This window comes from Alteromonas sp. ABH4_452 (assembly GCF_056311825.1).
Genome location: NZ_CM149973.1, coordinates 2,359,113 through 2,416,783 on the forward strand (window position 1 = coordinate 2,359,113; position 57,671 = coordinate 2,416,783).

General features: G+C 44.2%; 53 protein-coding genes and 1 pseudogene (2 of these 54 cut by a window edge). 24 read left to right on the plus strand and 30 right to left on the minus strand.

The window, feature by feature from the left end; translation table 11 throughout:
* The 3 genes from ACYX4N_RS10030 to ACYX4N_RS10040 all read right to left on the minus strand — a co-directional run.
* Positions 1-1,091, minus strand: the 5' portion of a protein-coding gene (locus ACYX4N_RS10030) for a saccharopine dehydrogenase family protein (RefSeq protein ID WP_476053920.1). The gene continues 85 nt to the left of window position 1, outside the view; the window shows 1,091 of its 1,176 coding nt (coding positions 1-1,091); the start codon lies at positions 1,089-1,091; its stop codon lies off the left edge, out of view.
* 136 nt (positions 1,092-1,227) lie between these two features.
* Entirely contained in the window at positions 1,228-2,451 is a 1,224-nt protein-coding gene (locus ACYX4N_RS10035) for an aminotransferase class I/II-fold pyridoxal phosphate-dependent enzyme (RefSeq protein ID WP_476053921.1), read from the minus strand.
* Between the two features lie 205 nt (positions 2,452-2,656).
* Entirely contained in the window at positions 2,657-2,899 is a 243-nt protein-coding gene (locus ACYX4N_RS10040) for an HP1242/YdcH family protein (protein WP_476053922.1), read from the minus strand.
* Between the two features lie 222 nt (positions 2,900-3,121).
* On the opposite strand from ACYX4N_RS10040, the gene ACYX4N_RS10045 reads away from it, so the two are divergent.
* A complete protein-coding gene (locus tag ACYX4N_RS10045; RefSeq protein ID WP_476053923.1) occupies positions 3,122-5,569 on the plus strand; it encodes a zinc-dependent metalloprotease in 2,448 nt (815 codons plus the stop codon).
* A 15-nt stretch (positions 5,570-5,584) separates the two neighbouring features.
* A complete protein-coding gene (locus ACYX4N_RS10050; RefSeq protein WP_476053924.1) occupies positions 5,585-6,241 on the plus strand; it encodes a hypothetical protein in 657 nt (218 codons plus the stop codon).
* Positions 6,242-6,359: 118 nt separating this feature from the next.
* Here the strand turns inward: ACYX4N_RS10050 and ACYX4N_RS10055 are convergent, their stop codons facing one another.
* From ACYX4N_RS10055 to ACYX4N_RS10070, 4 genes are all read right to left on the minus strand, one after another.
* Positions 6,360-6,656 carry a type II toxin-antitoxin system RelE/ParE family toxin gene (locus ACYX4N_RS10055; RefSeq protein WP_476053925.1) on the minus strand — a complete coding sequence of 99 codons (297 nt, stop codon included), beginning with the start codon at positions 6,654-6,656 and terminating at the stop codon, positions 6,360-6,362.
* Entirely contained in the window at positions 6,653-6,883 is a 231-nt protein-coding gene (locus ACYX4N_RS10060) for a type II toxin-antitoxin system ParD family antitoxin (protein WP_476053926.1), read from the minus strand. The genes ACYX4N_RS10055 and ACYX4N_RS10060 overlap by 4 nt, the downstream gene beginning before the upstream one ends.
* A 349-nt stretch (positions 6,884-7,232) precedes the next feature.
* The gene (locus ACYX4N_RS10065; RefSeq protein WP_476053927.1) at positions 7,233-8,351 is read right to left on the minus strand and encodes a peptidase M14; all 1,119 of its coding nucleotides are present in this window, start codon (positions 8,349-8,351) and stop codon (positions 7,233-7,235) included.
* 511 nt (positions 8,352-8,862) lie between these two features.
* The gene (locus ACYX4N_RS10070) at positions 8,863-9,645 is read right to left on the minus strand and encodes a HesA/MoeB/ThiF family protein (protein ID WP_476053928.1); all 783 of its coding nucleotides are present in this window, start codon (positions 9,643-9,645) and stop codon (positions 8,863-8,865) included.
* Positions 9,646-9,769: 124 nt separating this feature from the next.
* Between ACYX4N_RS10070 and moaB the strand changes: the two genes are divergently transcribed.
* The 7 genes from moaB to ACYX4N_RS10105 all read left to right on the plus strand — a co-directional run bounded on the left by moaB (position 9,770) and on the right by ACYX4N_RS10105 (position 14,785).
* Positions 9,770-10,276 carry a molybdenum cofactor biosynthesis protein B gene (gene moaB, locus ACYX4N_RS10075; RefSeq protein ID WP_283645963.1) on the plus strand — a complete coding sequence of 169 codons (507 nt, stop codon included), beginning with the start codon at positions 9,770-9,772 and terminating at the stop codon, positions 10,274-10,276.
* Positions 10,273-10,752: a cyclic pyranopterin monophosphate synthase MoaC gene (moaC, locus tag ACYX4N_RS10080; RefSeq protein WP_474856919.1), complete on the plus strand. Its 480-nt coding sequence runs from the start codon at positions 10,273-10,275 to the stop codon at positions 10,750-10,752. The genes moaB and moaC overlap by 4 nt, the downstream gene beginning before the upstream one ends.
* A 153-nt stretch (positions 10,753-10,905) precedes the next feature.
* On the plus strand, positions 10,906-11,154 hold the full coding sequence (locus tag ACYX4N_RS10085; protein WP_269918022.1) for a MoaD/ThiS family protein: 249 nt from the start codon (positions 10,906-10,908) through the stop codon (positions 11,152-11,154).
* A gap of 2 nt (positions 11,155-11,156) precedes the next feature.
* Positions 11,157-11,630 (plus strand): molybdenum cofactor biosynthesis protein MoaE, encoded by a 474-nt coding sequence (locus ACYX4N_RS10090; RefSeq protein WP_476053930.1) that lies wholly within the window; start codon positions 11,157-11,159, stop codon positions 11,628-11,630.
* Complete coding sequence (gene modA, locus ACYX4N_RS10095) at positions 11,630-12,844, plus strand: molybdate ABC transporter substrate-binding protein (protein WP_476053932.1); 1,215 nt, start codon at positions 11,630-11,632, stop codon at positions 12,842-12,844. The genes ACYX4N_RS10090 and modA overlap by 1 nt, the downstream gene beginning before the upstream one ends.
* Positions 12,845-12,846: 2 nt before the next feature.
* Positions 12,847-13,542, plus strand: coding sequence for a molybdate ABC transporter permease subunit (gene modB / locus ACYX4N_RS10100; protein ID WP_476053933.1), 696 nt, complete (start codon positions 12,847-12,849; stop codon positions 13,540-13,542).
* A 1-nt stretch (position 13,543) separates the two neighbouring features.
* Positions 13,544-14,785, plus strand: coding sequence for an ATP-binding cassette domain-containing protein (locus tag ACYX4N_RS10105; RefSeq protein ID WP_476053934.1), 1,242 nt, complete (start codon positions 13,544-13,546; stop codon positions 14,783-14,785).
* Positions 14,786-14,787: 2 nt separating this feature from the next.
* Here ACYX4N_RS10105 and hemN read toward each other — a convergent pair whose 3' ends face one another.
* Positions 14,788-16,164, minus strand: coding sequence for an oxygen-independent coproporphyrinogen III oxidase (gene hemN / locus ACYX4N_RS10110; RefSeq protein ID WP_476053935.1), 1,377 nt, complete (start codon positions 16,162-16,164; stop codon positions 14,788-14,790).
* Positions 16,165-16,244: 80 nt separating this feature from the next.
* Here hemN and ACYX4N_RS10115 point away from each other — a divergent pair, with 80 nt between their 5' ends.
* The 3 genes from ACYX4N_RS10115 to ACYX4N_RS10125 all read left to right on the plus strand — a co-directional run bounded on the left by ACYX4N_RS10115 (position 16,245) and on the right by ACYX4N_RS10125 (position 18,826).
* Positions 16,245-17,030 carry an SGNH/GDSL hydrolase family protein gene (locus tag ACYX4N_RS10115; protein ID WP_476053936.1) on the plus strand — a complete coding sequence of 262 codons (786 nt, stop codon included), beginning with the start codon at positions 16,245-16,247 and terminating at the stop codon, positions 17,028-17,030.
* Between the two features lie 107 nt (positions 17,031-17,137).
* A complete protein-coding gene (locus ACYX4N_RS10120; RefSeq protein WP_476053938.1) occupies positions 17,138-17,806 on the plus strand; it encodes a DsbA family oxidoreductase in 669 nt (222 codons plus the stop codon).
* Positions 17,807-17,833: 27 nt separating this feature from the next.
* Complete coding sequence (locus ACYX4N_RS10125) at positions 17,834-18,826, plus strand: XdhC family protein (protein WP_476053939.1); 993 nt, start codon at positions 17,834-17,836, stop codon at positions 18,824-18,826.
* On the opposite strand, the gene ACYX4N_RS10130 is transcribed toward ACYX4N_RS10125, so the two are convergent.
* A complete protein-coding gene (locus ACYX4N_RS10130) occupies positions 18,823-21,435 on the minus strand; it encodes a TonB-dependent receptor (RefSeq protein WP_476053940.1) in 2,613 nt (870 codons plus the stop codon). The two genes, ACYX4N_RS10125 and ACYX4N_RS10130, sit on opposite strands and share 4 nt — an antisense overlap.
* Before the next feature lie 336 nt (positions 21,436-21,771).
* Here ACYX4N_RS10130 and ACYX4N_RS10135 point away from each other — a divergent pair, with 336 nt between their 5' ends.
* The 4 genes from ACYX4N_RS10135 (at position 21,772) to ACYX4N_RS10150 (ending at position 25,816) form a co-directional block, all read left to right on the plus strand.
* Entirely contained in the window at positions 21,772-22,458 is a 687-nt protein-coding gene (locus ACYX4N_RS10135) for a histidine phosphatase family protein (RefSeq protein WP_474806347.1), read from the plus strand.
* A gap of 11 nt (positions 22,459-22,469) precedes the next feature.
* Complete coding sequence (locus ACYX4N_RS10140) at positions 22,470-23,699, plus strand: acyl-CoA dehydrogenase family protein (RefSeq protein ID WP_474856910.1); 1,230 nt, start codon at positions 22,470-22,472, stop codon at positions 23,697-23,699.
* Between the two features lie 9 nt (positions 23,700-23,708).
* A complete protein-coding gene (locus tag ACYX4N_RS10145) occupies positions 23,709-24,767 on the plus strand; it encodes a phosphotransferase family protein (RefSeq protein WP_476053942.1) in 1,059 nt (352 codons plus the stop codon).
* Between the two features lie 74 nt (positions 24,768-24,841).
* The gene (locus ACYX4N_RS10150) at positions 24,842-25,816 is read left to right on the plus strand and encodes an NADPH:quinone oxidoreductase family protein (RefSeq protein ID WP_474856908.1); all 975 of its coding nucleotides are present in this window, start codon (positions 24,842-24,844) and stop codon (positions 25,814-25,816) included.
* Between the two features lie 88 nt (positions 25,817-25,904).
* Here ACYX4N_RS10150 and ACYX4N_RS10155 read toward each other — a convergent pair whose 3' ends face one another.
* The 5 genes from ACYX4N_RS10155 to ACYX4N_RS10175 form a co-directional block, all read right to left on the minus strand.
* On the minus strand, positions 25,905-26,669 hold the full coding sequence (locus tag ACYX4N_RS10155) for a DUF6174 domain-containing protein (RefSeq protein ID WP_476053943.1): 765 nt from the start codon (positions 26,667-26,669) through the stop codon (positions 25,905-25,907).
* Positions 26,670-27,030: 361 nt separating this feature from the next.
* On the minus strand, positions 27,031-27,789 hold the full coding sequence (locus tag ACYX4N_RS10160; protein ID WP_474806358.1) for an SDR family oxidoreductase: 759 nt from the start codon (positions 27,787-27,789) through the stop codon (positions 27,031-27,033).
* 138 nt (positions 27,790-27,927) lie between these two features.
* A complete protein-coding gene (locus ACYX4N_RS10165; RefSeq protein ID WP_476053944.1) occupies positions 27,928-29,193 on the minus strand; it encodes a GGDEF domain-containing protein in 1,266 nt (421 codons plus the stop codon).
* Between the two features lie 90 nt (positions 29,194-29,283).
* A complete protein-coding gene (locus tag ACYX4N_RS10170; protein WP_476053945.1) occupies positions 29,284-29,766 on the minus strand; it encodes a YchJ family protein in 483 nt (160 codons plus the stop codon).
* A 251-nt stretch (positions 29,767-30,017) separates the two neighbouring features.
* Positions 30,018-30,428: a hypothetical protein gene (locus tag ACYX4N_RS10175; protein WP_014949757.1), complete on the minus strand. Its 411-nt coding sequence runs from the start codon at positions 30,426-30,428 to the stop codon at positions 30,018-30,020.
* Between the two features lie 327 nt (positions 30,429-30,755).
* On the opposite strand from ACYX4N_RS10175, the gene ACYX4N_RS10180 reads away from it, so the two are divergent.
* Positions 30,756-31,154: a YqaA family protein gene (locus ACYX4N_RS10180; RefSeq protein WP_474809247.1), complete on the plus strand. Its 399-nt coding sequence runs from the start codon at positions 30,756-30,758 to the stop codon at positions 31,152-31,154.
* 21 nt (positions 31,155-31,175) lie between these two features.
* On the opposite strand, the gene ACYX4N_RS10185 is transcribed toward ACYX4N_RS10180, so the two are convergent.
* The 5 genes from ACYX4N_RS10185 to ACYX4N_RS10205 all read right to left on the minus strand — a co-directional run bounded on the left by ACYX4N_RS10185 (position 31,176) and on the right by ACYX4N_RS10205 (position 36,337).
* Positions 31,176-31,835, minus strand: coding sequence for a protein-methionine-sulfoxide reductase heme-binding subunit MsrQ (locus ACYX4N_RS10185; RefSeq protein WP_476053946.1), 660 nt, complete (start codon positions 31,833-31,835; stop codon positions 31,176-31,178).
* Between the two features lie 97 nt (positions 31,836-31,932).
* Entirely contained in the window at positions 31,933-32,940 is a 1,008-nt protein-coding gene (msrP, locus tag ACYX4N_RS10190) for a protein-methionine-sulfoxide reductase catalytic subunit MsrP (RefSeq protein WP_476053947.1), read from the minus strand.
* Positions 32,941-33,094: 154 nt separating this feature from the next.
* A complete protein-coding gene (locus ACYX4N_RS10195; RefSeq protein WP_476053948.1) occupies positions 33,095-34,438 on the minus strand; it encodes an anti-phage deoxyguanosine triphosphatase in 1,344 nt (447 codons plus the stop codon).
* Positions 34,439-34,515: 77 nt separating this feature from the next.
* Positions 34,516-35,115, minus strand: coding sequence for a 5'-deoxynucleotidase (yfbR, locus tag ACYX4N_RS10200; protein WP_012519109.1), 600 nt, complete (start codon positions 35,113-35,115; stop codon positions 34,516-34,518).
* A gap of 1 nt (position 35,116) precedes the next feature.
* Positions 35,117-36,337 carry a pyridoxal phosphate-dependent aminotransferase gene (locus ACYX4N_RS10205; RefSeq protein ID WP_474806368.1) on the minus strand — a complete coding sequence of 407 codons (1,221 nt, stop codon included), beginning with the start codon at positions 36,335-36,337 and terminating at the stop codon, positions 35,117-35,119.
* A gap of 272 nt (positions 36,338-36,609) precedes the next feature.
* Between ACYX4N_RS10205 and ACYX4N_RS10210 the strand changes: the two genes are divergently transcribed.
* Both ACYX4N_RS10210 and ACYX4N_RS10215 read left to right on the plus strand, forming a co-directional pair.
* Complete coding sequence (locus ACYX4N_RS10210) at positions 36,610-37,404, plus strand: DUF2189 domain-containing protein (protein WP_179983653.1); 795 nt, start codon at positions 36,610-36,612, stop codon at positions 37,402-37,404.
* 416 nt (positions 37,405-37,820) lie between these two features.
* Positions 37,821-38,150: a DUF3718 domain-containing protein gene (locus tag ACYX4N_RS10215; RefSeq protein WP_014979515.1), complete on the plus strand. Its 330-nt coding sequence runs from the start codon at positions 37,821-37,823 to the stop codon at positions 38,148-38,150.
* A 125-nt stretch (positions 38,151-38,275) separates the two neighbouring features.
* On the opposite strand, the gene ACYX4N_RS10220 is transcribed toward ACYX4N_RS10215, so the two are convergent.
* The 5 genes and pseudogenes from ACYX4N_RS10220 to ACYX4N_RS10240 form a co-directional block, all read right to left on the minus strand.
* The gene (locus ACYX4N_RS10220; RefSeq protein WP_476053949.1) at positions 38,276-41,455 is read right to left on the minus strand and encodes an efflux RND transporter permease subunit; all 3,180 of its coding nucleotides are present in this window, start codon (positions 41,453-41,455) and stop codon (positions 38,276-38,278) included.
* Positions 41,452-44,876 (minus strand): annotated as a pseudogene (locus tag ACYX4N_RS10225) (efflux RND transporter permease subunit). Before ACYX4N_RS10225 ends, ACYX4N_RS10220 begins: the two are co-directional and overlap by 4 nt.
* Positions 44,877-44,901: 25 nt before the next feature.
* Complete coding sequence (locus ACYX4N_RS10230) at positions 44,902-46,035, minus strand: efflux RND transporter periplasmic adaptor subunit (protein WP_476053950.1); 1,134 nt, start codon at positions 46,033-46,035, stop codon at positions 44,902-44,904.
* A 213-nt stretch (positions 46,036-46,248) separates the two neighbouring features.
* Entirely contained in the window at positions 46,249-46,641 is a 393-nt protein-coding gene (locus ACYX4N_RS10235) for an OsmC family protein (protein WP_476053951.1), read from the minus strand.
* Between the two features lie 85 nt (positions 46,642-46,726).
* Complete coding sequence (locus ACYX4N_RS10240) at positions 46,727-47,611, minus strand: CvfB family protein (RefSeq protein WP_476053952.1); 885 nt, start codon at positions 47,609-47,611, stop codon at positions 46,727-46,729.
* A gap of 65 nt (positions 47,612-47,676) precedes the next feature.
* On the opposite strand from ACYX4N_RS10240, the gene ACYX4N_RS10245 reads away from it, so the two are divergent.
* The 4 genes from ACYX4N_RS10245 (at position 47,677) to ACYX4N_RS10260 (ending at position 51,089) form a co-directional block, all read left to right on the plus strand.
* Entirely contained in the window at positions 47,677-48,414 is a 738-nt protein-coding gene (locus tag ACYX4N_RS10245) for a 5-oxoprolinase subunit PxpA (protein ID WP_476053954.1), read from the plus strand.
* Between the two features lie 127 nt (positions 48,415-48,541).
* Positions 48,542-49,282 (plus strand): 5-oxoprolinase subunit PxpB, encoded by a 741-nt coding sequence (gene pxpB / locus ACYX4N_RS10250; protein ID WP_476053955.1) that lies wholly within the window; start codon positions 48,542-48,544, stop codon positions 49,280-49,282.
* On the plus strand, positions 49,279-50,226 hold the full coding sequence (locus tag ACYX4N_RS10255; RefSeq protein ID WP_476053956.1) for a 5-oxoprolinase subunit C family protein: 948 nt from the start codon (positions 49,279-49,281) through the stop codon (positions 50,224-50,226). Before pxpB ends, ACYX4N_RS10255 begins: the two co-directional genes overlap by 4 nt.
* Positions 50,223-51,089, plus strand: coding sequence for a D-amino acid aminotransferase (locus ACYX4N_RS10260; RefSeq protein WP_476053957.1), 867 nt, complete (start codon positions 50,223-50,225; stop codon positions 51,087-51,089). The genes ACYX4N_RS10255 and ACYX4N_RS10260 overlap by 4 nt, the downstream gene beginning before the upstream one ends.
* A 51-nt stretch (positions 51,090-51,140) precedes the next feature.
* Here the strand turns inward: ACYX4N_RS10260 and fur are convergent, their stop codons facing one another.
* Complete coding sequence (fur, locus tag ACYX4N_RS10265) at positions 51,141-51,569, minus strand: ferric iron uptake transcriptional regulator (RefSeq protein WP_179983643.1); 429 nt, start codon at positions 51,567-51,569, stop codon at positions 51,141-51,143.
* Positions 51,570-51,881: 312 nt separating this feature from the next.
* On the opposite strand from fur, the gene ACYX4N_RS10270 reads away from it, so the two are divergent.
* Positions 51,882-53,888, plus strand: coding sequence for a methyl-accepting chemotaxis protein (locus ACYX4N_RS10270; protein ID WP_476053958.1), 2,007 nt, complete (start codon positions 51,882-51,884; stop codon positions 53,886-53,888).
* A 135-nt stretch (positions 53,889-54,023) separates the two neighbouring features.
* On the opposite strand, the gene fldA is transcribed toward ACYX4N_RS10270, so the two are convergent.
* The 5 genes from fldA to ACYX4N_RS10295 form a co-directional block, all read right to left on the minus strand.
* Complete coding sequence (fldA, locus tag ACYX4N_RS10275) at positions 54,024-54,548, minus strand: flavodoxin FldA (protein WP_014949739.1); 525 nt, start codon at positions 54,546-54,548, stop codon at positions 54,024-54,026.
* Between the two features lie 26 nt (positions 54,549-54,574).
* Positions 54,575-54,793: a DUF2788 domain-containing protein gene (locus ACYX4N_RS10280; RefSeq protein WP_012519093.1), complete on the minus strand. Its 219-nt coding sequence runs from the start codon at positions 54,791-54,793 to the stop codon at positions 54,575-54,577.
* 124 nt (positions 54,794-54,917) lie between these two features.
* Positions 54,918-55,697 (minus strand): alpha/beta fold hydrolase, encoded by a 780-nt coding sequence (locus ACYX4N_RS10285; protein ID WP_476053959.1) that lies wholly within the window; start codon positions 55,695-55,697, stop codon positions 54,918-54,920.
* A gap of 103 nt (positions 55,698-55,800) precedes the next feature.
* Positions 55,801-56,199 (minus strand): H-NS histone family protein, encoded by a 399-nt coding sequence (locus ACYX4N_RS10290; RefSeq protein ID WP_474806390.1) that lies wholly within the window; start codon positions 56,197-56,199, stop codon positions 55,801-55,803.
* 122 nt (positions 56,200-56,321) lie between these two features.
* Positions 56,322-57,671: the 3' portion of an electron transfer flavoprotein-ubiquinone oxidoreductase gene (locus ACYX4N_RS10295; protein WP_476053960.1), read on the minus strand. Its footprint extends 300 nt past the window's final position; 1,350 of the gene's 1,650 nt are visible here — the last part of the coding sequence; the start codon falls outside the window, past its right edge; its stop codon occupies positions 56,322-56,324.

Below are 57,671 nucleotides of genomic sequence, written 5' to 3' on the forward strand. Positions count from 1 at the left end.
AAGCCGCCAGATAGGTTTACGTCTTTACACAGGCAAAGCGCCGATTCTGAAATCATCTTGCTAGTAGAACCATAGCCAGGATCTTTATCACCTTTAACCGAAACGGCTAGCATGTCGCCATTGGTGGCGGTACCTACAAACATTACATCGTAAAAACCGTTCTCACGCTCTTCTTTACTTGGGCCTTCTCCAGGTTTAGGGCCATCATCGCTAGCTAGCGACTTATCTTTAGCGACGTGGTTTGCCATGGCTTCACCTTTCTCGCCAGGGCCGGTCATCATCATTTCATCGTACTGAAAGTTCTTACCGTAAGCGTAGCCTGCTAGGTAGTTAGAGCGGTGAACGTTCTTGGTATTGATAGCCGCCATGATAAATGGCGCTACCCACGTACCTAACTGTTCGTCAAAATAAGGTTTGTTGCCATCTGGCTGTTGTTGATTAGTCGAGCCATCTGTCAACGAGAGCGGGTTAATAAGCGCTGCCATTACTGCCTTGTCTTTGTGCGCTGCAGCCATGGTTGCTTTTAGGCTAGCAGCTGTACCACCAGAGAAGGTGCCCTGCATTTTGCGAACGCGACCTTTTACATATTCGATTACTTCGCCGGTTTGTTTCTTCGCATGTTCTTGTAAATAGTGAACACCTAAATCGAAGGGCACAGAATCGAAGCCGCAAGAGAACACAATGTTTGCACCTGTTTCCTTAGCTTTTGCTTCGTACTTGTGGATCATTTGGTGCATCCACGCTGGTTCACCACATAAATCTGTATAGCCTGTACCATTATCAACACATGCAGAAAGTAACTTTTCGCCGTAAATTTGATATGGTCCTACGGTAGTCAGTACAACGGCTGTGCGCTTTGTCATTGCGTCAAGTGCGTCGGCATCATCACCGTCGGCAACAATACTAGCAACGCTATCGCTAATGCCTAGTTCCTGTTTTACATCATTAAGTTTAGCTTCGTTACGACCTGCCACTGCCCATTTAACATTGCTGTCACTGCCATACTGCGCCTGAAAATACTCAGCCACTAGTTTGCCCGTAAAACCTGTAGCACCGAAGATAACTACATCAAATTCGCGTTCGTTACTCATTGTTTTGTCCTGTTTTATTCCGTTTCGACACGTGTCATCAATATGCACTTCCCAATATACGCACAAGCGCCCATATCTATCATTTTTTTAGGTAATATTTGTCTATTCACGAAATTAAACAGTGGATACAAAGCAACTAGCACAATGATTTAACAAAAGTAGCTAGTCGAGCCAGTCCCTCATTCAAGCGCTCTATACTGGTAGCGAAAGAAAGTCTTACATAATGTTCAGCATTGTGCTCGCCAAAATCATTGCCTGGTGTCAGCGCCACATGATACTGCTCGAGCAGAGCATCACAGAATTCGATAGCACTTAAGCCTGTATGTTTGATATTGATGTAAGCGTAAAACGCGCCGTCGGGTTGAGCATCCAAACTGAGCCCCATATTCTGAAGTGCATCAAAAACAAGCGATGCACGCTCTGCCAGCGTATTGCGGTTTTGCTCACACTGCGCCAACGCTTCAGGCGTAAAGCACGCAAGTGCGGCTTTTTGAGAAAGGGTAGAGGGGCAAATAAACAAATTCTGCGCGAGCTTTTCGACTATTGGGGTCATAGACTCAGGCACTACGCACCAGCCAAGACGCCAACCCGTCATACCAAAGTATTTTGAAAAGCTGTTTATAACTACCACAGTGTCCTGCAGTTCTGCGTTGGCAAGTACAGTTTGGAGTGTTGCGCCTTTGCTCTCATTTGATTGAAACGCGCCAGCATCCACTTGAACATCCAATGAAAGTGCTAGGTCTAAATAAATTTCATCAACAATTAAAAAGCCACCCTTGGCTTTGCAGTATTGTCCAATCTTATACAGCTCGTCTATATCTATCGCCGTGCCTGTAGGGTTGGCAGGTGTGGCGATAAGCACGCCTTTCGTATTGTGTTTCCAATTATCGGCAACACTTTCGGCGGTTAGCTGAAAGTTATCCTCACTACGTGTTGGTACTAGCGTTACTTCTGCGCCAAACGCGTTTAAAAATCGTCGATTGCACGGGTAAGATGGGTCGCCCAATATCACGTTATCGCCAGGCTCTACTAAAGCGGCGCTTGCCAAAAGTAGCGCGCCTGAAGCACCAGCGGTAACTACGACTCGTGATGGGCTTACCTGTATGCCGTGTTTAGTTTCATAAAAGCTAGCGATTGATTGACGTAGTTCTGGAATACCCAATGCAGAAGTATAGGGAAAATCAGGGGTGTCCAAGCTTTCTTTCATTGCCGCAAGTACGGGCGCGGGGGCGCCGAAATCAGGCTCGCCTAGATTAAGCCTAATAACATCTTTACCTTGCAGTTCCAGTGCAGTGGCTTTTTCGCCATAGGCCATGGCAAGAAACGGAGAAATAGCGGTAGCGCGAGAGGCAAACTTCAAAATAAAACCCTTATTAGTTGTGCCAGTTCAAACATTACTGCAATTAGGGATTAATCTCGCCTGTGATTCAAGTAAATTCTAGAAAAGAGCAGGAGAGGCTCCCTATAAACATCATCACTAGCTCGCGTAACTACCGTTCATATTAAATGTCGGCCTTAAATAAAGTCGGTATTTGAAACAACAGCTACGCGTACTAAACGAATGTCTATTTACTGTTTATCAAAGCCTGATAAAGCTCATCTTTCAACTCGGCGCGGTCGTGTTTTAGCTGGTGTAGCGTTTCATCGCTAGCGGGTGATCCAAGCTCTTCAAGGTTTCTAATTTCATCATCTAAACTGTGATAGCGTTTTGCCTTTTCGGCAAAGTCAGTACTATTCGCATTTAAACGGTTAATCGTATCTTCGTGCTCTGGAAAGTCGCACAGTAGTGAGTGGTTTTCGCCTAACATTATTGTTCTCCTGATTGTCTTGTTTCATAACAGCAAAGCTAGATTATCAGTACTTTTATCAAGATATAATGCACTGAATACCGCAATCAGTTTCAATAAATTATTGATAATGGCAGTCAATGTTAGAGTCGAGCAAGTAGTAGCGTTAAAACGACGAATTACCATGGGCAAAATCTCTTACATAGGGTAGGCTAGAAATTCACAATAATAAGGACTAACTGCATGCTGCAATTGAACATTTTTCACAAAGCCGCGCGACAGGTGAGGGCATCGGGTAAATCAGCCATTGCGTTTACGGTATTGTTTGTCGTGTCTGCATCTTCAGCTTGGGCAGCGTTACCAAGCATTGGTGAATTCACCAGCGATATGACTAAAAAGGACGGGTTGATCCCCGTTTACTATGACGATGAAAGCGACAAGGTTTACTTGGCCGTGCCTACAATCGATGCCGAATATTTGTTCCAAAGCAGCTTGCCGTATGGTGTAGGTTCAAACGATATTGGCCTTGATCGCGGACAACTTGGCGATACGCGTTTGGTCAGCTTTGAAAAATTTGGTAACAAGGTTTTATTAAAGCAGCACAATACCAAATACCGCGCAACCCACGGCAGCGACGCCGAAAAGCAGAGTATTGATGAAGCTTTCGCAGATTCGGTCATTGCTGGTTTTACGTTGGTAGCTAAAAGCGATAACACTAGCCTTATCGACTATACGCCTTTTCTGTTAAGTGATATTCACGGTATCGGCAACCGTATGGCACGCACCAAGCAAGGTAGCTTCAGCGTAGATAAAATGCGAAGTGGCGTGTACTTACCAAAAACCAAAGGCTTTGAAAAGAATACTGAATTAGAGGCTCTAGTCACTTTTGCTGGTAAAAAGCCCGGCGAATACGTGCAGCAAGTTACGCCAGATCCAGAAAGCTTGACGGTGCATTTGCATCACTCGTTTGTGGCACTGCCTGACGACAACTACACGCCCAGAGAATACCACCCATACTCAGGCTACTGGAAATTCAGTTATTTTGACTATTCCACGCCTATTAGTGAACCTACTGAACAGCGATTTATTACCCGCCACCGTTTAAACAAGAAAACCCCGCATGCGGCGAAGAGCGAAGCTGTTGAGCCTATTGTGTACTACCTTGACCCTGGTATCCCCGAGCCAGTAATGACAGCGCTTAAAGAAGGTGCGAGCTGGTGGAATCAAGCCTATGAAGCTGCAGGCTACAAGGACGCGTTTCAGGTAAAAGTACTGCCTGAAGGTGCAGACCCCATGGACGTGCGCTACAACGTCATTAACTGGGTGCACCGCGCAACGCGCGGTTGGTCATACGGTTCGTCGGTTGTCGACCCACGTACAGGTGAAATTATTAAAGGTCACGTTACACTTGGTTCGCTGCGTGTAAGACAAGATTATCTAATCGCCCTTGGCCTCACCAGCCCGTTTAAAGAAGGCAACACCGACACTACTGCTCAGCAAGAAATGGCTTTGGATCGCATTAGGCAGCTGTCTGCTCACGAAGTAGGGCATACGTTAGGCATAGCACACAATTTTGCCGCAAGTGAAAACAACCGTGCGTCGGTGATGGATTATCCTCATCCCAAAATTAGCATTAAAAATGGCAAAATTAGCTTAGAAGGTGCCTATGAGAAAGGTATAGGCGCATGGGATATACACGCCGTAGCGTATGGTTACCAAGACTTTGCCAGCGACGTAGAAGAAGCCGAAGCTTTGGCAAAAATTATCGTAAAAGGTCGCAACGAGGGCTTAAGCTTTAAATCAGACCCAGATACCCGCAGCAGTCGCCATGCATCGGCAAACGGCCATATGTGGGAAAACGGCAGCAACCCGCTGGATGCCTTCGATGAAATTTCACAAGTGCGCGAACAGGCACTAGCCAATTTAGGTTTGGACACCTTAAGCCCAAACAGTAGTTTATCGTCTCTTGAAAATGCTTTAGTACCTATTTACTTGCTACATCGCTATCAGCTAGAAGCTGTAGCAAAGCAAGTGGGCGGCTTGGTGTATGAATATGAACGTAAAGGTGACTATACCCAAGCGCAGGGCCAGCAGTTTGTAGCACCCGCGGTGCAGCAACGCGCAATGCAGCAGTTGATTACCGCCACTACTGCCGATTACTTAACTATTCCTGAGTCGGTCCTCGCGCTCATTCCACCCACAGCATACGGTGACGACATTACTCGCGAGCACTTTAAGGGCAAAATGGGCTTAATGTTAGACCCTGTTTCTGCCGCTGCTTCGGCATCCAACTTTGCTTTTGAGTTGTTATTACACCCGGAACGCTTAAACCGCCTAGAGTGGCAAACAAGAAGCACTAACGATAGACGCAAAAAAGTGGGCGTTTCAATGCTAGTGAAGCAAATACTTAGCGTACATTGGTATAAAAACAAGTCGCAAAGCCCGCTAGCCAAGCGCTTACAGTTAGTGGCGTTAAATGCAGTGATGAAAGCAGTAACTAACGACAAGCTAGCACCCGAAGTAAGATTGGAAGCTGAACTCGCCTTGCTTGAATTTAGCGAATGGTTAGACGATGAAGCAGACAACAATCAGTATGAAATACTGAAAGAGCAGTTTGATACCTATTGGGCGAGTAAGGCATGGCCAAGTAGCTTTGAGGTAGAGCCACTGCCGCCAGGATCGCCGATTTAAGGAAGCTGATAATTAATGTTAGGGACAACGCGTTTAGAGCAAAACCATAGCCCGAGTAATAAGCAAGTGCCGCAAGGAACCTTTGCGGCCTTGATCACTCCTTTACTCGCTGTACTACTTCTAATAATAGTTCCATTAGCAGAAAGTCTGTATGGCGGTGTGCTGTGGGACTTGAACTACCATTCCCCCAGGTTCATGTCACAGGTCGGCGACGCGTTAGCCTTAGTTAAACTTATAGCGCTTTGTGCAGGTGTTTACCTGCTCTTTACGCAGCACGGTACATTGAGATATCTTGTTAAAAGTAAATGGTTAATTGTTGCTTTGAGCAGTGTTTTAGCAATAGTGGCACTCATTCAGATTGCGATAGGTCTATTAGGTGTTCTGATTGATGCAACACTAGGAGCTAACCGAGACTACTTTCATAAAGAATTTGCAATAGAAAATAACACTATTTACGTGTTTACCGCAGATCCAGGTGCAATGGGTACGGCCTACCATTATTTCTATTTAAAATGCCCACTACCTTTAAACCGCTATGAATTAAAGTTTATTGAAAAAACAAATTGGGTACGGGAGCTAGAGCTTAAAGCTTCTGATAATGGTTTTGACGTATTTAATCAGCGTGGTGAGTTTAAATTTCGAGTTAGTCTTAGTGAAGTAGGGTGTGGTTAGTTACCTTGAAAATAGGGTAACTGTCAGATCAAGTCTGAGCTGGTACGATTTAGTGAGTAGTTTGTTTCTCTACTTGATTTGGCACTTTCGTCACAATACTTGGTCCTTCCTGTGTGTTTCAATCAGATAGATGCATAACGTATTTCATTTGTTGATGAAGCACCCTAATGACGAAAATGCCGTCATCGACTTTTTTATAGAAGACCATGTGCCTATGAACGGGGAATTGTAAGTAATTCTTTCTAATGTCCTCCGCTGAAGTACCTACATTCGGGGTTTCCGCCAGAACAACTAGAGCTTCATGTAGGGCAACAAGATAGGCTTCAGCTTGAGTTACGCCGTGAACATTGGCTGAATAATCGTAAATGCGGGAGATATCTTCCTCTGCTTTGTTAGAGAGGATGTATTCGTTCATTCAGAGGCTCGAGCTTTCTTAGCTTGAATAATATCCAAAACATTCTTGTCACTTTTCCCACTCAACTCACCTTCTATGAGGACTAAGCTAATTGCCTCACGCTCACTCTGATTGCGACGTACTAGATCGCGAATATAATCACTAGCATTAGCAAATTTGCCAGTTTTTACTTGCTCATCAATCCACGTACGCATTTCGTCAGGAAGTGACACGTTTAAAGTTGCCATTGTCTATTTCCGAATGTTCACCATTCAGAAATTATGGCAAATATTGACAAAGATTGCCAATGGGGCAGTGAGGGTTTGGTTTAACCGGTGTCCCCGAAGCACTTCGCTAAACGACCTATTTGGCGTCGCTCGAAACACTGCGCTTTATAAAAATTCGTCCTTTTGCTTTGCAAACAGAAGTCCTACGAGTCCATGGGCACCTTAAGGTACAACGCCGCCGTTCAATACAATAAATTGAACGGCAGGGCGCACTTTGAAGAATAAGTTCGTAATTTGCGAGAGACTATCTACGTACCCTAATCAACCATGTTGTAATAAAGTTTTACTCCATCAACTGGCGTATAAAAACCTACAACTCCTTATAATTCGTAAACACCTTGTACAGCTGCGTACCACTCAATACCGAAGCCGAAGGAAAGTGCAAAATAGGGATCAAATCGCAAGGCGCTTCTAGCGTTCTGCTGCCATTGTCGGTGTCGAGATCATCAATATTTAAAATCTGCGCTAGCGGTTCGCCTTTTTTCACCGTTTGGCCTGGTTTCGCCATGTACTCCACCATGCCGCCCCAGTTTGTGAATAACGTTTTATAGTCTTTTAAATATACGCCTAAACGCTGCATTGCTTTCGGTTTAATATCGCATTCGTACAATAAGCCTTTGGCGTTTAGGTAGCTAAGAATGCTGGTGGCATCTATGTTACCTTCGTTAAAGTCGATAACTTCTTGGCTACCCATTTCTAGCGTGAATGCCTCTACATTAAAGCTAATCTCGCGCTCTAAATTACTCTTTATGCTTTCTTGCAGTGTCCACCACGGGCAGAATGTGGCTTCGTCGAGTGCTCCTGCAAATACGTTAGGTATAAAAATACAGTGGGGGATGTTAAATAGCTTGGCGCTGTCTTTGGCATATTCGGGAATATAAACGTGACGGGTAGACACCGGGCCGTTATGAAGGTCTAGTACAAAATCGGCATTTACTGCCATTTGCTGTAGCTTTAAGTTTAGCTGCTGCGCCAAGCCTAACCCCCAGGGTTCGGCTAATTTGTTGTCGATAGCATTAGAAAGGTGCGCACGAAAACGTTGTTTTATGCCTTCAATAGACTCTTCGCGTGTAACGGTTTTGGCGAAATGCTCTACTGCTTCTTTATCGAAGAAATAGCCGCGGTTCCAGTTTGTGCCGTTCACAGGGTCAAACCGGCCTAATGTGTACTCACCGGCTTTAATGTTAGTACCAATGGGATTACAGTTGGGTACTAAGATAATTTCGCCGCAAATATCCATGTTTTTCAAGCGCTGAATAAGATGATAGATAACTACATTACCTTGCACTTCAGCACCGTGAATTGAGCTTTGAATATAAACGGTGGGGCCAGGGCGCGCGCCCTTCATTCGATAAATTGGCACATTCATGTTACGGCCAGACGCGTTTTGCGCCACTACCATGTGTTTTTTTACTACTTGGGTTGTCATTTAAATCAACCTATTTTCTGTCTATTTTTCTAACGAAAACGCGGCAATCATATCGATAAGCGTATTTGCAAGGGCCCAAGCGTTTTCAGACGATTGCTCAAAATACATAAATCGTAACATTTTGATGATTGTTCAGTGAAACTATTTCCAAATAGCGCCGTCTCAAAAACTATCTATTTTCAGAATGAAACTGTAATGAAACTAACAAAAATAATTCCCTTAACTTTACTGCTGGTTATGGCTTCTGGGTGTACGTCGAAACAGTTGTATAACGCAGCGCAACAAAACCGGTTACAAAACTGCAATGAATTGCAGGGAGCGCAACGAGATGAGTGCGAGGCACGGTATCAAAAAGATTATGAAACGTACGAACGTGAACGCCAAGAAGTCTTAAACGATAAAAAGTGATTTTGCGAATGTTAAAGGGCAGGTCTCTATACCGAAATGGTTAGCAACGATTACGTTTAATAGTTACCTGCCATCTTAAATTTTATGGTTGGTTTAATTGCATTCAGCAAGCACAAAGCTCGCAGTCCACGCCTTTTGGTAGCTTCCAATTTCGCCATTCATGCGAAAGCGCATCAAAGGTCATTAACGTGTTTTTTGGGATATTATCGAAATCCATCAATACTTGCATAGCTAGCATGGCTTGGTAAGTACCAACAATATTTACTACAGGCGAGAATATACCTGCCTCTACACAGCTTAAATCAGGCGATTCAAAAAGCGTCCGCAAGCATGCATAGCAACGGCTCTCACCGGGTATAGCTACAAAAAGCTGGCCTTCAAAGCGAATGGCTGCGCCCGACACCAGTGGAGTATTTAGTTTAAAACACAATAGGTTTATTAAATCTCGCGAGTCTGTATTGTCCGTGCAATCTAGCACAACGTCAGCACGCTCTATGGCCTGTTTTAACGCTGGTGACAGCTGAGTAGTGCCCTTAGTTCTGCCGGGCGCCGCAAACGGTTCTGCCATTATCGTAATGTCGCAGTCGCTGTTTATTGCATTAAGCCGCGCTTTAGCCGCCTCTACTTTACTTGTGCCTACATCTTGTTCGCTAAACAAGGTTTGCCTTGGCAGGTTGGTGGCCTCAACTGTGTCGTGATCGATAAGCGTAAGAGAGCCCAAGCCACTGGCGCAAAGGATAGTGGCGGCCGCGGTGCCAAGCCCCCCAATACCAATAATACAAATATTGGCGTTTAGCAGCGCTTCTTGACCGTCTAGGTCCACTTTGGGAAGCACAATGTGGCGGTTATAACGCATAGCCTGCTGATTAGTTAGGCTTTTAGACATAGTTTATGCCAACTTAGTTGTTGAATTCATGGCATGCACCCTTATAAAGTGATTACCAAATAGTATTTTGGCGGGTACTTTATCAAAAACCGCCAAAATGTCGCATATCAAATTAGGATTTCATATGTCAGCTGTCAGCCAACCCCTTAATATTGCCGTACTCACTATTTCAGATACGCGCACCCTCGAAAACGACAAGTCGGGAGACTACTTGAAAGAGGCGCTTACCTCGGTTGGCCATAACCTTTACGATCGCGATTTGGTGAAAGACGATATTTATCAGCAGCGCGCCGTGGTGTCGAAATGGATTGCCGACAAGAACATTCACGCGGTATTAATTACCGGTGGTACAGGTTTTACCCACCGTGACTCAACGCCAGAGGCCATCAGTGTATTGTTCGACAAAGAAGTCGACGGCTTTGGCGAGTTATTCCGTCAAATTAGCTATGAAGAGATTGGTACATCAACCATTCAGTCTCGCGCGGTTGCGGGCTTTGCTAATAATACGGTTATTTTCTGCTTACCAGGCTCAACAGGCGCGTGTCGTACTGCGTGGGAAAAAATTATTTCTAGCCAGCTTGATGCAGACTTCAGACCGTGTAACTTCGTAAAGCATTTGGTGGAAGCATGAGTACGTTTAGCCATCTAAATGCTGGCGGCGAAGCCAATATGGTAGATGTTAGCGACAAAGATGTTACCAAGCGAGAAGCCACAGCAGAAGGCTTCTTGTACGTAAGCGAAGACGTTATTCGCCAAATTTCTGAAGCAAAAATTGCAAAAGGGGATGTCTTCGCCGTTGCCCGAGTAGCTGGTATCCAAGGGGCGAAACGCTGCGCCGATCTTATTCCTCTTTGTCACCCATTGGCACTGTCAAAGGTTGATATAAACTTCGACATTCAGGCCGACCAAAACAGAATTAAAGCCACCTGCTATTGTAAGCTAAGCGGTAAAACCGGCGTTGAAATGGAAGCGCTCACTGGTGTAAATGTGGCGCTGTTAACCTTGTTTGATATGTGCAAAGCCATCGACCCTGGCATGCATATGGAAGGGGTACGGGTACTGGAGAAAAAAGGCGGTAAGACAGGCCATTGGCAGTCCGACACCTAGTTCACACAAAGTAGCGATCTTTAAAGCAACGTACATAAAGTGCATGCCCGCCTAATGAGTAACCTACTCTAGGTTCAATGCATTTCCGAGGCTTGAAAAGATTAATCAGCGAGCGCACAAAGCGACGTTAACAAAGTAAATAACAGGCAAAGCATGCAGGTAACGGTAAAAACATTCGCACAAACCCGAGAGATTACGGGAGAGGACAATATCGCGCTTAATTTAAGTGATAACAGCACGATTGAAGCCGTAATATCTCAGCTTAAGACGCGCAGTGACAAGTGGGCATTAGCACTAGAGGGCAGTGTACTAACTGCCTGCAACCAAGAGCTCTGCGACCTGCAAACCGTACTTAGCGACGGCGATGAGCTGGCGCTGTTTCCACCTGTGACAGGGGGCTAGGTATGTTTGCACTAGTTCAAGTAGAAGATTTCGACCAAGGCGAGCTTTACGCTAGGTTAAAACAGTCGGCAGACGAAAAGGCGTGCGGCAATACAGGCGCGATTGTTACTTTTACTGGGTTAGTGCGGGATTATAATAATTCTGGCGACATAGACGGCATCGAATTAGAGCATTATCCCGGTATGACCGAAAAGGCATTAATGCTGCTACTTGAGCAAGCAGTAGAGCGTTTTGAGCTTAATAGCGCTGGCGCACTGCATAGAGTAGGGCGCATATACAATAACGAACAAATTGTATGGGTGGGTGCCGCAGCTCCCCATCGACAAGCCGCATTTGACGCGGCCAGCTATTTGATGGACATGCTCAAGCAATCTGTTCCCCTTTGGAAGAAAGAGTTCAAGGGTGATAAATCTAAATGGGTTGCGGCAAAAGCATCTGATGATAAAGCCGCACTTAAGTGGATGCATAAAAAGTAATGGTTTTTTATTTAGCAATGCGACTTTCAAGCTTGGTTAGCTTGGCCATGCTTTTTTTGGTAAGTGTTATTGCGAGCGCAAGTGCAAGCCCAAGTGTAGCCACAGGCGTTACGACTTTTTCCAGTTCTGTGGCACAGGCGAGCAGTTTTGAAGCGGCGAATAATACTGTAAATGAAGGGAGTACTATTAGTGCCGATAAACAAAACCAGTCGATCAATTTCAAGCGCGACAAAAAAATTAACGTAGCCGTTGCAGCAAACTTTGCTAAACCACTAAAGAGTATTGCCGAGCAGTTTACCGAACTTACCGGTATAGAAGTCGCGGTAACCGTATCTTCTAGCGGAACGTTGTATGCGCAAATTCAACATGGTGCTAGCTTCGACGTTTTTCTATCTGCAGATCGCGCTAGGCCGCAAGCTTTGGTTAATAATGATTTAGTGCATCACAGTAATCTGGTGGATTACGCTAAAGGCAAGCTGGCGTTTGTCTATGCTGGCGACTTATCAAGTCAGGCATTCAGTGAAATATCTAGTAAGACATCCGGTGAAAGGAATTGCGAGCAAATCGCGCGCTCATCTACTAAAGACTCAACTGCACAAATAAACGTTCAGCTTACCGATTGCTTGTCGAAGCAGCTTGTTCAATTAATGGAAAGCCCACAAAACAAGATAGCTATCGCGAACCCTAAATTGGCGCCCTATGGTGAAGCAGCACAGCAAACGTTGCAAAGCTTATCCTTATGGCAACAGTTTTTACCCCACAGAGTAATGGGTAAAAACGTGCTACAAACCCTGCAGTTTTATACCACAGGCAGCGTGAAAGGGGCGTTCGTTGCCTACTCATTAGCTTTAGATTTACCTTCAAATTTCGCAACTACCAGTAACACCAAGGTTGCTGATACCACCACGGTTATCGTTCCAGTACCAGAAACCTTGTATCAACCCATTGTTCAGTCGTTGGTGGTTAACAGTAAAACGGTAGCTACACTATCACCGAATCTGTTCGAACCACTTCCAATTAAAAATGCGAAAGGGCAAGTTGACGAGCCTGCTCACAAAAACGACGTAGAGACAACCAGAGCATTTAATTTAGTTGACGCTGATGGCGTGTCATCACCCAGCCTGTTCGTACAATATTTAATGTCGCAAGGGGTGCAGCACAGCTTAATTGAATGGGGCTATGAACCCATCATTGCATCGGGCGTTGGTAAATAAGTATGTTCACAGAATTTTTCGGAGCATCGTCACTAGAGGCCATACTACTAACCCTGAAACTGGCCTTTATCACGAGTGGTTTGCTGTTGTTAATCGCACTTCCGCTGGCGTGGTTTTTAGCAAACTGGCAGAGCAAAGCTAAGCCCTTGGTTATGTCTGTGCTTGCATTGCCTTTAGTGTTACCACCAACTGTGCTGGGGTTCTATCTCCTTATTGCTTTTTCGCCGCAAAGTGCATTGGGGCAGGGATGGCAAAGCCTCACCGGGAGCAATTTAGCATTTAGCTTCGAAGGTTTAGTATTGGGCTCTGTCATCTACTCCCTTCCATTTGCTCTACAGCCTTTATATAGCGGCTTTTCACAATTGGATAACCGTTATTTAGATGTGGCAAAAACGCTGGGTTTTTCGGCCACCGAAGCTTTTTTGAAAATTGTGCTGCCTTTAAGCAAAGCGCCCATTGTGGTGGCATTAGGCTTAAGCTTTGCCCATACCATAGGCGAGTTTGGCGTGGTGCTAATGATAGGCGGCAATATCCCTGGGGAAACTCAGGTGCTGTCTATCGCGTTATATGAACAGGTAGAAGCGTTGGAATATAACAGCGCACACAACCTTGCGTTGGCCCTTCTGATATTCTCATTCGTGATGCTCGCGGCGCTCTATCGTTTTAACGGTATCACCCGAAGTGATGAGGCGCGTTAATATGCAAATATCAGCACGACTTTCTAATCGCATCAACGCAAAAATCTCATTGCAGCATCAAAGCCGCTTCATTGGGGTTACTGGTCCATCAGGTGCAGGAAAAAGCAGCTTGTTTCGCGCCCTAGCTGGCGTAGAAAAAAACGCAACAGTTCAAACACCGTGGGCTCATAAAAAAGTCGGTATCGTATTTCAGCAGCCCATGTTATTTCCCCATACCGATGTTCGTGGCAACTTGGCCTTAGCACAGCGCCACGCAACCTCGACTGCGCTGTCTATTGAGAAGAGCATGCTCGGATGCTATTGCGAGCATTTAATCGATAAGCCAGTTCAGGCGCTTTCTGGTGGAGAAGCTCAGCGGGTAGCGATCGCGAGAGCCTTGGTAAATGGCCCTGATGTGTTATTGCTAGATGAATCATTAAGTGCAATCGATATTTTTACCCGCCGTAAAATTTATCAATTTTTAAATAATCTATGTATGACAGGGCAGCTTACCTGCTTTGTTATTTCTCACGATTTAGACGACCTTGCCTTGTTCAGTGACGAACTAATTTATATTGATAAAGGCCGCACCGAGCTTTGTGGAAAAACGCGCGATGTGTTGACTCAAGTATTCGAAAAAGAAGGGGGGGGAACGCCGTCTAGCGTACTTGAAGGGGTTAAAGTTACTTCGCAATGCGAAGCACACGACAGCAACCGGTCACAAAACGCCGTTGTCAGCTATAAACAGGGCAGCGAAACGCAACAAAGTCAAAGTGTTTTGCCCTTACAAGGCAATGAGCAGTGCCAGTCGGAAAACGGAATTGAGCGCGTTAAGGTAGCGGGGCAAGAGATATTCGTCACTGCAGAATCGGTCTCCTATTTGCCTAAGCAAAGCGGTGACCAAGTATCTGTTCGTTTTGCAGTTAAAGCTTGTGATGTAAGTATCGATACCAATACTGCTGACTTTGGCAATACCAGCACAATCAGTATTTTAAATGCGTTGCCATGTGTTATATCTAGCATCGAACCCGTGGTGAATCCACTCAGTCCCCTGAACGAGCCAGAAAATAACGCCGATACAAAACTCACAGATACAAAGCTAACCCCTAAAAAGCTAGCGACCGTAAACAGCGCGAAAATGTTGTTAAAACTTGATGTACTCAACAGTAACCAAACCCTTTATGCCAGTATTAGCTGTATCTCTTTATCGCGTCTTAAGCTTGATGTTGGGATGCAAGTAATTGCGCGTTTCAAATTACCTTAATTTTAGATGGCCTTGGAGTAGCTACTCAGCGTTTCGCTTCTATTCAAGTAGGCGTCGAATCGCGCACAAATTGCACGTATATAAATTCGCGCCGACTCTGGCACTCGAATATACTCGGATGTAATTTCAATAAGCCCATCTTGCTTCATCTCTGCAAGATTATCTAAAGCTGAAGCAAAATATTCATCGAATTTGATGTGGTGTTTGCTTTCAATAGCTTGTTTAACAACCACTAGATTGCACATCAGGCTAGAAATTACGTCTCTGCGTATAAGGTCGTCTAAGGTAAGTGAAAGTCCAACCTTTGAGCAGGGTAGGTAATTGTCTAATCGACTATAGTATTCCTTTAGATCTTTAGCATTCTGAGCGTATGCATTACCTATGGTGCTAATGGCTGACACGCCGAACCCTATAAGGTCTGCGTCGCCACGTAAGGTATACCCTTGAAAGTTACGGTGAAGCTCACCTTTATTCTTGGCAATGGCTAAAGAGTCCTTGCTTAGGGCAAAATGGTCAAGGCCAATCATTTCATAACCTATGCTCGTAAAGCTTTTAACGGCAAGGTCGTATAACGACGCTTTTTCTTCACTGCTTGGCAGTGTTTCTTCAGCAAATTTGCGCTGCGCGGCAAACCGTTCAGGCAGGTGTGCGTAGCTAAAAAGCGAGATGCGGTCTGGCATCATGGCTTTCGTAGCGGCAATGGTTGAAGAAAAAGTATCTAGTGATTGGCTTGGTAGACCGTATATTAAATCCAAATTGACTGAGTCAAAACCAAGCGAGCGTGCTTCAAACACTAAGTCGGCAATGTGCGGTGTGCTTTGCACGCGATTAATCGTTTTCTGTACGTTATAGTCGGTGTCTTGCAAGCCAAAGCTGATACGCGTGTAACCTAAACGTTTTAAATTTTGAAGGTAGCATTTATCTATGTTTCTAGGGTCTAATTCAATAGATAGCTCGGCCCCTGCCTCAAACGTGAAATGTTTTTTAAGCAGATACATTAAATAGGTATGTTGAGTATTGCTTAGAAAACTCGGGGAGCCGCCTCCTAAATGGAGTGAAACCACGCGCCTACCTTCTGTTAAATAACGTTTAGACAGAATTTCTTTTTCTAAGTAGTCTAAGTATTCGTCTGCTTTTTCGTTGTGACGGGTTACCATTTTGTTGCAACCGCAGTAATAACATAGTGTTTTGCAAAACGGAATGTGCACGTACAGGCTCACCGCAGGAGCTTTAGAAATTTTTAATGCTTGCGGCAACGGGTCGATTTGCAATGGCTCAAACTTAAGTGCAGTGGGATAAGACGTATAACGAGGAGCATTAAGCGCATACTTGGTAATTGTCGATGCGGCTTTTTGTTGTAAATTGGTAATGTTAGTCATATGTTTGCACTTGTCTTTAGATGAATAGGCGCGAATTGAGCTTCATGGTTTAAGCTTATGTGATTGCTAAGGTATATGATTTGATCTACTTCAAGGTTTTGGCGTTAAACCTAGCTATTGTTTTACTTTCCCCTGTTGTATTGATGCAGGCGCTGTGGGTGCGAAAAAAGACCGCTGTACTGCCAGAACCTGAAGGAGATCGTGTACTAACTTCAGAAGGTTCGTTTTTACCAACCACTAATTTACTGGTGGTGGGTGATTCTGCAGCGGCTGGCGTAGGCGCTTTAACCCAACAGGGCGCGCTAACTGGTTTATTGTATTCTAGCCTCAGTCAAATTGGCCCAGCCCGTGTATCGCTGCATGCCAAAACAGGGTTTAAAAGCGAAGATGTGCTTAGTCTTTTACACAAACTCCCCGCCGAAAACTTCTCGTCTGCGCTTGTTTCTATAGGTGTTAACGATGTCACTAAATTTGTGTCACTAAAGCGATGGCAGCAAAATATTGATGCCATCAGTACACTTTTAACGCACAAATTTGGCTGTAAAAGAATAGTGTTTACTGCGCTTCCTCCTATTCATTGCTTTCCAGCGCTACCGCAGCCTTTGCGCGCACTGTTAGGCTGGCGAGCATTACTTTTAAACCAAGCTTTGGTTAAATCCGTAACAGCATGTTCTAACGCAGAAATATTGTATGTTACCGCGCTCAACGTAGGTGGTACTGTTGCCGATATTCGGCGAAGCGGCTTAATGGCTGAAGATGGGTTTCATCCGTCTTCTAAGGGCTACGAGATTTGGGCGCGCCTGGCTTTAGATAAACTCACGCCCAGTCATCATGCCGATATAAACTATTCAAAAAAGACGTTTTAAAACTGACGGGTAATAATGAAAATAGTTGCTAAATGGGGTTGAAGTTTCTTTTAGTAACCTTATCTAAGCCCCTATAAATTCAAGATTTCAATAAAGCGAGTCCTATCATGGCAGCTAGTGAGAAAGGTACACAAGGTGTACATAAAGTAACGGTTAATATGGTATCTGATGTGGTATGCCCATGGTGTATTGTTGGGTATCAGCGGTTGCAAGAAGCGATTAAAACCCTTGATGACATCGAAGTAGATATCAAGTTTCACCCGTTCGAGCTAAATCCAAACATGCCTGCAGAAGGACAAAACCTTCGCGAACACATTATGGAAAAGTACGGCATTAGCGAGCAGCAAAGTGTGGAGAACCGAGCACGGCTTGTACAAGCTGGTGAAGAGTTAGGTTTTGCATTTAATTTCACTGACGACTCCCGTATGCAGAATACTTTTAAAGCCCATCAGCTTATTCACTTTGCAGCACAAAACGACCTTGAAGAAGAGATGAAGCTCAGCTTGTTTAACGCCTACTTCACTGAGGGTAAAGACGTGAACGATCTTGGTGTTCTAGTAGAACTGGCCGAGGCTGTCGGTCTTAATAAATCTGATGCAGCACAAGTGCTTAAAAGTGAAAAATACGCGCAAGTAGTTCGCGAGGAAGAAACCCTTTGGATGCAGCGCGGTATTCAAAGCGTACCTACTTTTGTCATTGGCAATCAGGGCGTAGCCGGGGCACAAGAGCCAGCAACATTGGCTGCATTTATTGCCCAAGCAGCATCGCAGCAATAAGCAGGTTAAACGTATTTAGAGGTAGTTATGAGTAATCACGTTAACCATTTGTTGGCCCAGTGGCTTCCACTTAAAAACAAACACAAATGGGTGTTAGGTTTTATTTTTAAAACGGAAGGCTCATGCTATCGCAAAGCAGGCGCCATGATGCTGTTTAGTGATGCAGGGCATCAGCTAGGAATATTAAGCGGCGGCTGCTTAGAAAGTGACATCGTTAAAAAAGCCCAGCGCGTAATGACCGACGGCGTTAGCCGTACTGCAGTTTATGACGATGAAGATGAAGAAGATATTGCGTTTAAGCTAGGTGTTGGATGCGGCGGTGTAGTGCATCTAGCACTCGTGCCAGTTAATGAAAATAATAGTTATCTATCTTTGGATGCGGTTAGCAAAACCTTATCAAGCGGAAAGGCGTGTGAGTGGCGCTGCGCTGTAGACGGTACCTTGGGTGAGTGTACGGAATTGGAAGACCATACTGCTACACCTAGAAAAGCCGTGCTAGATACTGTTAATGGCGAGCGCACATTGTCGGTTTTGATGCTGCCACCTATCCACCTACTTGTTGTTGGAGGTGGGTACGACGCTACCTTTATGACCAAACTGGCTAGTTTACAGGGTTATTTAGTAAGCCTTTGGGATCCAAGGCCCGCACAAGCAAGACTTGAACACTTTCCCGAGGTAAATTACTTGATTGAAGACCCGTCTACGGAAGGCTTACGTCTTCACATGGGCGAACATAATATTCAAGCGGCGGTGCTTATGTCCCATCATCGCGAAATTGATGCAAAGGCGCTGCAGGTGCTAAGTAAGCAGTCTTTAACCTATACGGCAATGCTTGGGCCGTTGCACCGCAAGCAAGAAATTATGGATTTAGCAGGGCTTGGTAATACCAACTTTACGCAGTATTTCGCGAGCCCTGCTGGCTTTGATATAGGCGGTGAACTACCTGAGCATATTGCACTTTCTGTCATTGCACAGTGTCATGCTGTGTTTCATACAAAACCTACGCATTTGAATCGTTAGAAAGACTTTCTAAAAGTAACGCCAAAGTTTCTAGGTGCACCCGGGTAGGCCATAATTTTTCCGGTTTGTACTGGCACATCAAACCCGCTTCGTGCAACGTACTCTTCGTCGAATACGTTGCGCGACCATGCAATAACTTCACTATCCCATTGTGGAATAGTGAAACTTACGCGAACGTTAAATAACGAAAAGTCGTCAGCGTATTTGTACGGGTCGTTGGCATCGTCAAGGAGTACATCCCCCGTGTATTGGTAGTCAATACTGGCGGAGGCAGGATAATCTCCAACTTCGAAATAGTGATTCAACATTAGCGACAGTGAATTCTGAGGTTCGAAGCCCACGCGGTCTCCGTCTCTTGCGCAGAAAGGATCGCTAGGGTTCGCACGGCCCGGGTCGTCGATGCCAGTATGCCACGTGTACGCTACCCAACAGGTGCCACGTTCAAACTCATCAAAGTTCGCTAGCGTGCGCGAGGCGGCGGCATGTAATTCGGTGCTCTCTGTTACCAACCACGTTGCTTCAAGCTCTACACCTTTGACTATGATATCGCCCGCATTTTGCAGGTTGAAACCTGTTCCGGTAAAGGTCGTCGCCTGAAAGTCGCTAATTTGTGTGTAGTGCGCCGCGGCATTTACGCGAACGCCGTATCCTTCAAAATCGTGTTTAATGCCTATTTCGGCACTTCTTGATTTTTCAGCATCAAAAAGCGGGCTAAGCGAAGGTAAAATTCTGTCGGTATTCGTGCCGCCTGCTTTGTAACCTGTGGCAAAACTGGCGTACGTTAGTGTGTTGTCGTTAGGGTGGTAAGCCAGTTTCACTGTGCCGGTTAACTGTGAATCATCAAGCTGTTCGTTTAAATCAGGGCGAGGCATAACCGCTGCCGAGCCTAAGAAAAAGTACCCCCAGCCTGCCTGCTGAAAAGGCGCAATGGCATTAAGTGATTCAGCAGAGGGCGCTTGGCCAGTAGTCAAGGCTGCAGCGATGTCTTGTAAACCTTGTACCGCACGCCCGATATTAGGCCATTGCGCAGGATTTTGACTTAGTCCGTCAATACCAGGCCCTTGCTCGTCATACGCACCGACGATCGACTTTTCTTCGCGTGTATAGCGTAAGCCTGTGGTTAGCGTAAAATTGCGGTTTAACAGCCAATCGAACTGAGAAAATACAGCAATGCTGTCTTGTTCTTGATTAGCCGAGTGTACAAAAGCAGTCCCGGACGGCGCTGGGGCTGCAGCAGGCGCAATAAAGCCTGATGTAACTGCAGATAGCTCGTTGATGGCGTTAGCCAAAGGCAGCAGATCGGGCGCGGCGGCATTAAAGAACGCACTAAAATCATCTTGCGTGGTAGTATCAAAGGTTAGATCTAAGTTTTGGCTGTAATAGTAAACACCTATTAAACCGCGCACATCTTCACTGGTGTAATGCAATCTAACTTCTTGAGAAAACGACTGCTGCCTGGCGTCGTTAGTGGCAGTGAGAAGGTCCGCATCAGAAAAGTCGGTATCTACCGTATCTAAGCTGTCAAACGCGCGGTACGCGCTTATGCTCACTAAATTCCATGCCTTGTTTAAAGCCACATCTACTTGAACTGATAGCCCTTTGTCTTCCATTTTTGAAAGGGGAGTTTGCGACAGCGATGTTCTATAGTCGTAAAAGCTATCGCGCCCATAAATAGTTGCGTTGAATGGCGGTTGAAGCAGCAGCGCATCAGTGCCGAATTTACCCGCTATGTCATTGGCTTGAATGTTATTTTGAAACGTCAGTGCGCCGCAGCACCGCTCGTCTAGCTCGCCGTAATCGGCTATCAATCTTACGCTAATGTTTTCTGTCGGTGTATAAAGCAGCTGCGCTTTTACCGCAGACCGATTACGGTTGTTTAGGGTTTGCCCGCTGGCCTCATCGGTAATAAAGCCATCGCCATGGGAACTAAATCCAGATACTCGCATGGCAAGAATATCGTCGATAAGTGAAAACGACGATCCTGCACTCAAGCGAACCAAGTTGTCATTGCCAACAATAGCCTCAGCAAAGCCATTACGTTCGCCGTGCGAAGGCGCCACGGTTGATACCGTCATCGCGCCAGCGGCGGTATTCTTACCAAATAAGGTACCTTGGGGCCCGCGTAATACCTCGATAGATTCAATATCAACTAGATCGCTAATTAGTGCATTTTGTCTGGAGCGGTAGACGCCGTCTACATACAGACCTACCGATGACTCGAAGCCAAAGTTTTGAGAAGAAGTACCGATACCGCGAATAGAAAAGCCTGAATTAGTCACACTTTGGTTTTGAAACGCGCCAAATGCAGGTACGTAGTTTTGCAGGTCGAACATGTCACGACTAACGGTTTCTACCATATCTTGACCACTTAGGGCTGTGACAGCCACGGGAACGTCCTGCAAATTTTGTGATGTCTTCTGTGCCTGAACTATTATGTGTTCAAGTTTCTTGTTCGCAATTTGTATTTTTGTGCCATCGTCGGCGCTAGCGTGGGCACTAACAGAGCTAGCAGAAAATATAAGCGTAGTTAAAAGGCAATAAGTGATAGGGTTTACTGTTGCTCTTACATTTTCAGGATGGCAGGGCAAGGCGTATGTAAATGACTTCATTTTAGTTCTTTTTATCGTTTAGAAGCTAAGCGCCTCCAGCCAAACTTATCACGACAAAGTCGCGTCCATGTGCGCGCAGTCCTTTACATTTTGTCGTCTTTACTCCAATAAGACGTTTTGATTGCCTGTTATGTAGACAAATTAATCGAGCATATTCCACGCAATTGCGGCGAATAAGTCAAGTTTTGTTCAAAACGTTTGCCTCATGATCACAAAAGGCCGGTTCATAGTTTCACATGATGCATACTCATTCAAAATATTAATTAAACTTATACTGCTGTTTTACTTAGTATGTGATTTGAATTGGTTAACATATTCATAACATCAGGCAGCGGTATGACAGACATCTATTTAGTACGCCATGGCCAAGCATCTTTTGGGCAAGCGAACTATGACAAACTTAGTGAGTTAGGTGGGCAACAAGCTATCTGGCTTGGTGATTATTTTAAGCATCGAAACATTCAGTTCGATTCGGTATTTTCTGGCGATATGGTTCGCCATCACGAAACTAAAGAGGGCATTGCGAAAGGTATAGCATCTAGCGAATACTCATTGCCTGATGCAACAGTGCATAGCGCGCTTAATGAATTTAATTTTCAAGCGGTAGCTAAAGCGTATCTAACAAGATTTCCTGAAGCAAAAGTACCAGAAGGGGCATCGCCCTCTGAATATTATCGCCTGCTTAAAAAAGCAATGATTGCCTGGTCTGAAGATCAACTTGCTCACGAGTTGCTAGATGAAACTTGGAAGCAATTTGAAGACCGAGTTCACTCTATGCTTGCTCATCTTAAAACGACAGATGCTAAAAGAGTGCTGGTCGTTAGTTCTGGTGGTGCTATTGCCATGATGCTCAAACACATCCTTGGCTACGATTCTAAAACCGTTGTGAATATGAACTTACAAATTCGCAATGCCAGTTTTTCGCAATGCTTCGCCAATGCGCGAGGTGTTCACCTAAATAACTTCAACAGCGTACCTCACCTGGATGTGATTGACAGGTTACACGCCATTACCTACAGCTAAATGGGGCAGTTATGAACTTTGAATATAATGAAAAGACCCAAGCGCTTTTAGAAAAGCTAAAAGCGTTTATGAAAGAAGAAGTGTATCCGATTGAGAAAGAGTACATTCACGCCGTAGAAAATGGCTCAGCCAATGACGGTGAAGGTCGTTGGAAAACCCCGCAAATGATGCACACGCTAAAGCAACGTGCCAAAGAAGCGGGGCTTTGGAATTTGTTTTTACCTGAAGAATACAAGCCTTACGGTGCAGGTCTAACAAATGCTGAGTACGCGCCGCTTTGCGAAGAAATGGGCCGTGTATTATTCAGTGCGGAGATATTCAATTGTAGCGCTCCAGATACAGGCAATATGGAAGTGTTAGCCAAATACGGTAACGAAGAGCATAAAAAGCAATGGTTAGAGCCGCTTTTAAACGGAGAAATACGCTCCGCCTTCGCTATGACTGAGCCTGCAGTAGCGTCTAGCGATGCAACCAACATAGAAACATCTATTAAACGCGATGGTGACGAGTACGTAATAAATGGTCGTAAATGGTATACCAGCGGCGCTATGAACGAAAACTGCAAGATAATGGTGGTAATGGGCAAAACTGATTTTGATGCCCCTCGCCACCAACAGCAGTCTCAAATTTTGGTACCAATGGATACAAAAGGCGTAACTATTGTGCGCCCCATGGCAGCGATGGGCTACTACGATGAGCCAGTAGGCCACGCTGAGGTCTTGTTTGAAGACGTACGCGTACCGGCTGAGAACTTATTGTTAGGAGAAGGCCGTGGGTTTGAAATTGCCCAAGGTCGTTTAGGGCCCGGTCGTATTCATCACTGCATGCGTCTTATTGGCTGTGCACAGCGGGCTTTAGACATGGCATGTGAGCGTGTTGAGCAGCGTGTCGCCTTTGGTAAGCCCTTATCAAAACAGCAGTCGATAAGAGAAAACATAGCGCAAATGCACTGCGATATTGAACAAGCTCGTTTGCTTACATTGAAGGCGGCAGACAAAATGGATCGCTACGGCAATAAGGTATCGAGAGACTTGATTGCTGCTATCAAAATTGTAGCGCCCACAATGGCATGTAAAGTTATAGATCAAGCCATTCAAATGCATGGTGCTGCCGGAACCAGTCAAGACTTTGTGCTATCAGCGATGTATGCGTATGCGCGCACCATTAAGCTGGCCGACGGCCCAGATGAAGTTCATATGATGCAGCTTGGACGCAATTTAATTGCTGAAAAAAACGCGTAAGGAGTAAGTGTGTCAAACGACAAAGCTAATGCGCCACATGCAATAGACTTAACGGTGCTTAATGAATACTTATCTACTGCGTGCCCAAGTGTTGGCCACGTTAAAAGCGCTGATAAATTTGCAGGTGGACAATCGAACCCTACGTTTAAGCTAACCACGGATAACGGCGTTTATGTATTACGTCGCCAACCGCCGGGTAAGTTATTGAAGTCTGCGCATGCAGTAGACAGAGAGTTCCGCGTTATTAACGCCTTGCAGCGCTCAGAAGTGCCAGTGCCTAAAGCGTACCATTTATGTGAAGATACTAGCATTATCGGCAGTATGTTTTACATTATGGCGTTTGTGGAGGGGGATATTTTCTGGAACAGCGCGTTACCGGAAGTAGAGTCTTCTGCAACACGCGGTGCAATGTACGATGAAATGAATCGAGTTCTTGCTGCGCTTCACAGCGTTGATATTGAAGATGCTGGCTTAAGTGATTACGGCAAGCCTGGCAGCTACTTTGAGCGACAATTGAGTAGGTGGACAAAGCAGTACAGAGCATCTGAACTTGAGCATATCGAAGAGATTGAGCGTCTTATTCAGTATCTTGAAACTAATTTGCCTGAAGACGATGGCCAGGTGTCCTTAGTTCACGGCGATTTTCGCTTAGACAATATGATGTTCGATATGTCTAATACAGATAAACCGCAGGTGGTTGCAGTATTAGACTGGGAGCTTTCAACCTTGGGTCATCCTTACGCCGATTTGGCTTACCAGTGTATGCAACTGCGTTTGCCTTCTGACATTGCACACGCCGCTGGTCTAGGTGGGCTTGATAGAGAGCAGTTAGGAATACCTTCAGAAAAAGAGTATATCGATGCCTATTGCAAACGCAGGGGAATTGGCGCGATCAATAATTGGACCTTCTATTTAGCGTTTAGCTTTTTCCGTCTAGCGGCTATCTTACAAGGTGTAGTGAAGCGCGCTCACGATGGCAATGCATCAAGTGAAAAGGCAATGCAGTTAGGCGCAATGGTGCGACCGCTCGCTCAAATTGCAAACCAAACCATACACCAAAGCGAATAAACGCCACATAACATATTTAATGACTTGCCATGCTATTTACTGCGGGCACGTCGAACAAGTTAACTGGAGACAGTATGAAAGCAATTGTATGCGAATCTTTCGGGCCACTTGATGAACTTCAACTCAAGGACGTTGCAGACCCGGAGGTTAAAAAAGGGCATGTAGTCGTAAACGTGGAAGCGGCTGGGGTGAATTTTCCCGATGGGTTGTTGGTGCAAGGTCTGTATCAAATGCAGCCAGACTTCCCGTTTGTGCCAGGTAACGAAGTGGCGGGTACTATAAGCGAAGTAGGTGAGGGAGTAAGCCATTTAAAAGAAGGGCAGCGAGTTATCGCGCTCTCTAACTTAGGTGGATATGCAGAAAAAGCGCTAATCCCAGCCACGCATGTCATGCCGTTACCCGATCCCATTCACGTAAACGAAGGGGCAGCCCTTGTAACTGCCCATGCAACAGCCCATCACGCTTTGAAACAACGGGCAAAGCTGCAGCCTGGTGAAACTTTGGTTGTAACGGGTGCTGCTGGTGGTACAGGCTTAGCAGCTGTGCAGATAGGCAAAATAATGGGCGCTAAAGTTATTGCGGTTTGCTCAACTGAAGAAAAGCTGGCGCTTGCCAAAGAGCATGGCGCTGATGTTTTAATTAACTACAAAGAAAAAGACCTAAAAGAGACGCTGAAAGAAGTGACTGGCGGCAAAGGTGTTGACGTAGTTTATGAATGCGTTGGTGGCGATACCTTCCACGCATGTAGTCGCAGTATGGCGTGGGAAGGGCGTTTACTTGTGGTTGGCTTTGCAGGCGGTGAAATTCCTAAATTTCCAGTCAATCTTGCCCTAGTCAAAGGTTATTCGGTCATGGGCGTATTTTGGGGCTCATTCACTCAGCACGATCCAAAAGGCTTTGCTGAGAACATGCAAGAGTTGCTTACTTGGTACGTGCAAGGCAAAGTTAAAGTAGTAGTTGATGAAGCGTTGCCATTAGAACAGGCAACAAAAGCCATGGCGAAGGTTATGAACCGAGAGGTGAAAGGCAAAATGGTGCTTGTGCCCTGATCCTACACGTCTGATAAAAAGACAACTTAACGAGAAAAGCCTGACCCTCCTATGGTTCAGGCTTTTTTCGTGAATCTTTGAGCAATAGTTATTCAGGAACTAGCTCTACGTTGAACTCTCTGGTCAACACATGGCACAAGTCTTTACCAATGCCTAAATTATCTACCTGATAGTCTTGATAACCCTGTTTTTGTACTGTGAGGGTGTAAAAACCAGGACGTTCGTCAAGCATTGCAATCAAACCGTCATCTGCACAATCCGTATCATCAACCATAACAGTTTCAGAATATGCGCCTTCCATTGTAGTAGCCGTAACGCCACATGCAATCGGCATTTGCGTTGTTTGATCTGTTACCGAAAGCAAGAGGCCATCTTCTACCGTTGCTGTACAGGCCACATCGCCCTCGGCAACAAGGTTACTAATTGTTAGGGTATATTCGTCGTCAGCTGTTTGCTCGTTGATATCAACGCTAATTTCGGTCGGGTAGCCGAGTTCAGGGTCGTATTTTACCGTTAGCGATTCTGCGCGGCTTTCTTCTAATGCAATAAGTTGAAACAAGCTATCAATGCTTTCTGTAGTTTCATCATCTAAGGGTAAGGCAATATTGCCTTCAATAATAGTTTGAGAGGTGACCTGACTACCTTCTACCAAGACTAAGCGAGGTAGCGTGGTTTCTTCGGTGCAAAAACATGAAACTTGATATTCAAACTGATAAGTGTCGATGTTCGCGTTTTCCCACTTTGCGCGATTAGCGTTGAGGTCGTCGAGTGCATCGTTTGAATCGCTACCACCACAACCTAACAAAAGCGTAGTAGCAGAAATCACCGTAGCAATACGTAAATTAGTAATCATAACCTTCCTTGTTTTTTATTTTTCATAATTAGCCACGAAAATATGTTTCGCAGCAATGTTGTGACAATTAGAAATAAAAAAGCGGCTTTGCACTTCACGTAATACAAAACCGCTTTGAAATTTATATTAGTGTAATTGATGTAAAAGTAAACAGTTTCACTCAGGAACGTTGCGACGCTGCGTTTTTCCTCAAGCCACATGCGGGCGCTTCTTCCTGGCAGATGCAATTTATGTACTGAGTTGTTTTTTACCTAAAGTTCTAAGACAGCTTTGGTGTAGTAAGAATATAAACGACCTAAGATGTGGAAGGTATAGCAGCACACGAAAACGACGCCCCGTGAAAGGGGCGTATTTTTAGATATTAGAGAGACATGTCGCCTAAAATAATATTTTCCGCGAAATTTGCGTATGCATCGCCAATTTGTTTGGCTGTGTCATCAGGGAAAGTATGAAAATCTTCACTTTCTAGCGCTTCTGCTATCGCGTTCGCTACGACTTCAGGTCCCGGAGCATCATCAAAGCCCGCATTTTTACCCATGTCAGTTCCAATAGGGCCTGGGTGGATACTAATGACCGCTACCCCTTTTTCAGATAGTTTTTCACGTAAGCCTTGGGTCAACGAATAGGTTGCTGCTTTAGATGCGCAGTACGTTGATATGTCGCCAAAGGTCTTGACTGACGCAATTGAATTAAGTTGAACAATGGCGCCCTTGTTTGCAACTAATGTCGATTCAAATGCTTGTGCAACGTGAAGTAAGCCAAACACATTTACTTCAAACTCACTACGAAGTGCGTCTTCAGCATTCTCGCTTAACGGTGATTCATGCTTCATAATCCCCGCGTTATTGATAACAATGTGAGTATCAGTTGCTTTGTCAGCGAGGCTTTTTACTGACGCTTTGTCAGTAACGTCGACTTGCAGGGTTTCCACTTTATCTGCGTATTTGTCATGAAGATGGGTAGTTGATTCAGTATCGCGTACTGCCAGATAGACCTTGCTTACGCCTTTATCGAAAAGGGCTTGTACAGTGGCTTCTCCAATCCCACGGTTTGCACCTGTAATAAGCGCTGTCTTACCTTGTAAGTCCATAATGTTCAATCTCCATTTAGTTACAGTCATAGGTTCCTTCCTAAAAATAGAGGTAAAAGATCACATATTTAGCTAAGTGGAATCAGGTATGGACCCACTAAAGTCAAGGTTATTAGCTTTACTTGGTGGTTGAATTATAAAATTGAAAGCCGATTAAGCCTTCACATTTTAAACACGAGTAAAACTAGTTATAGTCGATGTTTTCATAGTATTTTTGCCGTTAAATTTCGCGGCGTATAGCGCTTCGTCAGCGATGGATAATATATCATGTGCTGGGTCTTCAGTTACTTCGATGCCAGATAAGATGTTTACTATCCCAAATGAGCAAGTTGTACTAAATGTTTGCTCTTTTGAAACAAATTTTGTAGACGAAATTTCTTGGCGAATTCTCTCTACAATATTATCAGCATTAAGAGAAGCGTGCTCACTGGTAAACAAGATTACAAATTCATCGCCGCCCAAACGGGCGATACAGTCACTCGGACTCAGATGTTTTTTCACAATCTGAGTGATGTTCTTCAACAATACATCACCACTGGAATGACCGTAGCTATCATTGATATTCTTAAAATTATCAACATCAAATATGCATACGGCTAATCGATTTTTAGCGCTATTTTTAATCTGACAAATAGCCTCATTGAGCTTTACTTCCATAAAGCTACGAGAAAGTGCCTGAGTTAAATGATCGTGCATCAATTGATTGTTGAGCGTACGTCTTTCTTTATAAAGCCCATCAATGTGAAGCACTAGAACCCATGCAATGGAGCTGGTAACTACAAAAGAGCCAAGCCATGTGAGCGGTGGAAGGTCGATAATTTCGATACCGGTTAAGGTATCGCCAATACCGGTTACAAGCCATAGAGTGTTCGCTAGAAGTAACAGTAGTATAGGACCACTGTCCTCAAGTCTTGAGCGCTGCCGGACGAAGACTCGAACGAGTATATATATGCAGTATGACCCCAATACTAAGATCCAAAGACCCCAGATTTCGAAAAGTAGACCGTACTTTAGCCCAGTATAGTATTTAGACGTAGCATAAAAGGCGTTGTCTAAAAAATAGGGGCTAGGTATAGCAGTTAAAAGAGAAAATATTCCGCAAACGACATAACACCATTTCAATAAGTACGGAGCTTTGTACTTATAAAAAGCAAGATAAAAATGCAGGCTGGTGACTAGGGTGAACATAGCCCCAATAATAGTAAGTCTATTTGAAACACTAAGGGCAAAAAGATTCTCTCCTGCATTGATCAGTACACCAAAAGCCCCGAAGAAAATTGAGCTTATGAAAGCCGAAAGAGCAAATAGAAAATAGTACTTAACGGGCTCTTGGTGGTGGAAAGTTAAGCGATAATAAAGCAAAGCGAAGAAAAAGCTCATCAGCAAGCAGATGCTAGATGTCACAAAAAGCGGAAGCGACAATGTGTTGATCATGTTATAGCTATTTTCCTCAACGTGCTCATCATCTCGTTTTAGTGTAGAGCAATTATCTTACTAGAGTAACTTTTTCAATGTACTAAAACATTAATGGTTTTTAAGGCTGCAGCATTGTTTGAATTTCTTGCTGCTACCACAAACGCATGGGAGATTTCTTCCGTACTTAATTTTTCCGCAGTCATCGTGTAAAACACCGTCGTGATAACGCCACTTACCGTCTTCAATATTGAAATTTGACGTTTCGTGAAGCTGATACATGCTTTTATTTTCAAAGTAGTAAGCAGTGAATTCAACGATGGCAGTATTGGACTTGGAGTTAGCCGCTAGAGTGGGGTGTACTTTTAGCGCAAACCACGTCGCACCTTGCGCACTTTGAGCCAAATCTTCTACGGAAAGATCTTGCTGTTTTTCTTTGGTGTAGGTTTCCAGAATGTATTGATAATGCGCTGTAGCGTAGGCTGAAAATCGTGAGCGCATATGTTGTTCAGCAGTATTAGGGTATTTAACGCCCTTAATAAAAGGTTCGCAGCATTCGTTGAAGGGCTTTGAAGAGCAACAGTAACAGCGCATAAGACAACTCGCAATTTAAGAGTATTACAAAGCGCTACAGTATAAATATAAGTGGCGTGAGCCCCAACTTTTTTAAACGTAAATGTTTTTGATGCTCGATGTTTCCATGGTGGTCTATTCCAAAAAAGCTATGTCAAAGAGCACATGTCAAAGTGAGTAGGGCAACAAATGTTTATACCTTTCTTGTGAGTATATTTCGACCAAAGCAGGATTTACGTAAAAGCGGAATTTAGGCATAAAGAGGCAACATTTTACCAAGGCCCTAACGCAACGTTTTGCTCGTCATTAATGCTGTTAACGCGCACATTTACTAGACTTACCGAGTAAAGTTCACATAGCTTTCTGATCATCTCACTATCTGTTGGCTGCAAATCCAAATCAATATTTTCTACATAAAGCGTTTTACACTGGCCACCCGTAATAAGCTTACTGATCCATTCTGGCATTTTTTCTTTTTCAGGCTTTTGAATACGGATAGCGTGATCTACAGTTTTCGAAAATGACACTGTATTTGAAAGCAGATAGTTCCAACCTTTGTCGTTACTTCCTTTTCCATTACCTTGTTTTTCGCTAGGAAACCCTTCTATAGGCAAAGGTAGTTGAACAACATTTGAAACCGAAGCGCGCAAAGCATTGAATCGTGAAACTGAAGATGTGTTCATAGTAAAACCCTTTATGTATTTGCTCTGAAGTTCAAATAGAAACTTCTGGAAAACGATTATTTATAAATACTGACTAGATATACAGTATGTATGCGTATACAGTATTTAAAAAAGAGGTCGTTGGCAAGCAATAAATTGTGCTTTTTTTGCGCAGCTTGAGGGTTTTTCAGTAACTATATAAAAGATAATGGTTTTTTTATGCTGTTGTGTTCTGAAGCAAGTATTCAGTTGCGGATTGAGGTAAGATGCGCGCGAATCTTATGTAGAACACTACTGTATAAAACTGGAGGGTTATTGAGCGCGTTAATACACTTGGGCTACTTGGGCATGTTCTTATCCGCATTGTTGGCTGCTACTATTTTGCCCTTTAGTTCTGAAATTGTGCTTAGTGCTTTATACAGTAGCGGCTTAAGCTGGATATCGTTGCTTGTTGTTGCTTCAGTAGGAAATGTACTGGGCTCTGTGGTTAATTATGTATTGGGCTTCAAATTCGGAAGAGAAATAGCAACGCAAAAATTAAGAGTAAGTGAAGCTGCGTTCACCCGCGCAAGTAGTACATTTACGAAGTGGGGTAAGTGGAGCTTGTTTTTATGTTGGGTACCTATTATTGGCGACCCTATTACGCTAGTGGCAGGTGTGTTTAGAAGTCCGCTTTGGTTTTTTATTCTTGCGGTAACTCTTAGCAAAACAGCGCGTTATGCTGCGCTGCTTTACGTACTTGTTTAAAAGGTTTTCGGCTTAGTTTTCTCACGCCACTGTGTTTTTGTCTCTCGACTTTTTTTGGCTTGTCTTTTGGTGCGTCACATACCACTGCTTCATTCTTGGGCTCATTAATATCAGTCCAATCATCCAATACCAAACCGGCTCTTGCCAAAACGTTTTCTGCGACCAGCTGAAATGCAGCAGTGCAAGGGGCAGTATCAAGTAAATGCTGTTATGAAGCTTTTGCCATTTTCTTCCCATCTTGCGCTGGATGCGCTTAAACGACGTTGCAGTAAGAGCAAAAAGAAGAAGTAACGCAGCCATGCCAACGAGTATGTAGGGCCTGCTTACTATCTCGCTAGCCACCAGTGCCATATCAAGCTGGAGTTCAAACACAATGTAAGTGAGTAGGTGTGCAAAGGCGTACACAAAGGTGTATACGCCAATCATACGTCTGAATTGGATCGGTTCCGGGCTTGGTAGCCATTTAGCAAGTGGGCTAAGAGTAAGCGTTAGTAAAAGAAAGTGAATTGCCCAAGTTCCAGTCTCATTAATGAGCGTGTTTACGGGGTCTGGTCCAAGCTGGTCGTTGATCCCGGCAAAGAACAACCAAGCGACGTAGCCTAATGCTAAAAGGTGAATAAGGCCCTTCAAACTGCGACGCTGCCAAATAGATAATCGAAATGGTTTTTTTCTTAACGGCATTAAATGAACAACTTAATAATAATGTTTAATAGCTTCGGTTATAAGATATTGGTTAGAAGGGCTAGCTATTTGCTCGTAGCCCTATAAAAAGTAGCAGCTAGTAGTAACGGGATAAGTCCATATCTTTGTATAATGGCGCGACTTCGGTATAACCGTTGAACATTTGAGTATCGATGCGATTTCTGGCGAGTAGCCCACCTGTGGTTATTCTACGCTCGCTGGCTTGGCTCCACCTTGGGTGTGACACGTTTGGATTCACGTTGGCGTAAAAGCCATACTCGTTAGCGGCCAGACGATTCCATGTGGTAGGGGGCTTCTTATCGGTAAGACGAATTCGTACAATAGACTTAATACTCTTAAAGCCGTATTTCCACGGTACGACAAGTCTGATAGGTGCGCCGTTTTGAGGTGGCAAGGTTGTCCCGTAAAGGCCAACCGACATAAGCGTTAACGGATGCATGGCTTCATCAAGTCGCAAGCCTTCTACATATGGGTAATCAATACCGCCACCGGTAAAGCGACTTCGTTGGCCAGGCATTTGCTCAGGGTCGTATAGGGTTTCGAATGCTACATATTTGGCTGACATCAACGGATCCGCTTGTTTTAACAACGCCCCTAACTCAAACCCAATCCAAGGCACCACCATCGACCATGCTTCAACGCAGCGCAAACGGTAAATGCGCTCTTCTAAGGGAAAGCGTTTGGTTAAGGCATCGTGATCAAGCTCAATGGGCTTTTTTACCATACCGTCAATTTTCAACGTCCATGGATTAGTTTGAAATTCAGTCGCATTTTTGGCTGGCGCATCTTTCGAGGTGCCAAACTCGTAAAAATTGTTGTAGCTGGTGACTTTATCTTCAGGCGTTCGGGTTTCCGCTATTTGAAACTTAGGGGGCTGACTAAACTCCAGTGCTTTTCCCTTAAAGGCAGCCTTTTCTTCCTCATCTTCCCAAAACCAACCAGCAGCGCCTGCCGATTTCGCTAACAGCGTAGACGCTCCCACAAAGCCCATGGATTTGAGCAATGATCGACGATTCATATAAACGCTTTCATTGGTTACGTCGTTGTCAGTTAATTTTACTGAGGGTTTAAATGGTTTTGGCATTACGTCACCTAAGTTATGGTAAGACTACGAGAACTGGCCGTTACTTCAACCGATACATTTAGCTACGTTAATGTAACGAGTAAGTTCAACATAATAAAAAAGACCGAGAGTACGGTCTTTTCATTTCAATTAATTTTGGGCAAATTAAACGATCTTACATATGCAAACTATCTTGAATGCCGCCTTGTTTTGGTGAAAAGATATTGCTGTATAAGCGAGAGGCGAATTCGTCGGTCATGCCAGATATATAGTCGGCGAGAACGCGCATTCCATTGTCGTTCTCACAGGCCTTACGCCAGCGGACTTGGGTATTTTCGGGAAGTAAACGGTCGGGATCCGATGCAAAAGCTTCAAAAAGTTCCATAACTACCAGCTGTCCCTTGTATTCTAATAGCTGCACATCGGGGCGGCGGATTACTTTGTTAAACACAAAGCGTTTAAAAAGCTCTAGGGCTTGTGCAAATTGTTCAGGCATCACGGCGTTAAACGCAAGTAACGGATGAGCGAAACCCTCTACGCCTTTTATTTCAATAGCTGTGATAAAGCTATTAACCAGCGCACCTATGGCATTTTTCCTTTCGTGATGTGCTGCGCTAAATAGTTTGTTGGTTAACACTTCTATATTGTCTGACAGCCAAGGTACATTAAGGGCTTTTAGCGGGGTGGTTACATCCTCGACAAAATGATGCTTGTCGACCATATCCATTACAATGGCATCTTCCAAGTCGTGAATGCCATAGGCGATATCGTCAGAAAGCTCCATAATTGAGCAGTCGAACGATTTAAACTGCGTTTTGCTGTGGGTATTAGGTTTTGCAGTAAACTGCATAAACGCATCTTTATCTTCATTACTAAATGGCGCAAGTAGCCAGTCGAATAGGGGCTCGTCGCAGCGAAACAGTCCCTTCGGCGGATGCCAGTCGTGGGCCTTTACCTGACGAAGTGAAGCAGGGCGCTCGGGCGTAGGCCCTTTACTATGAAGGGCATCGATAAAATTAGGATATTTAACCAAGCCTAACACGCTTCTTCTGCATAAATTCATGCCGTGTTCGGCCGTGTATGGCTCTAGCTGAGTTATGATCCTAAATGTTTGGCCATTTCCTTCAAACCCGCCGTATTGGTGCATCATGTAATTAAGGGCAATTTCACCGCCATGGCCGAAAGGTGGGTGACCAATATCGTGAGCCAAACACAGGGTTTCGATTAACGTTGGGTCAAGAGCCAACGTATTGGCAATATCTGGAAATTTCACCCAAAGCTGCGCCGTTATTCCCGTGCCAATTTGGGCGGCTTCTAGAGAGTGGGTTAGTCGCGTGCGATAGAAATCGCTTAGGCCCACGCCGAGCACTTGGGTCTTTGCCTGCAACCTGCGAAAGGCAGCACTGTGAAGCACGCGCGCTTTATCTCTCTGATACGGATTGCGGTGATCGCCGTCTCTTGTTTCACTACGGGGTAAACGACGCTCGTGTAATGCTAATTCCCATTCGCTTGTTGCCAAAAAAACCTCACTGCCATGCTGTGTTTGCTACTTCTGTAACGTCAGTATAGTAATTTGGGGGCGGTTAATCGCCTTGCTTACATATCGTCTTGCGTAATTTCATCAAGACTTAAAGAAAAGCTTGGTACGTAACGCGTTAAGAAGTAGTCCACCTCTTCAGAATGATACTCTTTAAGGGTTTTATCTAATCGTTTCTTAGCCAGCTTAAACTCTTGGTTACCAGCAGCTAATTCTTCAAGGGTTTTAAGGTAAGCGCAAAGTACGTCCGCTGCTTTCACAATAAAGGCTTCTTCTTCACTATGGTAGTGATGATCAATCAGTGCCGCATAGTCTTCTCGAAACGCTTCAGGCGCCATCTCAATGAGTTTGTTCTCTGCAATCTTCTCAATTTTTTTATATTCTTCTTTAATCGCAGGGTTAAAGTATTTTACTGGGGTAGGGAGGTCGCCGGTAAGTACCTCCGACACGTCGTGAAAAATCGCCATGGTTGCAATGCGATCTGGATTTAGTGTACCGCCAAAAAATTTATTTTTAATCAAGGCTAGCGCGTGGGCGACCATAGCCACCTGCAAACTGTGCTCTTGCACATTTTCTGTACGCACATTGTGCATTAGCGGCCAACGATTAATAAGCTTTAAGCGCGCCAGGTGCGCAAAAAAGTGGCTCTTATCACTCACGTTACGCCCCTTGCTTATACGTTCTGAAGAAGTTGCCAATACGATGCAGTGCAGGTACCAATACATCGCTATGAGGTAAAAATACTAAACGGAAGTAAGTCCCCTCGGTTAGGTTAAAGGCGCGCCCGTGTACCAACAGAATTTTTTCAGAACTTAATAAATCCAGCACCATTTGTTCATCGTTTTGAATGTTGAATTTCTTCTCATCTACTTTGGCGAAACAATACATGGCACCTTTAGGCTTAACGCAAGAAATACCGTCGATGCCGTTTAGCATATCTGTGGTTACGTCGCGCTGAATGCGTAGTCGGCCATTCTCATTGACTAGGTCGTTAATACTCTGATAACCACCAAGCGCAGTTTGAATGGCACTTTGACACGGTACGTTTGCGCACATTCGCATTGAAGACAATATATTGAGTCCATCGATATAATCGGTAGCAAGACGTTTATTCCCGCTGACAACTAACCAACCAGAGCGAAAGCCTGCCACGCGATAGTTTTTGCTTAAACCACCAAAAGTAACAAAAAAGACGTCGTCAGCGAGTGACGCAATACTGGTGTGCTGGGCTTCATCGTATAGAATTTTGTCGTAAATCTCGTCGCTAAATACGACTAAGCCGTGCTCGCGGGCGACTTCTACTACCTCTTGCAATAGGGCTTTGTCGTAAACTGCACCAGTAGGGTTATTGGGGTTGATAAGTACAATCGCGCGTGTTTTGCTGGTGATTTTACTTTTTATGTCGTCAATATCGGGGAACCAGCCAGCTTGCTCATCGCAGCGATAATGTACCGGTGAGCCTGATGACAAACTCACTGCGGCCGTCCAAAGCGGGTAGTCAGGGCTTGGAATGAGCACTTCATCACCATGATTAAGTAGCGCCTGCATTGCCATCATGATTAGCTCAGATACACCATTACCTATATAAACATCGTCAACACGGATGTCTTTAATATTACGCTGTTGGTAATACTGCATCACGGCCACGCGGGCAGCATAAATTCCTGTCGAGTCTGAATATCCTTGAGACGTAGGCAGGTTATGAATAACGTCTTTTACGATATCGTCAGGCGCTTCAAATCCAAATGGGGCGGGGTTACCGATATTCAGCTTTAATATACGGTGTCCTTCGTCTTCCATTTTGCGTGCTTGCGCAGCGATTGGGCCTCTAATGTCGTAACAAACGTTATCTAATTTATGTGAGCGAGATACAGTTTTCATGGTCTATCTGGTTGATTTACATACCCTGAGATTATCGCAATACAAAGTCATATGCGATGGCCTTTTTGCAGTATTTCTGCTTTAAGCACTACTTTTTTCATCAAGTGGCTAATTATTAAACATATAACGAGATAAATGATCCGCTTGTCACTTAAGTATAAAATTTATGTTAATGACTTGTGAACTTTTCATTCTGCGCCTATCGTAGTAGTAAGGCGTGTATAAAAAACGCGTTAGTAACAAACAGGCTAACAAGCAGAGGTGATAAGAATATGTCCCACCATTTCAAAGAAACACCAGAGAATGCGATCACGCAAAGTGGTATAGCACGCGTTATTCCCTGTAAAGAATTAGACGTCGGCGACCCAATAAAGTGGTTGTCATTGGCATTACGAGACGCCATGCGCGCACCGGGACTCACCTTATTTTATGGTGTTCTTTTTGCGGTTATTCCGTGGTTCATAATGTACCTGGTTGAAATGACAGGTTGGCACTTGGTTATTCTACCCGCCATTGTTTGCTTTATGTTGGTAGGGCCATTTTTAGCGGCGGGCCTTTACGATGTAAGCTGGGAGATGGAGAAAGGTCATAAGCCTTCACTTCGTCATTCGCTGCGCGCAATGCGAAGAAACGCATTTAACGAGTGGGGCTTTGCCATACTGCTTATGGTAATGATGATATTTTGGTTGCGTGTGGCATCGCTGATTCATGCACTTTATCCACCTTATATAGAGAACGACTTAGAAAGCTTGTTACCGTTTTTAGCGCTAGGCACTATCGTTGGAGCGGGTTTTACCCTGGCAATGCTATTTATTACGGCGTTTACCCAACCGATTTTAATGGAACGTAAGGTAGATCTTGCAACTGCAGTGCTTACCAGTGTGAATGCGGTATGGTTAAATAAGGTACCCATGCTCATTTGGGGGGCTATCATTTTCACTACAGTAGCAATTGGTTACGTGACCGGTTTCGTGGGTTTCATCGTGCTCATGCCGATTATCGGCTATGCATCGTGGCATGCTTACATTGATGCAATTGAGACTAAGCGAGAGCGTAAATACGAATAGTTCACTCCAATTTATGTAATTAAATTACGTAAAGTGGCTTTAATTTGTACAATAAGTAAGCGTTAATATCTTTAATTTTGTTAAAATTACACTTTTAAAGCCCCGAAAGGGGCTTTTTTATACTTAAGTCTTATACTTCTTTCTTCCTACAAGTGCTATCGCTAGATATATTAGTAATATGCAATTTATATTATTCCAATTAATTCAAGGGGTTAGCGCCGTAACAACAACGTAACAACTTGATTTACCAAGCATTTACCCAGGTTACACAATCATTCAACAGAAAAATTTTTATTCTTGATGCATAAATAAAGGGCGTTGAGCGAATTGTTGATTCATTCAACTTTGCTCAACTTAACTAGAGAGTTTGCCACAAACTTGCACAGCACCCTTAACCACACATTGAGGATTTTAAAATGAAATTATCTAACTTACTTAAAGTTTTTGCAGCTACAGCGACTGTCGCTTTTAGCATCAATGCAAATGCAGCAGCAGAGTCAAAAGACATTCGCTTCGTTGGTGAAACCCAGTTCGCAGGGTTTTGTAAAGCGATAATCAACGACGATGTAAGAGTTCTTCGTTCTAGCCTTTCACGTAACGTGGGTCGTATTGGCGCTAGCCAACGTGAAGTATTGCGCATGGTAACGTCTGAAGAAGGCCTAACATGTAATGGAAGTAGCCTTATTAAGTTTTCTGAAGAGCGTCACGCAGATGCGGTACACGAATACTTAACGTCGCGTAGCTAAGGCCTTGCTTGCGGTTACTACAAATCCAGAAAAAGCGGGCTAGCTTACACTTTTCGTCAATCACGTGACGTAAATGTTGAAAACTAGACCCGCTTTTAGTCTTTTTGCTCGTGCAAATATGCGTCTTAATTAACGATTTTTATATACGTGGCTACACGCGCTTTACTGGTTTTGAACAGACGTTGGGTTTTAAACCTAAGTTTTAGCAGTAGCACGTAAGCAAGAGGTACTAAAAACAAGCTGGTTAGCGTAGAGAATACCAGCCCGCCAATGATTGCTATGGCCATCGGAGAGTAGGGTGGGCCGTCGCCACCAATTCGAGTACTTCCCAAAGCGAGTGGAATAAGCCCCAAGACCGTTGTGGCTACTGTCATCAGAATAGGCCTTATACGCGTTAAACATCCTTCAATTACTGCGTCATACAGCGACAAGCCTTCGTTAATTAACTGATTTATTCTTTCTACCAATACAATGCCATTGTTAACCACAATGCCCATCAATATCAGCATGCCGATCATCCCCATAATAGACATAGAGGTACCTGTTACCATGAATGCCCAAAACACACCGGTGAAAGAAAACAGTAGCGATGTGATCACAGACGTAGGTAGTATCAGCGATTCAAACAGTGCAGCCATCACAACGTATATCATACAAAGTGCTAGTAGCATGTTCATTTGCATGACCGCATTGGCTTCATCCTGGCGAGAGAAGCTGCCATCTAGTGTCCACTTATACCCTGTAGGCAATTCAATATTAGCTAATGCGTTCTCGATACGTTCTCGGGCTTGTTCTGTGGTGGTTTCCCCTTCTAGGTTTGCGCCAATAGCAAGCGCGGTCTGACGATAGTTTCGATTAATTTGCGATAGCTGTGGCACCACAGAGAAATCTGCAATCATATTCAGCGTTACCGATTGACCTTGCGTAAATCCGATTTTGATGTTTTTAAGGGCGTTAAGCGAAGCTTGTATATCGCTACCGAATTTAAGCTGAACTGCTACTTCTCCGGCGTCACCATAGCGGAATGTCCGTAAATTACTGCCCCGTAGTGCTGTAGAGATAAGTTTAGCTACGTCGTTGACTTGAATACCTAAGCGGTTCGCCTTCTCTCGGTCAATGCGGATTTGTACCTCATCTCGGGTAGAGCCAGTGTCGGCTTTCACATCTTCCAATCCTTCTATAGTTGAAAGAATAGGAACTATTTGCTCTGAAATATTTAGCAAAGTTTCTGACGATTCACCCAATAGCGTAACTCTTACGCCACCACCGTTGCCGCTATCCCATTGAAACGAGGGACGGGCACGCACAAAAGAGGGCATGTCTTTACGTATATCCTCTTTAATTTTACCCACACTTACGGGCAGTTCGTCATTAAGCGTTATACCGCTTACAGCATGTCCGGCAGTAAAATAGGTATACACCTGTTTAATGTGAAAGCGTTCTTGGTTTTCATAAAGGTAAGCTTCCATTCTATCGACAGTTTTTTCCACCTCATCAAGCGTAAAATTCTGCGTTACGTGATAGTTAAGCCAAATACGCTCTTGGTTATTATTGCCCTCATCATCTGAAGTAACCACCTGCATGGGCACAATGGTCGACGCAAGCAGCAATAGAGCAATAACACAGGTTATTCCCTGGTGTTTTAACATCCAGTTAAGTGCACGACCATAGCCTTTTATGTAAGACGGTGTTTTAGGCGTTTTTACAACTGGGATCTTTACCTTGGTTGTCAGTAAGGGAATAAGGGTTTTAGCAATGAAAAGCGACGCGAAAAGAGATATACAGATAGCCACAGCAACGTGCTCTAAGAAAATAGTCACGTCTATTTTTACCCCAATAATATTAGGTAAAAACACTATTGCCGTAGTTGCAGTTCCGGCTATAACTGCCAGGCTGACTTTGTTTACACCAATCTGGGTGGCTCGCTTAATGTCTCCCTCTTGTTGGCGTTCTTGAAATACGCTTTCAGTGATTACAACAGCGTTGTCTACCAGCATACCTACAGCTAGCATAAGGCCCATCAACGATAAGATGTTAAGGGTATAGCCCAATAGATACATCACACCTAAGGTAATACAAATCGAGAATGGTACAGAAAGCACGACGATTAAGGTGGTGGTAAGCTGGCGCAAGAACAAGTACAGCACAATAACTGAAAGCAACGCACCTAAAAGGCCTGCGTTTAGCAAATCGCTCAGCGACGAAGTCACGCTTTTCGCGGTGTCGTCCATTACAAATAAACTAATGCCTGTAAACTCAGGGTCTTCTTTAGCCTTTTCGATAACCTTCATTACCGCGTCGGAAACTTCTACAAGATTGCTGCCCGATTCGCGAAATACGTTAAAGCCTACCGCGAAGGTGCGATCTAGGTGTCGCCCTTCGTTGCGCTGAGGAAGCTCGTAGGTCACGCTGGCAACATCAGATAAGCGCACGCTTCGAGTAACCCACATGTTTTTGAAGTCGTTTACATCGGTAAATTCGCCAGTGGGGTTAACCAGAACTTTTTCACCGTTGTTGTACATATAGCCCGCGGTTAGCGAGAAGTTTGCGTTTTGAAGCTGCTGCTCTAAGCGTGTACCGTCTATTTGGTAAGCCGCCATTTTCTTGGGATCTAAGCGAATAGTAATTTGGCGTTTCATGGTGCCGTATAGCTCAACTTTAGATACGCCCGGAACACGCTCTAGCGGACGCTTAAGGTTGCGCTCTAAGAGGTCATAAGCGTTCGATAAGTCGCGGTCGCTCGATACGCGCAGTTGGAATATAGGCATATCATTGGTGTTAAATTTATACACCATGATCCGCTCTATATCGTCAGGGAGTTCATGGCGAATAGCGTCAATCTTCTCCCGCGCTTCAATACTTTTGGCTTTAAGGTTTTCATCCCAGTCGAATTCCACAATGACCTCCGCCATATTGTCGTAAGAGCGGGACCTTAAGCGCTTTATCCCCGACATGGTAGCAACGGCCTCTTCAACCGGACGAGTGATCATGGTCTCAATTTCAACGGGTGTCGCATCAGGATAGGGGATCTGCACTACCATTTCTGGAATATCAATACCGGGGAACTTCTCTAAAGGAAGTAAGCGTCCAGAAACAATGCCGAACAGCAGCATAGACAAAAACAACATACCTATGGTAACGGGCTTATTCAGCGCAAAGCGTGCAAGCCCAGCGCCTATACCTGCAATTTTCGAAAGGTGCGGCTGTGAAGCTATATCTGTCTCGCGTTGCATCGGTTCACGTGTTTGGCGCTTTTCAATATGGGTTTCAGAACTGTTATTAGCGTTGTGAGAAGGTGTACTCATAGTACACCTCCTTTTGGCATTGCTTCTTCGTCACCAAAGCCTACGTTTTCACGAGAATTATCTTTCACAGGCGCTTTCTTCTTAACGTCGAGCAGGCTGTAAAGCACTGGCAGTAAAATAAGGGTGAGCAAGCTTGCAAACAGAAGGCCGTAAATAACGGTGATAGCCATGGGCGTGCGAATTTCAGCTCCCTCGCCAAAACCAAATGCCATTGGCAATAGACCCAACACAGTAGTGAGCGTAGTCATCACAATAGGGCGTAGGCGGGTCTTTGCAGCCTCTAGAATAGCGGTCTCTTTCTCTACGCCTTGACGGCGTAACTGATTTATACGGTCAACTAATACAATAGCGTTATTCACAACAATACCGCACAGCATGATTAAACCGATAAATACCACCACGTTTAGCGGCGTATTGGTAATCCACAATCCGTATACTGAGCCCGCACCGGCTAGCGGCACTGCGAACAAAATAAGCAGAGGGTGCAGCAGCGATTCAAACTGAGACGCCATAACCAGATACACCATAAACACCGCAAGTGCCAAAGCAAACTGTAGCGAACGAAAGCTGCTTTGCATGTCTTCACTTTGCCCGGTTACTGTTGCACTTAAAGATAGAGGAAGTTGGGTTTCATCAATGACTTTATTAGCAACGGCAACGGCTTCATCAAGCTTACCTTTGGCTAAATTTGCCGATACCAATGCTACACGCTGCTGTCCAACGCGGGTGATTTCGCTAGGGCCTACACTCATGTACACGTCTGCGACCGCACTTAAAGGAATAGGTTGCGCAGAGCCTGGGTTAACAACAATGGCGCGTATGCTTGCAATATCATCACGTTGGTTCTCTTGGGTTCTTACCAGCACATCTACCTTTCTGTCTTCCACGCTATACTGTGTAGCGACGCGGCCGCCCACTTTGGCCGCAATAAGTTGAGAAACGGTTGATGCATCAAGCTCAAGGCGAGCAAGTTTGGCGTGATGGAAGGCTATTTTAAGCTCTGGGTTTCCGTCACGAATGCTGGTCGTTACGTCTGCAAAATTACTGTAACTGGCAAGTTTTGTCGAAATGGCGTCGCCATATTGTTGTAACTGATTTAGGTCGTAACCCGCAATTTCAATTTGAATAGGCGAGGCAAAGCTAAATAGCTCTGGCTCTGAAAACGTTGCCTGAACCTGAGGTTTAAAGGCTAGGTAATCACGAAGCGCACGCTTCACATCGTCCATATCGCCAGCTGTCGCCGAAGGCTGCATGACAATGTTTAAGCGTCCCCAATGATCCCCACCCTGATTAGGCGCTGCGCTGATAAGGCTTCCTGTACCAGACATGGCATAGGTGCGAAGCACCTTAGAGTTGCTGCGAAGCACGTTAGTATCGCTGCGAGCCGCCTTGGTTTCGCCGCCATCATTGTTATTTACTGCAACCGCAGCAAGCTCGCTGATAATAGCGTCGGTACGCGCTAATGGCGAGCCCGCAGGGAGGGTCACTTCTACCGAAAATTCTCCTTGTGACAGGGTAGGAATAAGTTCCATACCTAGTTTTGGTACAAGCATTATCGCGCCAGCAGCAAGAATAAAAGCAGTAGCTAACACCAGCGCTTTGGCTTTAAGGCTTACGCGCAGCAGTTTTTCATAAGCAGAAGCGAGAAGGTCAAACCCTTTGTTAAATACCCAGATAAGTGGTTTAAACGCAACACTTAATAACTTGCTGACGATATGCCACGCACCTATCACCAAGGTAACCAAGGCTGCAGGCAAAAATACAAAGATCAGTCTGAATACCCAACGAACTGGCAGGGTAACGTAATACATAACTTTGCCAAACGTTGACGTAGGGGGGGAGGCGCTGGTGTAGTAAACACTTCTTCGTGATCCAGCTGTTGCTTTTTCTTCTTATGTGCCATCGCAGGGATAAGTGTGAGTGCAACAACAAGCGATGCAGCTAAAGCAAACGACACGGTCAACGCTTGATCTTTAAACAGCTGACCTGCAATACCTTCTACAAATATCAGCGGCACAAACACGGCCATAGTGGTCAGTGTCGAAGCTACGATTGCGCCAGAGACTTCTTTTGTTCCTTCGCTAGCGGCAGATGCTTCAGTGTCTGTGGCTTCTGCCGTCGTTTTTTCATTAGCTGTTGCGTTATCACTTCCAGCTATTTTTAATTTCTTATGGCGATCGATATTTTCAAGCACAACAATGCTGTTATCTACTAATAATCCAACAGCCAGCGCGATACCACCTAAGCTCATCATGTTTAAGCTTATATCGTTGGCATACATTAGATTAAAGGTAGCAATTACTGAAACTGGAATAGAAACCGATATAATTACAGTGGCCCAGAAGTCTTTCAGGAAAAGATACAACACTAACATGGCTAAAATACCGCCCATGACTGCCGCTGACTTCACGTTATCTATGGCTTGTTTGATGAACACGCTTTGGTCATAGATTTCGTTAAGCGTATAATTTTGTGGAAGATTATTATTTACTTCGTTTAACCGACCAGCCACTTTTTGCGCAACGTTAACTGCGTTAGCGTCGCCTTCTTTATAGATGGCAATTTCAATGCCTTCACTACCATTAAAGCGTATTACCACATCACGGTCTTTGTACGCATTTTCTACCGTCGCCACGTCTTTAAGTTGAATGTTTCTGCCTTCAAAACGCCCAATGAAAAGGTTTTCGATATCGCTCAGTGTTTCAAACTGATTCAGGGTTCTGACTAAAAACGCCTGGGCTGCGTTATCAATTCGACCGCCCGCCGCGTTAATATTTTCAGCTTTCACCCGGTCGATAATTCTAGTAATAGGAATCGACAGTTGACTGGCTTTTTGCTGGTCAATAAGTATATGGATTTCGTTTTCTAAACCACCGCCAACACGCACGGCAGCTACGCCTTCTACCGATTCAAGCGCACGTTTGACCTGCTGCTCGCCATATAAACGTAAGCGCTTCATTTGCGCCACGCTTAGCGTTGATGTGTCGCTTTGAGTGGTGAGGCCCAGTTTAATAACAGGGTCTAAACTTGGGTTAAAGCGAAGGAGTCTTGGCTTTTCAATATCCAGGGGAAGCTGCAACACATCAAGCTTTTCGCGTACTTCTAAGCTCGCGAAATCCATGTCAGTACCCCACGAAAAAGAAAGCACCACGTCAGACTGGCCAGCTCGCGATGTGGACGTGACTTTACGTACACCTTTTACTACGCCGATGGCTTCTTCAATAGGTTTTGAAACCAATTGTTCTACTTCGCCTGGCGCGGCACCGTCGTAGTCGGTGCGAATAGTGAGAGTAGGGTAAGATAAGTCTGGCAGTAAGTTAACCGACAGTCTGCCTAACGACACCATACCAAATAGCAATACCGCAAAAGTGAACATACTAACGGCAACAGGGCGCTTTACAGCAATATCTACAATACGCATTGTGTGAATTCCTTGTTAGGCCGAATTAGCTGTTTACAACTTCAACGGGAGCGCTGTCTTTCAAATTCTGGTGGCCTGCAGTCACTACTTCTTCATTGCCGCTTAAACCATTGGTAACTTCGATTACTTCGTTGTTTTCAAAGCCAGTAGAAATATCAACTTTCTTAACTTTGCCGTTATCTACAACGAATACGCTGTGGCTGTTATCGATAGTAACCAGCGCTCTGCGGGGCAACAATGTGGCGTTAGCATGGGTAGCATATTCTAGTGATACATCGGTAAACATGCCGGCTTTGAGCTGATTGTCTTCGTTTGGTACTTTCAAGGTAACTTTAAACGTCCCGGTAGTCGCATCGATGACTGGGCTTATGCGCTCAACGCTCGCCGTGATACTTCTATCGCCTAAAGCCGTCACGGTAAGCATTGCACCTTGTCCAATCACTACGTTAGGTAGCTCATTTTCAGGCAGGTAAACAATACCTTGAAGATTGCGCTGCTGAACAATATGGAACATTCTCTCCCGTTGGAACGATTCAGTTAGGTTGCCTACTTTTGCGTTTCTTTCTGCAATGTATCCATCAATCGGCGCCGTGATCGTAGCTTCTTTCAAATCAAGCTCAGCTAAGCGTACAGACGCTTTAGCTGATTCAAATTGCGAGGTAAGTTTGTCGTAAGTGTCATCGCTGATAAGCTTTTTCGAATAAACTTTATTAACCTTTTCTAGTTCGCTTTCAATGCCGGCTAAATCAGCCAGAGCTTTTGATAAGTTAAGCTCGTACCGGCGTTTATCTAGCTGCGCAAGAACTTGGCCCTTCTCAACGTAATCACCTTCTTCTACGAAGATTTCTTCGATAATTCCAGATGCTCTCGCAACCACAAATGCTTCTTCACGTGCTTCTAAAATAGCGGTTGTATCGTAAGTAGACGTAATGTCTCCGGTAACAATGGTTTGGGTTTCAACAGGGATAGCAAAAACGGTTTCTTCAACTTCGGTGGCGTTAGCTTGGTCGTTAATGGCATCTGCATCGGAACAGGCTGACATCGAGAGAGTAAGGGCGATGACCCCGCTTCCAACGAGCAGTTTGAGCGATGTTGGTGAAAACGGAATTGAAGATTGTACTGATGAAAGAATTGTGTTGCTGTGTGTTGTAGATTCCATGGTCAATAACCCTAACGTAAATATCGTTATATAATAATGACCGTATACAGCAGCTAATGTGCCAAAGACGTTAACATATGTTAAATCTTAGACGTTTCAATGTGTTACAAGTGAAAAATGCAGTTTAAATAAAAAAGCCAACCTAATTGGTTGGCTTTTTACGCTAATGCTTAGCGAGAATTGCTAATAAGCGGTGAGTTCTACAATAGTCTATTAAACCAAAGTATAGCTTGTGGTGATCTCAACATTACCCGTTAACATCAGCATGACAGAGCAGTATTTTTCTGCCGACAACTGCACAGAGCGGGCAAGGGCCTTTTCGCTAATGCCTTCACCTGACACCGTGTAATGTGCGTGAATTTTAGTAAATACTCGAGGTGGCTCTTCAGCACGCTCAGCCTCCAACTCACAATTACAGGCTTCAACGTTAAAGCGGCCTTTTTTAAGAATGTCTACCACGTCGATACTTGAGCACGCACCAACCGCTAATAATACTGACTCCATTGGTGACACGGCCTTGCCGCTTCCGTCCATCACTGTTTTGTAGCCGCTGTCTGTTGTACCTGTAAAAGTTAAATCTTGATCCCAAGAAACACGTGCTTTCATTGTTTGTCCTAATGTCATAAGAATAAAAAAAAGAAGCTGCAATACAGGCTAATTTAGCGCTTCAATGCAGCTGTGACATGTGTGTTTATTTGTTAAGGCGGACTGCATCTGGGCTAAGCGAGATTTTCTTTTGCTTATATAACGCGCCTAACGCTTTTTTATACGCCGCTTTACTTACGTTAAAATGAGAGTAGATGGCTTCTGGCGCACTCTTATCTGTTAGCGTTGAAATGCCGCCGTGGGCTTCCAAGTCATCCAAAATGGCTTGTTGAAGTGCATCACGGCCACCTTTATCTATGCGCTGAAGGGCAACATCCACTTTGCCATCTTCGCGAATCGTTTTAATTACACCTTCAGTAGCTTGCCCGACTTTAAGCGGCTTAAAGGCATCGCTGTGGAAAATCAGCCCTAAGCTTTTTTCATTGATAACCACCTTAAAACCTAAATCAGTTTTGGCATAAACTAAGCATTGTACCGTGTCGCCCTCGTTGAGATAGGCGCTAGTTTCCTTTAGAAAATAATGAAGCTTGGTGGCCCCTAAAATACGCTGGGTTTTATCATCAAAAAAGGTGTGAACCACGTAATACATACCTGGATTAACAGGTTGAGCTTGGTAATCGTTGGGTATTAACAGATCGTTGTCTAGGCCCCAGTCGAAGAATGCACCAAAATTCGTAGCAGACACCGCTTTAAGTACCTTGGTTTCGCCCACTTGAATAAGTGGTTTCTTCATGGTGGCATAAAGGTCACCGCGCTGATCCGTAGCCACAAATACGTCAACCTGTTGCCCTTCGGTTAACGGCGTCTCTACTTCGTCAATCGCAAGTGTAACGGTTTGCTGCTCATCTGCATCATCTATTTCTATTACGCTGTCGTTCTCGTCATTGTTTTCGACAAGTGGCGCTAAAGCGTAGCCAAAAGGGTATTGGGCTACCACGCGTAATGTATTAATTTTTCCAATATTTATCATCAGCACTGACTTTTTAAAAAGAACAGGTAACATGATACTGGAATGAACGTAAGAGCTAAACCATTATGAAGTTAAATTGCGATTTAGGTGAAAGTTTTGGCGCGTGGTCAATGCCAGTGGAATCGGCCATAATGGCGGAAATCGATCAGGCGAACATTGCGTGCGGTTTTCACGCTGGCGATCCATTAGTCATGAAGCAGGCTATTTTGTTAGCCAAAAAGCATGATGTAGCCATTGGTGCCCATCCGGCTTATCCCGATCTACAAGGCTTTGGCCGCAGAAGTATGGCGATTGCCGCTGACGAACTTAAGGCTATGATTCAATATCAGGTCAGTGCCTTAAGCGGTATGGCGAAGATTTGTGGTGCTAAAGTCAGCTATGTGAAGCCCCATGGTGCGTTGTATAACGACATGATGAAAGATACTGCTATCATGCGAACAGTAATGCAAAGCATAAGTGAAATAAACGAACAGTCTTCACACGCTCCCCTAGCGTTAATGGTGCAGGCTACGTCGCAAAATGCGGCGCTTAAAGAAGCAGCGCAAAATAGGGGGCTGCCTTTGTATTTTGAAGCGTTTTCTGACAGACGGTATACCGATGAAGGCTTACTGCAATCCCGAACTATAGAAGGTGCCGTGTTGACCGAAAGCGACGCTCTGCTTCAAGCTAAACAGCTTATTTCATCGGGAACGGTAACTACGTCATCGGGAAATACACTTGCAGTAGAAGCTGACTCTTTGTGTGTACATGGCGATACTAAAGGGGCGGTAAGTATTGCGAGTAAAATCAGAACATTTCTATAAACCTGCCATATAAAAAACACAATTTAAAAGAACAATACACAAGGCTATTAACCTTTGTTGTGCCGAGCGTCGAATACATAATGCACATCACAACTCGTTATGGCCAGTAAGACAACAAGGACAGTAGATGCAAGCTTTCGGTCGTATTAAACGAATAGTTACAGCAAGTGCAGACGCCATTATCTTGTATTTTGACGGCGCAAGTTTGGATGACGCGAATAATGCCTGCCACAACATGCTGGCAGCTATCGATAGTAACAAGAGTAAAAATTCGTGGTGTTGGTTACGCGAATGCGTGCCTTCTTACGACAGTTTGTTAATCGTTTTTGATATGGCATTAATTGACAGCCACGGTGTATACCGTGCCTTGAGCAATTTAGACGCTGAAGGCATAAATCAGCAAACCGAATCAATACAATTTAACAGAAACGAAAGTAGCGCAGTGATTGAAATCCCTGTGTGGTATGGCGCGCCAAATGCCAGTGATTTGAGTGTAGTGAGTAAGAAAACGTCGCTGTCAATTGAAGAAGTTATCGAATTGCACACTAGCACAACTTATAAAGTATACGCAGTGGGATTCTCTCCAGGCTTCGCCTATATGGGGGATATTCCAGAAGCGCTCAGCTGTGCGCGGCTTGGTACACCGCGTAAACGCGTTCCCAAAGGCGCGGTCGCAATCGCTGACAGGCAAACCGCAGTCTACCCCAGTGAATCACCGGGGGGATGGAATTTATTGGGACTTACGGCATTCGACATGCTTTTTCATAGCGATGAGCACAGTGAGTCGCGGTTAAAAGCGGGTGACGCCGTTAAATTTGTTTCGGTTACTGAACAGGAATACAAAGCAGGATTGCAGGTTAAACTATGAAAATTGAAGTGCTCAGTAAAGGGTTATTTAGCCTTATTATTGATAGCGGAAGAGTAGGGCGACAACGGGATGGTTTTTGTGAATCAGGCCCTATGGACGGCAATGCCTATGACTGGGCTAATTTTCTCGCCTTTAACCTTGATGGTACGCCCTGCATAGAGACCATTGGCGAAATGCGATTGCAGGTTGATGAAGATTGCATAGTTGCCGTTACTGGTAGGGAGCCCTCACTCGACGTAGATGGAAATGCTAAAGCAACATACCAGAGCCAACATGTACCGGCAGGCGCAACGATTACGTTCGGCAGCGCTCTACTTGGTAGCAAAGCCTATTTAGCGGTTTGTGGAAATTGGCAGGTTCCGAAAGCGGTGGGTAGTGCTTGTACGGTGGTTCGCGAACAGTTAGGCGGGCTAGATAACAAGGGAAGCGTGTTAAAAGAAGGAGACTGCATTGAGGTTTTAGCTAACACCAGAAACCAAGACAAGGCTAAAATGCGCAGGCTTCCACAGCAACATATCGATGACTATGGATTCTTGGAGTCTATTCGGGTTATTCCCGGGTATCAGTTTTCGAGCTTTAGCGCTGTTGCTTTACGCACGTTTGAAACAAGCAGCTATACGGTTTCATCAGCTATCGATCGCATGGGCTTTAGGTTGACCGGCGAATCAGTTACCGCCGATATAGAAAACATGCGTTCTGAGGCAATTCATTTAGGGGCCATTCAAGTGCCTGGTGACGGCCAGCCAATTGTAATGATGCGCGATAGGCAAACACTGGGAGGCTACCCTAAACTCGGCTGTGTAAGCCCCTGTGATATAAGTCGCTTGGCCCAAGCTGTACCAGGTGAAAAAGTGAATTTCGTATTTCAAAACGAAGAAGAAGCAAGGGCGGATTGGCTACTATTGACAAGTAGACGTCGTCGATTACAAGGAGAAATATTGTGACAATTGCGTTTTTAAATGGTGAGTATATGCCTCTTTCTGAGGCCAAGATTTCTCCGATGGACAGAGGCTTCCTTTTCGGCGACGGTATTTATGAAGTTATTCCAACCTATTCAGGCAAAGCTGTAGGATTTAAAGGACACACGTCTCGCATGTCGCAAGGCCTTAAAGCTATCGAAATCGCTAACCCATATACGGTAGAAAAATGGCAAACCATTTTGTCCAGTTTGGTTGAGAAAAACAAAGGGTTTATTGAAAGTGGAAACATAGGTGTTTATTTCCACGTAAGTCGGGGTGCAGATACAAAACGACTTCATGCATACCCAAAGAATATCGAGCCAACGGTGTTTGGGTTCGCCTTTGAAATAGCGCCACCTCAGCCTAAAGCCAAGGCTGATGCTAAGCCTTTCAAAGTTGCGCTTCAGCAAGATAAAAGATGGCAACGCTGCCATATCAAATCTACTTCTCTTTTAGGCAACGTAATGCACTATCAAGCGGGTGTCGAAGCTGGTGTTAACGAAACTATTTTGTATAACAGCGAAGGCATGGTCACTGAGGCAAGCTCATGTAACGTCTTTATGGTGAAAAATGGGTGTATTTTTACGCCTCCATTAAACCATGAACTGCTTCCCGGTATTACTCGTGCCATTGCCATTGAGGCATTCAAACAAGCAGGGCTGGTGGTAACGGAAACCTGGTTCAGTAAGGATGATTTGCTAGAGGCTGATGAAGTGTGGTTAACGTCGTCAAGCAAAGAAGTTGCCCCGGTAGTTGAAGTAGAGGGCAGGCAGATAGGCTCAGGAGAGGTAGGCGATGTATGGGAAAAGGCAATCAACGCCTACCATGCATACAAATTCAAAGCCTAATAAATTGAAAAAGCCCGCTCAAGCGGGCTTCTTACTAATTAATATTCCAACTTATTCAGGAGCGTTGTCGCAGTTACCGTCTGTACATTCGCCATATAGGTAAAGGCTGTGATGGGTAAGCTTCATTTTATGCTGCTTAGCAATCATCTCTTGGCGTTCTTCGATAATTTCGTCTTCAAACTCGATCACTTTGCCACACTTAAGGCATACAAGGTGGTCGTGGTGATCTTTATGACTGATTTCAAATACTGACTTTCCACCTTCAAAGTGGTGGCGGTTAAGAATACCTGCATCATCAAATTGGTTTAATACGCGGTATACAGTAGCAAGACCGATTTCTTCACCCTGTTCGATAAGGATTTTATAGACGTCTTCAGCGCTGATATGTTGGTTTTCTGGCTCTTGCAGAATTTGTAAAATTTTAAGGCGAGGCAGAGTGACTTTAAGCCCTGCTTTTTTCAATTCTTTATTTTGATCCATTACAGCCTACTAAGAACGAGTGAATAAGTATTTGGTGGTTATTATAGGTAAGTTGAAACAATTTAAAAGCAAAACCGTGGAATCTTTGTCTTCTCGCCGAAAAATTACCCAAGACACTTGTTGCAAAAAATATTGTACTTAAGTGTGGGCTTTGAGCTGTGTGGCCTGACCAGAATGTAAGTGTACGATTTATCTAACAAATAAGTAAAATAAATAGAACTTTTAATGCATTGATTTAACATCCTGTTAAACTAAACTTAAAGAGTTGCGTTCATTTGATAGTTTTTTGCACGTATTTAAGTGGAAGTGTTCATGCGGTTAACAATTATAAATAAAATCACTTTAGGCTTCGGCTTATTTGGCTGCCTGCTATTGCTCACGAGTATCCTTTCCTATTTCGGTTTAAGCGGTATTAAGGACTCTGCACAAGACGTTGTAGAGCAAAAAATGCCAGTACAGACCAGTATGGTAAAAGTAAAAACTGAAATCCTATCTTTATCGGTAATAACGGCCAATGGTTATCACGTAGAAAGTAGAGACGAATTAGAAAAAAATAAGCAAACATTTGATTCGCTGTCATCCACCTTTTCTAACGATTTGTCGCGACTGAAATCTCTCATGCCAGAAAACTCGATAGCTAAAAATGCTGTTGAAGTAAGTTCGAGCTATGTGAGCGACAGTAATGAAATGTACATTGCAATTAACAAGAGAATGGATATAGAGAACGCGCTTGCCACGCAACTTGAAAAAGTACTTATGACGGCAGACGAAGCTAGCGCGTTGATGCTAGATCTTTCTTATCTCGATAGCAGTGATCCGAGTCTTGATACGCTAATTGGCGCAGGTACAGCCATTGATAATAAGCTACTAACAATGAACGACTCATTTATCGAGTTGGCCGAATCTAGCGACGCCACGCAAAGCGCCAGTATTATTGAGGATCTCGAATATCAGTTAAGTAATCTGGAGGTAGATAAGCATTATGTGAACCGTTTGGCTACAAGCGTGGATGATGGGGGCACAATAGAGGCGTTTAATGAACAATACGAGTTACTAATAGACGCCGTAAACGGTTCAAACGGGTTAATAGCGTTGCAACGACAAAAACTTGCTGAAGTAGACAAAGCGGCGCAAGCACAAAAACAAGCAAAGCAAGCATTAGAAACCGCGCTTGCTGATATTAATACTCTGTTTGATACCGTTCAAGCGCAATCCCTCGAAGGGCAAAACGCTATACTCGAATCGGTACAGGAAAATTTAGTTCGCAATACTGTTGTTGCAATTTTAGGACTTACGGCTGCCATTTTTTTAGCGGTAATAGTAACGCGCAGCATTTCAAAGCCACTTAAGCATATAAACAAAGGGCTAAATCAGTTAAGCCATGGGGATTTGAGTACTAAACTACCCGAAGAGGGCAACGATGAATTTTCTGCTCTTTCAGCCAAAGTTAACAGCTTGACCGCTAGCCTGCGAGAACTGGTGGGTAATATCTTAGAGCAGGAAAAGCGCTTAATTGAAATAACAAAAGAAAGTGTTGAGCTTGGTAACAAGAGCTTGTCTGAAGTGGACAAACAGCGAGAGCAGGTCACTGTTACCTCCACCAACACTAAGAATGTTCAAGACAAAAGTCGTAGTAATCTTGCGCAAATCAATGAAGCGATGGAGGCATTACGTACTATCACAAGACAAAGTACTGACATTGGGCTGCTGGTTCAAAGAAGTAGTGAGCAAGTTAGCAATCAAGCCGATCAGGCTGAGTCTTCAGCCCAGGTTATTGCGCGCTTAGATGATAACTCTAGAAGTATTGGCAGTATTTTGGACGTTATCAAAACCATCGCAGAGCAAACTAATTTGTTAGCGCTAAACGCCGCTATTGAGGCTGCTCGGGCAGGCGAGCAGGGCAGGGGATTTGCAGTAGTTGCCGATGAAGTGCGAACATTAGCCAATCGTACGCACGATTCCACGGAAGAAATCGAACAAATGATTGGCAACTTACAAAAAGATGCAGCGCAGGCTGTAAAAGCTATTAATGCAGGTCGAGAGCAAGCGCAAACAGGGGTAGAAATAACCCAACAGGTTTCTCAACAAGTAGAAAGCATTAGAGAAATTATTGAGCGTCTGAGCGACATTAACGAACATATTGTTGAAGATACAGAGCAGCAAGATGTGTTACTCGGTGATGTGGCCACAAGCTTAAACCGCATTGTAGCGCTGGCAGATTCAAGTGCACAAAGCACAAGGCAGTCGAACGAATCGACAATGATGCTAGATGCACAAACAGAAAGCTTAAGAAAGGCGGTAGAGCGGTTTCAGCTTTAGTTAGTTCAATCGGCTAAGCTAATAATTCAACGAGTACTTCTATATAACAAAAAACCGCTCTATTAGAGCGGTTTTTTCAATTGATAACTAATTTATAGCTATTTTATGGCTTTTTAGTAGCCAATATATGTATGTCTACGCCAGCTCCGCTAAGCAAAGCTCGTCGTGAATTTGCTTACACCAGGCTTTAACGCGAGAGTCTGTTAGCTCTGGTTGACGGTCTTCGTCAATACCAAGACCCACAAAGTGATTGTCGTCTGCCATGCCCTTAGATGCTTCAAAGTCATAGCCTTCCGTAGACCATTGACCTACTAAAATAGCGCCTTTGGCTTCTACAATGTCGCGTACCATGCCCATTGCGTCTAGGAAGTATTCCGCATAGTCTTCTTGGTCGCCACAACCAAAAATAGCAACTAGCTTGTCGTTAAAGTCTATCTGCTCTAATTCAGGAAAGAAGTCATCCCAATCACACTGTGCTTCACCGTAGTACCACGTAGGGATACCGAAGATAAGCAAATCAAACTCAGCGATGTCTTCTTTACTGCTCTTGGCAATATCTTTTACATCAATTAGCTGTTTACCCAATTCCTTCTGGATCATTTTCGCAACATGTTCGGTGTTACCCGTGTCACTTCCGAAAAATAGGCCAACGCTTGCCATATCTAACCTCTATTAATCGTTACTAATTAAACGCCTGTGCTTAGCCAAAACCATTCAATAATGCCTTTCGCAAGAAATCCCAATGCGCCTAAACCTAGCACACCGTACGTTACCACTCTTCCAATAAGAGGAACATCGTTCTTACGTAATACATCGTGTACAGCAAAACCCATCAATCCAAAAAGAATAGACAAGCCGCCATACAGCATAATGGACTCAATGAGTTCGTAATTTTCTGCAAGCATAGTGTTGTTACTTAAAAATTTCTGGCGCAACTATATCACAGTATATACGCCTGTAAGAGCCTAAAACGTTCAAAAATATGTAATAATAGTCATTCTCATCCTGTTGAATGAGAAATATTCCACTTTATGACGATTTGTTGAGCGTTCTCTCTACAATTCCGTTAAATGCAGCTGGCTTTTCAGCGTGTAACCAATGCCCCGTACCTTCAATAATATGCGCTTTCGCATTTGGAAAGTAGTGAGCTATCGCATCGCGATAGGCCGGTGTAATGTAGTCGGACTCGCTGCCCTTAATAAATAAGGTTACGCCATCGAACGTTTGATTTGTTTGTTCCCAATCAATAATGTGCGAGTAACTTTTGATTAGTCCGCTTACGTTGAAGCGCCACTTCCATGCTCCGTTTTCATCTTGATACAGGCTTTTTAATAGAAACTGTCTGACGCCCATTTCTTTAACGTGGGCAGCCATTTGTTTTTCAGCGTCCTTTCTACTTTCAATGGTATCCAAAGAAACAGAATTCAACCCATCAAATACCGCTTGGTGGCTGTGGTCATAACTGACTGGGGCAATATCAGCTACGATTAAATGTGTGATATTTTCGCTGTGATTTAAGGCCAGCTTCATTGCAACCTTTCCGCCAAGGGAATGGCCCAATACAGCGCTTTTTTCAATATTTAAAGATTGCATGATGTCGTAAATTGCATCTGCGGAAGCTGACATAGAAAAACTATCAGTCCACGGAGACTCACCGTGATCCGGAAGGTCTACACTTATAATATTAAAAGCTGATTCAAAATGTCGTTTAACAACGGCTAAATTATCTGCGTTGCCGAAAAGCCCATGGATTAAAATTAACCATGGTGATGATGCATCTCGCTTTGAAAGTTTATAATTTAACTTCACAACTTATGTACCCATGAATAATTGTCTGATAGACATAGCTTGAGTCTTAAAAACAAAATAAGGCCTGTAAAAACAGACCTTATTAGCAGGTTAAATAGTGATATTAATTAATAGCGTAATCGTTGAGAGATTTGCCGCTATCTAGTGCATCTTTGTAAACGCGAGGCATACGACCAATGCCCGTCCACAAGTGCTCTTCGCCATCGCTATCGACAAGTTTGTATTTAACGGGGCGCTTCTTACCTACGTTTTTATTTGTGCCGGTATCCAAAGCTTGTAAATCTTCTACGTTAAGCCCAGCTTCTTCCATTTGCTGTTTAATAGCAGCAAGTTTTTCTAATTTTTCTTTTTTTAGTTGTTCTTGTTCTAGTAATTTTTCTTTTCTTTTTTCTATTATACCGTTAAGTTTTTCCTGAACTTGTTCAAGTTCTTCTATGCTTAATTCCTTAACAGCACCTTGTAAACGTCTTCCATGGGTTAAAATATCTAAAAATTCGCTCATTAATTAACCTTAATACGTTGTACTAAATTTCTATAAGATAATAATTAAAAGTAGCACAAAAAAAAAGCGAGCTAGGCTCGCTTTTAAAAAATATCAGTTAAATAACTAAATAATGCTTTAAATTACATATTTGGGTAATTCGGACCTCCAGCACCCTCTGGTACAACCCACTTAATATTCTGACTAGGGTCTTTGATGTCGCAAGTTTTACAGTGAACACAGTTTTGCGCATTAATTTGGAAGCGTTTTTCACCTTCTTCTTCAATAACCTCATAAACGCCAGCAGGGCAATAGCGTTGTGCAGGTTCTGCGAATTTAGGTAAATTGACCTGTAAAGGAATAGACAGGTCTTTTAATTTTAAATGACACGGCTGGTCTTCTTCGTGGTTTGTATTAGATAAAAACACGGAAGATAACTTATCAAAGCTGAGTACACCGTCCGGCTTCGGATATGAAATCTCTGTAGCATCTTTAGCTTCTTTAAGCTGCGCGTAATCTTTGTGTTCGTCTTTCATAGTGAAGAACAAATTACCGTTGAAGAAATTTTGTTCTACCGTGTTAAACGCACCGCCCCAGAAATTACCTAGCTTATGAATAGCAGGGCCGAAGTTACGAGAACGGAATAGCTCGTCATACAACCAAGACGATTTAAATTTGTCTGTATAGCTCGTTAGCTCTTTTACTGGCGCTTCTACATTTTCTGAAATCGCTTCAAAAATGCTTTCAGCGGCTAACATACCTGACTTCATTGCTGTGTGGTTACCCTTAATTTTGGCAAAATTTAGGGTACCTGCTTCACAACCTACCAATAGGCCACCTGGGAAAGTCATCTTAGGTAACGAGTTAAACCCACCTTTGGCGATTGCACGTGCGCCATAAGATACACGTTTACCGCCTTCAAGATACTGCTTAAAAACAGGGTGGTGTTTTAAGCGTTGAAATTCGTCAAACGGGCTCAGATAAGGGTTGTCGTAGTTAAGGTCAACAATTAAGCCTACAAACACCTGATTATCTTCGGCGTGATACAGATAGCTGCCGCCTGTGGCGTCATCCAGTGGCCAGCCTGCGCTATGAACTACTAAGCCTGGCTGGTGTTTCGCTGGATCTATATCCCAAATCTCTTTAAAGCCAATAGCGTAATGCTGAGGTGAGCTGTCTTCATCTAGTTTGAAGTGAGAAATGAGCTCTTTACCCAAATGACCACGACAGCCTTCGGCAAACACAGTGTATTTAGCACGAAGCTCCATTCCGGGCATGTAACCGTCTTTTGGCTCGCCGTCTTCACCAACACCCATGTCGCCGGTAAGCACGCCGCCAACGCTACCGTCTTCGTTATAAATAACTTCAGAAGCTGCAAAACCGGGGAATACCTCAACGCCTAGCTGTTCGGCTTGTTCTGCTAGCCAACGGCTAACGTTCCCCATAGATACGATATAGTTACCGTCATTGTGCATAGTTTTGGGCGTAATGCC

Coding starts and splice junctions, on each gene's coding strand:
- ACYX4N_RS10180 (WP_474809247.1), top strand. CDS start 30,756: ATGTTCTTATCCGCATTGTTGGCTGCTACTATTTTGCCCTTTAGTTCT.
- ACYX4N_RS10055 (WP_476053925.1), bottom strand. CDS start 6,656: ATGAACGAATACATCCTCTCTAACAAAGCAGAGGAAGATATCTCCCGC.
- ACYX4N_RS10210 (WP_179983653.1), top strand. CDS start 36,610: ATGTCCCACCATTTCAAAGAAACACCAGAGAATGCGATCACGCAAAGT.
- ACYX4N_RS10085 (WP_269918022.1), top strand. CDS start 10,906: ATGCAGGTAACGGTAAAAACATTCGCACAAACCCGAGAGATTACGGGA.
- ACYX4N_RS10155 (WP_476053943.1), bottom strand. CDS start 26,669: ATGATTACTAATTTACGTATTGCTACGGTGATTTCTGCTACTACGCTT.
- ACYX4N_RS10040 (WP_476053922.1), bottom strand. CDS start 2,899: ATGTTAGGCGAAAACCACTCACTACTGTGCGACTTTCCAGAGCACGAA.
- modB (WP_476053933.1), top strand. CDS start 12,847: ATGTTCACAGAATTTTTCGGAGCATCGTCACTAGAGGCCATACTACTA.
- ACYX4N_RS10175 (WP_014949757.1), bottom strand. CDS start 30,428: ATGAACACATCTTCAGTTTCACGATTCAATGCTTTGCGCGCTTCGGTT.
- ACYX4N_RS10255 (WP_476053956.1), top strand. CDS start 49,279: ATGAAAATTGAAGTGCTCAGTAAAGGGTTATTTAGCCTTATTATTGAT.
- ACYX4N_RS10070 (WP_476053928.1), bottom strand. CDS start 9,645: ATGTCTAAAAGCCTAACTAATCAGCAGGCTATGCGTTATAACCGCCAC.
- fldA (WP_014949739.1), bottom strand. CDS start 54,548: ATGGCAAGCGTTGGCCTATTTTTCGGAAGTGACACGGGTAACACCGAA.
- hemN (WP_476053935.1), bottom strand. CDS start 16,164: ATGACTAACATTACCAATTTACAACAAAAAGCCGCATCGACAATTACC.
- ACYX4N_RS10090 (WP_476053930.1), top strand. CDS start 11,157: ATGTTTGCACTAGTTCAAGTAGAAGATTTCGACCAAGGCGAGCTTTAC.
- ACYX4N_RS10240 (WP_476053952.1), bottom strand. CDS start 47,611: ATGATAAATATTGGAAAAATTAATACATTACGCGTGGTAGCCCAATAC.
- moaB (WP_283645963.1), top strand. CDS start 9,770: ATGTCAGCTGTCAGCCAACCCCTTAATATTGCCGTACTCACTATTTCA.
- ACYX4N_RS10230 (WP_476053950.1), bottom strand. CDS start 46,035: ATGGAATCTACAACACACAGCAACACAATTCTTTCATCAGTACAATCT.
- ACYX4N_RS10220 (WP_476053949.1), bottom strand. CDS start 41,455: ATGAGTACACCTTCTCACAACGCTAATAACAGTTCTGAAACCCATATT.
- ACYX4N_RS10280 (WP_012519093.1), bottom strand. CDS start 54,793: ATGCTTGCAGAAAATTACGAACTCATTGAGTCCATTATGCTGTATGGC.
- ACYX4N_RS10170 (WP_476053945.1), bottom strand. CDS start 29,766: ATGCGCTGTTACTGTTGCTCTTCAAAGCCCTTCAACGAATGCTGCGAA.
- ACYX4N_RS10065 (WP_476053927.1), bottom strand. CDS start 8,351: ATGACAACCCAAGTAGTAAAAAAACACATGGTAGTGGCGCAAAACGCG.
- ACYX4N_RS10270 (WP_476053958.1), top strand. CDS start 51,882: ATGCGGTTAACAATTATAAATAAAATCACTTTAGGCTTCGGCTTATTT.
- ACYX4N_RS10215 (WP_014979515.1), top strand. CDS start 37,821: ATGAAATTATCTAACTTACTTAAAGTTTTTGCAGCTACAGCGACTGTC.
- msrP (WP_476053947.1), bottom strand. CDS start 32,940: ATGCCAAAACCATTTAAACCCTCAGTAAAATTAACTGACAACGACGTA.
- modA (WP_476053932.1), top strand. CDS start 11,630: ATGGTTTTTTATTTAGCAATGCGACTTTCAAGCTTGGTTAGCTTGGCC.
- ACYX4N_RS10130 (WP_476053940.1), bottom strand. CDS start 21,435: ATGAAGTCATTTACATACGCCTTGCCCTGCCATCCTGAAAATGTAAGA.
- ACYX4N_RS10160 (WP_474806358.1), bottom strand. CDS start 27,789: ATGACTGTAACTAAATGGAGATTGAACATTATGGACTTACAAGGTAAG.
- ACYX4N_RS10045 (WP_476053923.1), top strand. CDS start 3,122: ATGCTGCAATTGAACATTTTTCACAAAGCCGCGCGACAGGTGAGGGCA.
- pxpB (WP_476053955.1), top strand. CDS start 48,542: ATGCAAGCTTTCGGTCGTATTAAACGAATAGTTACAGCAAGTGCAGAC.
- ACYX4N_RS10205 (WP_474806368.1), bottom strand. CDS start 36,337: ATGAAAACTGTATCTCGCTCACATAAATTAGATAACGTTTGTTACGAC.
- ACYX4N_RS10120 (WP_476053938.1), top strand. CDS start 17,138: ATGGCAGCTAGTGAGAAAGGTACACAAGGTGTACATAAAGTAACGGTT.
- ACYX4N_RS10135 (WP_474806347.1), top strand. CDS start 21,772: ATGACAGACATCTATTTAGTACGCCATGGCCAAGCATCTTTTGGGCAA.
- ACYX4N_RS10150 (WP_474856908.1), top strand. CDS start 24,842: ATGAAAGCAATTGTATGCGAATCTTTCGGGCCACTTGATGAACTTCAA.
- ACYX4N_RS10140 (WP_474856910.1), top strand. CDS start 22,470: ATGAACTTTGAATATAATGAAAAGACCCAAGCGCTTTTAGAAAAGCTA.
- ACYX4N_RS10235 (WP_476053951.1), bottom strand. CDS start 46,641: ATGAAAGCACGTGTTTCTTGGGATCAAGATTTAACTTTTACAGGTACA.
- ACYX4N_RS10165 (WP_476053944.1), bottom strand. CDS start 29,193: ATGATCAACACATTGTCGCTTCCGCTTTTTGTGACATCTAGCATCTGC.
- ACYX4N_RS10125 (WP_476053939.1), top strand. CDS start 17,834: ATGAGTAATCACGTTAACCATTTGTTGGCCCAGTGGCTTCCACTTAAA.
- ACYX4N_RS10185 (WP_476053946.1), bottom strand. CDS start 31,835: ATGCCGTTAAGAAAAAAACCATTTCGATTATCTATTTGGCAGCGTCGC.
- ACYX4N_RS10105 (WP_476053934.1), top strand. CDS start 13,544: ATGCAAATATCAGCACGACTTTCTAATCGCATCAACGCAAAAATCTCA.
- ACYX4N_RS10245 (WP_476053954.1), top strand. CDS start 47,677: ATGAAGTTAAATTGCGATTTAGGTGAAAGTTTTGGCGCGTGGTCAATG.
- moaC (WP_474856919.1), top strand. CDS start 10,273: ATGAGTACGTTTAGCCATCTAAATGCTGGCGGCGAAGCCAATATGGTA.
- ACYX4N_RS10060 (WP_476053926.1), bottom strand. CDS start 6,883: ATGGCAACTTTAAACGTGTCACTTCCTGACGAAATGCGTACGTGGATT.
- ACYX4N_RS10290 (WP_474806390.1), bottom strand. CDS start 56,199: ATGAGCGAATTTTTAGATATTTTAACCCATGGAAGACGTTTACAAGGT.
- fur (WP_179983643.1), bottom strand. CDS start 51,569: ATGGATCAAAATAAAGAATTGAAAAAAGCAGGGCTTAAAGTCACTCTG.
- ACYX4N_RS10050 (WP_476053924.1), top strand. CDS start 5,585: ATGTTAGGGACAACGCGTTTAGAGCAAAACCATAGCCCGAGTAATAAG.